This window comes from Nonomuraea wenchangensis (assembly GCF_900111685.1).
Lineage (GTDB): Bacteria > Actinomycetota > Actinomycetes > Streptosporangiales > Streptosporangiaceae > Nonomuraea > Nonomuraea wenchangensis.
The window spans coordinates 1-57,671 of record NZ_FOHX01000029.1; the positions used below are offsets into that span (position 1 = coordinate 1).

Genomic DNA, 57,671 nt, shown 5'->3' on the forward strand with positions numbered 1-57,671 from the left:
CGCGCCCTGATCGAGGCGCGTCCGTGGCTGACGGTGTTCTACCTGCCGACCTACGCACCCGACCTCAACCCGGTGGAGATGGCGTGGTCGCACCTCAAACGCAGCCTGGGCAATCTGGCCCCCTGCACACTCGACGAACTCGCCAAGGTCATCCGCAGCCGACTCAAGCAGATGCAGTACCGCGCCAGCCTCCTGGACGCCTTCCTGGCACACACCGGCCTGATCACGAACCCGAGATCGACATGAAACCTCAAACTTTCAATCTCTGTAGCAGACGATTAGCCCGATCTTTCGTGATCTTGGCGTGACCGGCTGAGCGGTCCGGGCAGGCGTTCGCGAGGGCGTTCAAGGCGACGTCTCGGCCCCGCCGGACGAGCGCCGCCGGTTTCTGGCCTCCGCGCCGCTCGACGAACCAGGGGCTGGAGCGGCGCAAGGAGCGCAAGTTCCCCGACCCTGCTGGCGTTCGTCGCCCGAGACCGCGGTCGACCAGCTCGATGAGGTGGTGGCCCCTGTTCGACCAGGCCGTCAGCGCGCGGGAGTCGCGAGCCAGATGGACGAGGCAGCTCCGTCAAGCGCTGAGCCTCACGACCTCGGCCCTGCGCCACTTCCCCGACATCCTCGCCGCCCGCGCCAGCGATGTCGTGGCTATCGATGCCAAGACCCACTTGCCCGCCAGCCGCTCCCGCCGCTACGCCATCAGTCGTGACTTAATAGCGAAATTGCTGGGATCGATCACTCGCGTCGCAGTGATATCCGTGTTACTCGGGTTCTGACAGCATGGGCAGGATCGCTTCCCCATCGCGGCCGGTGGCTGTATGCGGGCGGCCACTTGTCACCGCAGATGGGCGGACGGACGTCCAGTACCGTGCCGTTTGCCGCCAGGAAGGCCAGGACCGCCGGTGATCCGCATGCTGATCTCGATCGCGTTCAACCGGCACCTGTCCGGCGATCCTCGCTATGTGTGCTGCGCGACGTGCGGCACCACGGCCAGCGAATACCAGGCCCCGCTGCGGGTCTTGACGCGGTTCACCACCGTCGACGGTCGCCTGGTCGACGGGGACCAGACACCGCCGGAATGGACCTGCCCCTCCTGCGGCCGCACTAGCCCGCTCCAGGTGGGCGAGTTATTGCCGAACGACACGCTCTGTCGGCGTACTCATTGGTGTGCAGAGGTGCGTACGAGTATTCGTGCAGAGGACGTCAGGAGTGGGCGAAGAGGGTGAGTGTGCAGCTGGAAGCGATGGCGAGAGTGTGACCCGTTGATGAGAATCCCGCCGCGCGGATCTCGCATGCTTCTTCGCGGTGAATGTGCCACCAGGTTGATCCGGCTTCGTCGCGGTAGGGATCACCCTGGTTGGACAGCAGGACGCTTTCGATGGGCCAGTCGGGCGTGACGATGTCGATGGACCATCCGCTGGTGGTGGTCGTGTGCAGGCCGCCACCCAGGAGTCCGGAAATCTGGATGGCAGTACCTGCGAGAGGGCCTATTCCTCCGCAGGTGAGGATGTAGTCGTCAGGCCATGCTGGCTCTGGATCGGGGTCGCGTGCTATGCGCTGGCCGGTGACGCAGTTGACGACGCCGCGCCCCTGATGAGAGGTCACGAGGATGAGGTCTTCGCCCGAGTCTGGGTGCGGGCCGAATCCGACGCCGGTCAGGCCGCCGACGGCTAAGGGTGGCAAGGGGCGCCATGGCGGGGGCGGTAGTTGAAGCGGAGCGTTGCGGAATCGAGCGCGAAGGCGTTCTTGATGGGCGTTCAAGGTGTCGAGTCCTGTCGGCTGTCTGGACGTGGTGCAGGGAAGAGGCATCGTATGCCTGGCAGGGGCGAGACGCGTGCCTGGTCAGCCGGTGGCGGCGATCTCCGTTGTCACGGCGGCAAGTCGATTCTTGAGCCGGTAACTGGGGCCGTTGATCGCGATGACCTCGCAGTGGTGCAGCAGGCGGTCGAGGATGGCACTGGCCAGCACCTCGTCGCCGAAGACCTGGCCCCACTCGCTGAAAGCCTTGTTGCTCGTCAGCAAGATCGAACCCTTTTCATACCTCTTCGAAATCATCTGGAAGACCAGGTTGGCCTCGTCACGGGCCAGAGGCAGGTACCCCACCTCATCCAGCACCAGGACGTGCGGGCGCAGATAAGCCCGCAGCTTGGAGGCGAGCCGGCCGATGGCGTCGGCGGCTTTGAGCTGGCGGACCATGTCATCAAGGGTGGTGAAGTAGACGCTGAAGCCGGCGCGGCAGGCGGCGACGGCCAATGCGACAGCGATGTGGGTCTTGCCGACCCCCGGAGGGCCCAGCAAGGCGGCGTTGGCCTTGGCCTCGACGAATGCCAAGGTGGCCAGGTCGCGGACCTTGCGGGCGTCCAGCTCCGGTTGGTAGGAGAAGTCGTAGTCGTCGAGGGTCTTGTGGTGGGGCATCTTGGAGATGCGCAGAGCGTGCCGGATGCGGCGTTCCTCGCGGACGGCGTGTTCTTCTTCCAGCACCAGATCCAGGAAGTCCAGGTAACCCAGCCGGGCGGCGTCGGCGCGGCCGACATGCTCGTTCAAGTGCTCGGCCAGGTGCGGCAGGCCCAGCTTGGTGGCGGTGGCGCGGATGCGGGCGGTGACCAGCTCACTCAACGTCTGATGTCCCTTGTGCGTGCGGAAGGTCGGCTCGGAGCGGTAGGTGCGGCTGATCAGGAGAACGGGCCGGTCCCGGTGATCTGGTCATAGACCGACAGCGGCCGACGGCCGACCTTGACGTTGGCCGCGTCGGCCCTGGCAAGCAGGAAGCGCAGCGCTCCGGTCGGTTCGTGACCGGCGCGGCGTGCCGTCAGCTCATCCGCCGGCGCCATGTGGTTTTCGCCGCTGGTCGTGGTGGCGCGGGTGTGGCCGTCGGGCAGAGCGCGCCAGTGCTCTGGGTCGACCACCCGGGCACCGCGGCCGACCGCTCGCGGGTGCACGGCCAGCAGCGTGATGCCCTGTTCGTCCGGCACGGTGGTGTGCAGGCTGACGGTGGCTGAAGAGGCGCGCACCTCCACCAACTGCCGAGGCACGACCTTGGTCGCCGGCACCGAATACAGGTTGGCTTCGAAGGCGACCAGGCAGTCCTTGCCCACGTGGCGCAGATGCCGGTTGGCCACGATATAGGGCCGCGACGGGATCGGGCGCAGCGCGGCGTGGTCACGGCGGGCCCGCACTCCGATCACCTCGCCATGCGTTCGGTGGGTCAGCCGGCGGCGCAGCGGCACCCAGGCCAGAAACGCGTTGTCAAGATCATCCAGCGACGCGAACGAGCGGCCTGCCAACACATGGTCACGCACGATGGACACCTGGCGTTCCACCCGGCCCTTGCCGGTGGGCCGGTAGGCGGCCAGCACGTCGATGTCGAAGTCGTAATGCCCGGCGAACGCCACCGCCTCCGGGTGCAGCGGCACCGCCTTGCCCGGGGCCACGTGCCGGCGCACCACCGTCTTGGTGCGGTCATAGACGATCGAGCCTGGCACGCCGCCGAAGTGCTCGAATGCCCGCCGGTGGCAGGCCCAGAAGGTGGCCAGGTCCTGGCTGGTGGTGAAGCAGCAGAACGGGTCGCGCGAGTACGACAGAACCATGTGAAAGGAGTAGACCTTGACGATCCCGACATGCGCCAAGATGGCGCCCTCATCGCCCCAGTCGACCTGTGCCTGAGCGCCGGGCACCACCTCGAACCGCCGGTGCAGCCGGGCCAGCTCGTTCGGGCTATAACCCAACTCCGCGGCGATCCGCGGCCGCGCTTGCTGCAGATAGAGCTTGACTCGCTGGTAATTGCCGGTGAAGCCGTACTCCTCAACCAGCCGTTCATGGATGACCGTGCCCTTCAACAGCAGCTCGGCCCGCAACCACGCATCGATCACCGGTGCGTATGCATCGATCATCTGGTTGCGCCGACTCGGCCGCGCCGCAGCCGTCGGAGGCGCCACCGGCCCCTCGTGCTCCAGGTATTTGCGCACCGTGCGCCAGTTCAGCCCGGTCTCTCGGGCGATCTCCGAGATCGACGCCCCCGATTCGCGCAAGGTCCGGAACCGGCGCAGCTCCAGCCACCGCTCGGCCTCCAGCACCATCGCCTCGCCTCCGCCAAGATGATCAACATCACTTAGCAGGCTTTACCAACACCGCCCAACTACGGCAGCGGACACACCGCTTGCCTCTGCACGTTTACCTGTACCTGACTCTGCACATGGCCCCGTACGCCGACAACCGGCTGCGTGATCCACGCCGCCGCCACGGCCTCGCACTGCGCTGGCGGCTGCTGTGGCGGATGTCGCCTGGCCGCGGCTACGCCCGGCGGCTGGAGCTGTACCGGCACTATGGTCTGCCAGCGGCCCGCAAGGTCGCACGTCAAGCGCGCCCCTCACTGTCCACCCGGTGGGCCCGCTACCGGGCCCACCACCGCGAGCTGGCCATCTTCCTCGGCTGGGCCCAAGGCTGGCTCTGGCGCTGGCGCGTCTACGCCACCTTCGAAGACAACGTGCTCATCCTCGCCCCGCAGAAAGAAGGCAAGACCGCACACCTGGCCGGTCGCATCATCGACGCACCCGGAGCAGTGATCGCCACCAGCATCCGCGACGACATCGTGGAACTGACTGCCGGACTCCGCGGCCGCCACGCCGCCGTGCACCTGTTCAACCCCGAACAAGTCGGCGAATGGCGCAGCACCGTGCGCTGGTCTCCCGTGGACGGTTGCCAAGACCCCGCCACCGCCATTCGGCGAGCCGCGCACTGGGTCGCCGCCACCGACACCGGCGGCCTGTCCGACCAAGGATTCTGGACCAACCAGGCCGCCATGGTTCTCGCCGCGCTGCTGCACGCCGCCGCGCTGGAAGGCTTGGGCATGCCCGAGGTGGACGCCTGGGCACTGGATGAGGACCCCGCCCCGCTGACCATCCTGACCCGGCCCCGCCCGGGCCTCAACACCGAACGCGCCGCCGCCCAGGTCCGCCGCTACCACGCCCTGCACGTCCGCACCCGCGACTCCATCTTCCTCACCCTGCGCCAAGTCCTGCAGTGCATGGACGACCCCGCCACCGCCTGGGCACTGTGCCCCGCCCCCGGACAGGGCCTGGACCTGGCCGCCCTGATGCGTCGCCGCGAAACCCTCTACCTGATCTCCGGCGACAACCTCAGTCCTGCCACCCCCATCCTGTTCAGCATGCTGGTGGCCGAACTCCACCACACCGCACGCCAGCTCGCCTCTCGCCGTACCAGCCGCCGCCTCGACCCGCCCGTCACCTTCGTCCTGGACGAGGCACCGACCATCAGCCCGATCACCCAGTTGCCCCAATGGCTGGCCACTGCCGCAGGCTCCGGGCTGTGCTTCCTGCTCGGCGGCCAGTCCCGCTCGCAGTTCGAGGAGCGGTGGGGCGACCGCGCCGCCAAGACCATCTGGAACAACTGCAAGGCCAAGATGCTGTTCGGCGCGACCAGCGACGAAGGCGACACCGAGACCATGTCCCAGCTGTGCGGGCAGATCGCACTGCCGTACTGGGAGACCTCCATCGACGGCTCCAGCAAACGTGTCCGCACCCGCCGGTGGGAGATGGTGCCGGTCCTACCCCCGGAAGAGGCCCGGATGCTGCGCACCTGGCGCGCCCTGGTGGTGCGCCGCAACGCGGCGCCTACCATTGTCCGGACCGAACGGGTATGGAAACGCGCTGACTACAAGCGCTGGCGGGCCCGCGACGGCCACCTCCCGCTCCAGCGCCTCAACCCGCCTCCGGACCCGAGCACCCCACCCGACGCAAACCACCCGCCCGCCGCCGCCCCCCAGCCCCCGAACGGCATCCAGACCCCCCGCGGTGACACTCCAACCCGGCCCTGGCACAACAACCCATCCGGCCCCGGCGACACATGAGCGACTCCTATGGCGAGACCGGCACTACAGCGGACGCGAACGCCGAGATCATCGCCGATCTCGCCGCCGAACTGGAACAGCTCGCCGCCGTCGTCGCCGACCTGACCGCCCGATCGTCAAAGACGCGCAAGTCCGAGCCCGAACCGCCGCCGCGGCCGTGGTCCTGGCTGCCCATGCCACACACCGAAAAGGCCGATCGGCTCGCCGAACTCGGTGACTGGCTCACCCAGGTGCTGTTCGCCTGGCCCCACGCCGAGCGTGCGATCCTGCCCTGTTGGATGCGGCACTGGGACGTCATCGAAGAACTGTCCATGCTGTACTGCTGTTGGAAGACGGCCTACCTATGGGACGAAGCGACCGCCAGCGACGCCGCCCAGTTTCTTGACCACTGGCTGCCGAACGCCGTGGCTCGCATCGAGGTACGGCTACGGCCCTGCGGCCAAGGCCACCACCCCGACAGGCCACGTCGCGACGATGCCGCTGCTCTCGGACCGGTAGTGGACAAGCTGCGCTGGCTGTAAGCCGACCGCTCAGCGGACACCGCCACCGGCATCCCCGAGCTGCAGGCGGACCGGCTCGGCCAGCACAGCGCGAGCTCCGTCGAAATCCGCCAGCCGGGCCGCCACCGTCGCCACCGCCAGCCGTTCCGGCAGGACCGCGGAGAACTTCAGCCCACTGACCGCACGACGGTCCACGTCCGGCAGCACCAGCATCTCCCCATCACCGACGCCGCTCCGTGCCTCCTGCCAGATCGCAGGCGTCAAGTCCTCGCGCAAGCGCACGAACAAATCCGTCGGCCGCTGCACCGGATCGGCGATCGACGGCAGCGTGGCGGCGAGCGTCGCATTGGCGCGATAACCGGCCCAGGTCCACCACCGCACATCGTCACCCACCCGGCTGATCAGTGTCCCCGCTGGGTGCACGACGTCGGGAGCCTTCTCGCGCCATTCGGCGAGTCTGGCCTGCGCGCGGCGAGTCAGCGAGACCGGCGGGTCAGCGCCGAGCAGGACCTCCCGCATGGCCCGAGTCAAGGCGTAGGACAAACCCGCGATGCCGCCGCTGCTCCACTTGGCGACTCCGCCGCCGTCGGCCGGCTCGACGAAGGCCCGCCTGCGCGCCCAGTCGATGAAGGTCACCCGCCAGCTCCGACCGCCGAGCAGCAGCAGGCGAGGTCCGGCCCGCTCCTCGGTCAGCACCGATGGGTCGGTCTGCCCGATTTCCTGGCGACCGGCCAGCACGGTGAACTGCGGTGGCGCGGTGAAGGAAGCGGTCAGCTCGATGAAGTTGCGCCGTCCGAACCGCTTTTCGGCCTCGGGGCCGATGAACAGCATCCCACCATCCTCGTCGAGGTACCCGTTGTCGAGCATGTGCCGCAAGATGGGAGCCGCTGAGCGGTCGAAGGGGGCCAGGCCGTTCCACTCCTGCTGCCACATGTGGTCGCCGATCCGGTGCTGCTGAAGGGTGACGGCGAGCAGTTGTTGCGCCACCAGATGGCGTGGTTGCGGCGGTGCGTTCACTGGCTCGACCCAGCCTCGGCCCCACAGGAGCAGCAGCCCTGCTGTCTGAAGCAGCGCCTCTCCCCTCGTCGCGAGGAACAGGCAGTTGCGCACGGTGCCCGCCCGCCTGCCGGTGCGCCCGATGCGCTGCAGGAACGAGGCCACGGTGCCAGGCGCGTCCACCTGGATCACCCGGTCCAGATCGCCGACGTCGATACCGAGTTCCAGCGTGGAGGTGGAGACGATGACGCAGTTGCGGGCCTCCGCGAAGGCCCGCTCCGAACGAGCGCGCTCCTCCGTTGACAGCGACGCGTGAGACAAGAAGACGTCCACCTCACGGGCGCGCAGCGCCGCACCCAACTGCTCCACCTGTCGGCGCGAGTCGCAGAACACCAGCCGCTTCTCTCCCCGGTGAAGAGCGGCTATCAGCTTCGCTGCATTGTCCAGCGAGCCGACATAGTCGAGCTCGACTTCACCGGCCGGGCTGGTGGCCACCGAACGAAGAACGTCCGAGGTGTCGACCACGTCACCTGGGTCGGGTGCGGCGGAGATCTCACGCCGTAGATCAGGTGCCACCACCTGGCCGACCCGCTTCCCGGCGTCGGCCCCTTGCAGCCATTCGAGCAGCCGATCCGGGTTCCCCACGGTCGCCGACAAGCCGATCCGCTGAAGGGGGTGGCCGGTCACGCGTTCCAGCCGTTCCATCACGGCCAGCAGGTGCCAGCCGCGGTCGTCACCGGCGAAAGCGTGCACCTCGTCGATGACCACCGCTCGGACGCGGCCCAGCAGATGGGCGTGGTCGGTCTTCACGCCGATCAGCATCGCCTCCAGCGATTCGGGCGTGGTGAGCAGGACGTCGGGCGGGTCGGTGCGGATCCGCCGCCGCTGTGATTCGCGGACATCGCCGTGCCAGAGCGCGGCCCGGCGCCCGAGCCATTGGGCGTAGGTATCGATGCGCGGCAGGAGGTTGTTGAGCAGCGCCTTGAGCGGACACAGATACAGCACCGAGGTGCCGGCCCAGCGCCGTTGCGCCATCGCCGACAGCAGCGGGAAGCAGGCCGCCTCGGTCTTACCGCCCGCGGTCGGGGCGAGCAGGACGGCGTCCTCGCCGTCCATCAGCGGCCCGATCGCCGCCCGCTGCAGCGGCCGCAAGTCTGGCCAGCCGAGGCTGTTCACGATGTGGTGCAGGACGACCGGGTCGAGCCGGTCCAGCACGTCACCGGGCTCGCCGTCGGGCACCATCACAGGTCCAGGTCCACGTTGTCGGCTGAGGCGGCGACGTTCCGTTCGATGTCGGTGAACTCGTCGCTGCGCACGGTCAGCCTGTAATGCAGCCGGGGATCGAAATCCTCAAACTGGTCGATGCGGTCGAGCACGTCACCGACGAGCTTCTTCAGAAACAACCGGGGAGCCACACCCACCTTGCCGCCCAGCGCCCCGCCGACCGCCCGTGCCAGATCGGCGACGTACGCGTCATCCGCGAGCTCCTTGATCCTTTCTGGAGCGCCGGCTCCAGCGGCGTAGAGATCGCGGACGGTCACTCCCAGGTCCACCAGCGATTCCAGGGTGAAGCCGGGTAGCCGGAGTTGCACCGCACGCGGGTTGTCGAAACGCGGGTCGGTGCTGAAGTCGGTCGCCAGCCGCTGCGCCAGCGGCGCCAGGCGCTGCACTCCCTGCTGCCCGTCGTAGAACGCGGGAGTTCCGGTGACCACCAGATACAGGCCAGGGAAGCGGCCCGAGTGCACCTCGTCGATGAGCTGCCGCAGCGCGTTGAGCGCCTTGTCGCGTGCGTCGGCGCGCACCCGCTGCAACGTCTCGACCTCGTCCAGCACGACGAGAAGCCCGGGATGTCCGCAGTCACGCAGTACCGTCAGCAGCCCCTGCAGGAAGCCGAGCGCCCCGAAGTGGTCGAGGTTGCCGCGCACGCCCGCGAACCGGCGTGCGGCACTGGCGACGTGCGGCTGCCCGCCGAGCCAGGCCAGCACCGCGGCGGCGGTCACCTCATCTCCTTCGGCTAGCGCGGCCCGGTATCCGCGCAGCGCCGCCGCGAACGACGGCGCGTGCCGCGACACCTCGGTGAGCCGGGCGACCAGCAGCTTGTTCACCTCGGCGCCCAGCTCGCCCTCGTCCGCCCCGGCGGCGAGGGCGTCCTCCTCCAGCGCGTAGAACCACGCGTCCACCACCGACCGCAGCGCGCTCGGTGGGAAGCTGGCCGTGGTGAGCCGTTCGGTCAGCCGCCGGTAGACGGTCTCCAGCCGGTGCAGGGGCGTCTCGGTCTCCGAGATCTGGATCTCGGAGACGGCGAAGTTTCGCCGTTTGGCCCGCTCCCCCAGCCAGCGGGCGAAGAACGTCTTGCCGGATCCGTACTCTCCTCGCACGGCCTTGAACACTGACGCGCCGGAGGCGACCGCGTCCAGTTCGGCGTCCAGCGCCGAGGTGAACCTGTCGAGGCCCGTGGCGAGCAGGTCGAGCCCGCTGTCGGGCACGGCGCCACGCCGCAGCGCGTCGATCACGGCACGGCGGCGCACCGCACTGACCTGGGCGGAACGGGACGGCCGAGCGGTGTTCACGCCTGCCAGTCTCCCATCGTGCTCGTCATGCCAGCTCGAACTGGTCGCGCAGTAGCCCCGTGTTCAGCCGCAGCGTGCGCCCGTCGGGCATGGTCTCCAGGACCTGCACCCCGTCATAGTTGAGGAGCTGGCGTAGGACGGCGGCGAAACCATCGGCTCGGCCGGCGGGATAGCCGACGCGCTGGGCCAGTGCCGTGACCGGGAGAGCACCTGTATCGAGCAGTGCCCGCACCGCCTTGCCGACCTTGTCCAGGGGGGGCTTACGCGCCAGCAGTCCCACCTGCGCCTGGAAGATCTCCGATTCCAACAAGGCGTCGACCAGGGCGTCGTCAGGCGAGGCCAGGCGAGCAGCGAGGAGGGCGTCATCCCCTCCGGGAGCCAGAACCACGTCGAACAGCGCGTCGCTCATCGCGGCCTGCGCCTGCGCCGCCTTGGACGGCCTGGCGCGCCGCTTCGGTTCGACCGCCGCGGTGGGAACCGGCGTGACGGGGCGGGCGGGCTCCGCTCCCTCCGGCCACCAGGCTGGGCGTTGGTCGCCGAGCTCACGCCATCCCTTGGGCGGCTCCGCACCGAAGGGCAGGAACGCCAGGACGGGGATGGTGACCTCGGCGAGCGAGGCCCCGCCGTGATAGCCGGCCTTCTGCGCCGTGTAACGGGAGTCCGCATCCCATAGCGCCACGATCTCGGCGCCTGGTTCCGGCCACACCACCCGCGCCCCGGACAGCACGATCTCGCTCTCGCGCAGCGAACCAGCAGGGGTGCGGTGCCGTGCGGAGGCGATGCCGTCGCCGTCGACCTTGCTTCCGTGACGGTCCACGACGTGTCCGTGGTCACTGGTGAGGATCACCGCCATGCCCTGGGCCGCGGCCACACGCAGCAGCTCCCTCAGCTTGCCGATCTGGTCGAGGCGCCATGCGCCGTCGCCGAGCTTCTGCTCCTTGGCGAGTCGGTCGTCGATGGTGTTCAGCACGACCGCCACATGCGTGTGCTCCTCGGCGAGGGCCTCGGTCAGGTCCGGTCCGAACGCATCGCCGGCACTCTGGCCCCGCAGGTCGTCCTTGTGGAAGACCGCCGCCCTAGCCCCGCCCCAGAACCGGTGCGCGGGAAACAGCCGCTTCTCATCGGCCTGCGCGCCCTTCATCAGCTTCCCGGCGAACAGCGAGGTCCGGGACACCGCGGTCAGCGTCGGAAGGGCGGCGGCCATGGCACGCCGCCGCGGTGGCCGGTCCGCCAAGTCCGGCACCGGGTCGTACTCGGCCCACTGCCGACGCAGCTCTTCGCCCAGCTCGGTGGCGATCGCCGCGCTCATGCCATCCAGGACCAGCAGCAGCACGCGCCGCCCTGTCTTGGCCCCTACGACCGGCTTCACCACCCGGGTGAGGAACGACTCCACGGTTAGCATCGAGCCAGGGTCCGTGCCCGCTGCGGTCCAGGTGGCGAGCGTCCGCGCGAAGGCGTGATCGACCTCGCGCCGTCTCTTGCGCACGCGGCTTCCCAGCGCGTCGTAGGCGGCTTTCAGCTCCGGATGGGGGTCGCCTCCGGCCTCGATGTGCTCCAGGGCCTGGTCCACCCAGCCGGTCTCGGCGAGGTGGCGTTCGATCGCCGCCGCGACGGTCTCCGCCCCGGTGGCCGGGCTGGTGGCGAGCCATCGTGCGAGCCGCTGTCCCATCCGGGCACGTTCGATGCGTAGGCGCACGTCCGCGTCGACGGCCAGGTGGTGCGCGGCCAGCTCCTGGACGGCCTGGGTGAGCGCGGCGGGTTCCTCGCCGGCCAGCGACCGCCCGGCCCGCGCGAAGCGGGCTTCCAATCCGGCCGCCAGGACCGGGCTGGCCTCCACCGCGGTCTCTGCGCCGAGTTGCCGGGCCAGCGGGGCGGCCCTGTCCAGCACCGTGCTGGTGATCCTGCGTGCCTCGCGTGCCGCTTCCTCTTCCCCGCCGGCACGCCCCGCCTCCAGCAACGTGGTGACGAACTCCTCGCAGGAGCGGCCGAACGCGGCCACGAGGGTGTCGAGCGCCTCCCCGGCTGCGGGCGGCTCGTCGCCGAACCACCGTTCGGCCCGTCCCCGCACCCGGTAGATCTGGGCATCGGCCTCGGCGTGCAGCCACAGTGCCGCGCACAGCAGCCCGAAAGACACCGCGTCGGCTCCGTGCTCTGCCTCCACCAGCGCCAGCAGCGCCCGCCCGGCGAGCCCCGCCTGGTCCTCCTCGCCGAGGAACGCCGACAGCCCGGCGCGTTCCGGGCCACGCAGCGTGAGTAGCCGCTCCGGCCCGCCAGGGGTGAGCGACCACCGCAGCAGAGTGTGAATGTCGAGACCGTCGCCGCCCTGTGCCCGGCCCGCGCCCGGTGTCGCGTCCGTGTCGTAGCGGCCCAGCCGCAGGCGGCGCAGGGCGAGCGCCGCCAGCGCGGTACGACGGGACAGCACCCCTCCGGCGAGTGGCGGCCAGCCGCCCGGCGGAGTGGCGTCGAGCAGCGCTTCGGCTGCCCAGCCGTCGGCCCGCAGACGGGGGTCGACCTGTTCGGCGCCGAATGCCTCCCGGACGACGTTCCAGCCGTCGACGGTCTCGATGCGCTGCTTGTGCGCGCGGGCGAGAATGGCCGGGTCGAGCTCGCTCTGCTCCCGATCGGTCAACACGACCAGCACCGCAGGTCCCGCGGCTTCCGCCGCCACATGGCCGAGGACCAGCTCGTGCACGGCCAGCGGTGAGGGGGCCGCCGCGATCCGGGCCCGTCGTCCCTCACCCCAGGCGAGCTCCCCGGGGCCCTCCCACAGGGGCGCGGAGCGCAGCAGCACGACGCGCCGCCGTCCGCCGCCGGTGAGGGAGTCGGCCAGCGACGTCTGGGCGGACAAGAACTGGGTGACGGTCGCGGCGGTCAGCCGCAGCACGCCTGCGCTCGTCCCGCCGGCTGATGTGATGGTCACGGTTGCCATCAATCCACGACCTGCCAGGTGATCTCGACAGTGGCGCCCGGCTCGGTGGCCGCCAGCTCGGCGAGTTGCCTGCGCAGCTCGGCCACCGCCTCGTCGGCGTGCGCCGCCTTGGCCTGCTTGCGGCCCGACCGTCTTACGCCGCTGGGAACGGGATCGGCAGGGGACACAGTGCCGGAGCCCTGTTCGGGCTCCTTGCCAGACACGGGCGGGTGACTGCTCTTGCCGCTCAGGTCCACGGTGTCGGCACCGCCGCCCGGCGGGACGACAACGACCGGAGGAGGAGTGGGCCCGGGCCGCTGGTTGCGCTTGATCAGCGCGGTGACCTCGCGGCGAGTCATGTCTAGGGCGTCGATGAGGTCGGCCGTCAGCTGATCGGCCTGTGCTGTACCGCGCAGCACCTGTAGCAGCGCCTGCCCTTCTGCGCCCTGTCCCTCGGCAAGCTCCAGTGTGTCCCAGGCCGCCGTGGCCAGCGCCTGCGCAACGTCGTGCGCCCGTTTGACGCTGGTCCCGTACCTCTCGGCGTTCACTTGGCCGAGGTCGAAACGGGCCAGGGTCTCGACGGTCTTCTTCGCCCCACTGGCGCCCGCCGCGCCCTGTCCGGTCGCCGCGAGCTTCTCCAACAGCTCACACGCGCGCCGCGCGAGAGACAGGCGGCCCTTCTCGTCGGTTTCGTCAAGGCTGAGGAACGTGGCGTGCGCCTCCAGCCGGCGGACCAGCTCCGCCGTGGGCTCCCGGTAGAGGCGGGCGCTCTCGACGGTTTGCCGGGCGAACTGGTTGACCATCCGTCCGCGCCGCAGCGCCGGCGCCTTCTCCCCGAAGATGGTCTCGTACCGCCAACGAGCCTCCATCCAGTCGCCCTCATCAGGGAGCGGCTGGCTGCGCAGCGCATCGCCCGGCTTGATCTGCGACAGCTCGGGCGCCGGGTCGAGCGGGACTCCACCGCGCACCCACACCCGGTCGTCCATCTCCGCGAACGCGGCGACCACCAGGTTGGCCAGGAACGGCTCCAGCCCTCGCCGGTCCGGCTTGTCCGTCCAGCCGGCGAGTGTGATCAAACTCAGGTCGCCGGTGATGCCCTCTGTCTGCGCCATCCGTCGGAAGTGGTCGGCCCAGCGGGTGGACAGCTCGAAGTACGCCTCCTTCTGCTGGCCGAGCTCCAGCGGCTCGGCCACCCGCTTCATCAGCTTGCGGTCCTTCTCGGGGACCTCGACTCGCCGGTCGCGAGCTTCGGCTGCCGCCCGGACGTGGAGGAAGACGGTCCTGGCGTCGGCCGGTTTCACCGCGAAGCCGGTGCCCTCCCGGTCGAGATCCGGGTGCGCGGGGAACTGGTGGGCCAGCAGCTTGCCCGCGATGTCCCTGACGGCCTCGCGCATCGGTTTGGCGAAGGAGACGGTCAGGCCGCCGACGTCGGGCAGCGCCACGAGATGGTCGTCGAAACCCAGCTCGACGTCGGACGCCTTTTTGTCCGCCAGGCCGTACGCCTGCTTGAAGGCGGTCTTCACCTGCCTGACCAGGGCCGCGCGCTGGGTCTCCAGCAGTCCCTTGGCCCGGGCCCGGTTGTCGGCGTTGAGGTGGCCGGCATACTGCGTGGCGAACCGGTGGTCGTCGGCGAGCGCCTTGTCGATGACGAGCAGCCTGCAGAAGTCCGCGAATCGCTGGGCGGACAGGTGCGTGGGCACCCAGGCGACCGTGAGGGCAGCCTCGCCCTGCCGCTCCCGCAGGGCACGCATCCGGTTGACGTCGTCGACGGGACCGTACGCGCCCTCGTCGAAGGGCAGATCGACGACGAGCCGCCACCGGCCGTCGAGCTGCGGCTGCAGCTCGTGGTCCGGCAGGTCGTCCTCGTCGGCGATATTGCCGAAGATCACTTCCACCGAGCGGTGGGAACCGCGCCAGACGAAGCTCAAGTCGTCGGCGCCGAGCCTGCCGTCGGAGCGGTCCACCCCCAGCTCCTCGGCGAGCAGTCGTTTGACGAGCGCCATCCGGTTGCCGGGGTTGTTGTTGACGTTGGCGTTGGCGATCACCGAGTCGACGTCGACACCGGACAGCTCCAGCCGCACGCCGACGTTCGCGCCGGTGCCGGTCTCCTTGATCTCGGGGAAGCGGGCGGCCCACTCGGCCACCTTGCTCTTGATGATGCCGACCTCGCTGCCCGGGATGGGCGCGGTCACCGAGCCGTGGTTGAGCGCGCCGAGGCGGCGGATCGTCAGGTCGCTGAGCGCGGGCACGCTGGGCGCGAGCGCCGACAGCAGCAGCGTGCAGATCAGCCGGTTGTCACCGACGAACGACTTGCAGCGCTGGGCAAGCACAGGGTCAGTGATGCTGCCGGGGCGGTGCTGGTACCGCTCGATGTCATCCTCGGTGACGTCGTAGGAGGTCAGCAGATAGGGCCGGAGCTTGGTCTTGTACAGCTTGTCGGCGGCCTCGAAGACCACCTTCAAGCTGTCCACGAACGGCTTGTCGCCGCCGTCGGCGATCACTGGGTACAGGTCCCCGAGCGGGACCAGGTCTCCGAGCCGCAGGTCGTCCCGACGGGCGGCGAGCAGCTGCCCCATCAGCTTCAGACCGGTTCGGGAGCGCTGCAGCGCCGAGGAGATGTGGACCAGGGTGTCCATGAAGGCCGGAGAGAAGGGATAGGTCAGCCGGAACGACTCCTCGTCGGCTCCCGTCGTACCGGAGTCCGAGCCGAGCAGTGTGTCCCATACCTGCGAACCGACCCTCTTGGTCTGCTCGAACGCCGCGTCGACGAGTGCCTCCTTGCCTGGCCTGGCGTTCAGGAGGCGGGCGTGCGCGATCTGCGGGAGGTTCCGGTCCTCGAGCGTGATCTTGTCGAACCGTCCCGAGGCGAGGTTCAGTGTGTCCTGGATCGATGACTCCGCCGCGCCTGACACCTCCTCGCCGACCAGCTCGCGCAGGTCGCGCTGGCGGGCGATAAACGACACGACAGGGATGGCCCGCCGGGCGTCTCCGCCTTCCACGAAGTTCGTGATCTTGCTGGCTTCGCGGGCCACGAATTTCTGGTCGTGAATGAGCGTCGCCAGCCACAAGATCAGCTCGTCCATGAAGAGGATCAGGCCGTGGTAGCCCAGGGATTTGGCGTGCTCAGCGATCACGGACAGGCCGGCGTCGAGGGAGATGAACCCGTGCTCGTCCTCGGCCGCGTTCCTGGCGAACCCTGGCAGCAGGTTGGTGCTCGCGTCCTGCACAAGCTTGGCCCGCAGTTCGGCCGGGGTGGTCGGGTGCACCAGGTCCAGCGCCGTATCGCCGTCGTGCATCTCCTCGGCGGACAAGGCCGCATCCAGCAGCTCGGGCGTCCAGGCGAACGACTCGCCCCACTCGTCGTCCTCGTCGACCTCTGCGCCACCGGAGCCGAGCCCGCCGATGACCGCCGCGTCACCCATCCGGGCGCGCATGGCCCGAATGTCGGTGAACAGCGAGTCGGTCCGGTACACCTGTGGGATAGGCGCGTCGGGGTGCAGCTTCTTGACGTGGCTGACGTAGCCGCCGAGCACCCGCTGCTCCAGGGCCTTGGCGCCGAGCATGTGATAGGGCACGAGCAGGAATCGCTTACCGTCCGCTTCCAGCCAGTCATGCGTGGTCAGCAGGGAGTCGAACTCGCCGCGTGATCGGACCGCCCGGTTTCCGCTGAGCAGCGCGTACAGCACGGCCATGAAGTGCGACTTACCGGAACCGAACGAGCCGTGCAGGTAGGCGGCCTTGGACGTGCGGCCGTCGAGGGCGGACTTGATCAGCCTGAGCGCCTCGTCGAAGTTCTTCAGCAACCGGTCGGTGACAACGTAGTCCTTCAGGGCGTGTCCCGCGCCCTCGGGCGTCACCGCCTCGGCCAGGCTCAGCACGAAGTCCGAGGTGGAAATGGACTCCTTGATGTCGATGACATCCTTCAGGAGGGGCTGCTGTGCCATGACCTGTCTCGTTCTCCTTGTCTTCTGCCATCCCGCGCGCCTCTGCCACCCCGGACTGGATCGCAGAAGCCCGTCCGGTCACTTCTTGGCGCTGCGGCGGCCGCGCGCGGGCGCGGTCGGCCGCCACTTCCGCAGGTCGTCGTCGGTCAGGCCGTGCTCGCCCTGAATCTGCTGCCGGTAGCCCGAGAAGAAGTCGGCTGGGGAGCCGCTGTACATCGCGTCGAACTCGTGGTGCCACTGATACAGCCACGGCTGCAGCTCCAACAGGCCCGCCAGGAACGGGGCGATCTCCTCGGTAGTCAGGGGCTGGTTTGTGAAGTACGTGGCCAGCGCCTGTGCCTGCTCCCGATGGTCCCAGCCTGCCCAGCCGTACAGGTCAGGAAGGCCGGAGGCTGTCGAGGGATAGGAGATGAACCGCTCCTTGGGCACGTCGAGTTTGCCGCGCGCCCGCCAGTACGACGCCTTGATGAAGTCGGCCGAGGTGTACTTCGGCGGCACGGGGATGGAGTCACGTGTCTTCCGCTTGGCCGGCTCGTCCGGAGCAGCGTCCTCCTGGCGCTGCACGTCCCAGACATGCTCCCAGTCAGCGCGCTTCTTCAACCCGCTCGGTTTATAACGGAGAGCGGCGAGGAACGGCACGTGCTCGTCAGTTATCAGGTCGGCGACGAGCGCCGCGAGTTCTTGTCGGGGCGCGTAGATGCTCGCGACGGAGACGAAGTCCTCGTCACGGGAGAGTGCGTCGGTGAGCCGGGCGAGCGTGACGATGGCGGGCTGCCCGTTCTCGTCGTACCAGTTCTCATGCTTTTCGATGCGGTCCAGCAGCCAGGAACGCAGCGCCTTCTCCTGCAGTGCGTCCCACCCTTCAGTGGCCCAGCGCCGCTTGTACTCGGGTCGCTCGATCATGCCGATGGCGCGGGAGGACTCGATGGTGTCGATGCGCTTTTGGACGATCTGCTTGTACGGCTCAGGCCAGTGAACCGGGATCTCTGTGACGGGCGTGGATCCATGCCGCCTGAACCATTCGTCGGATGCTGCTCCCTTGGCCACTTTGCGGGCAAGAACAATCTCAAAGGCCCGCTCGCCTAGGGCGAGCTCGGGAATGTCAAACTCATCAAGGGTACGCACATCCTCGTCATGGAGGTTGTAAAGGGAGTAGACCTGCCAATCCAGTTCCTCCTGAAAGGCGATCATCTGGGCGCGGACAAAGTGCCATCTCGCCTTGGCTTCGCGGAGAGCGGCAACGGTGGGAGTTCGGGTTGTTATAGAGGCAGGATTTGTAGTGGCTATATCTTGAGCCAGTCTATCAAGGCGAGCAGCAAGAGATGTAGGATACTGATTAGGTAGTGGGTAATCTTCCAGGTTGGTGCCAGTGAACTCGTAGCGTTCTTCCCAGGCTTCGCTCTGGATGCCACGGCCAAGGCCACTACCCCCCTTCGCGTGACTCACCATCTTGAGCCAGAAGCAGGCAGTGGAGCTATTGAGAATACCGAGCAGGCGCAGATGCTTGGCCTCGCTCTCTCCCTCCCTTAACTTGATCACCGGTGCAGTACGAATAAATACCTTTTCTCCCCTATCTAAGACAAAATGATTATGAGTTGAAACAAAAGGGAAGGCAATTGAGAGTGGCACCTGATAGCGCTTCTTGAAGAACATTGAGTACTCAAACCATTTGAGGCCGCGCTCCAACTGAGTCGCCCCAAAGGCTACGCGATTCCTCAGAAGTACACGGTAGGGCCACAGGAACTGCTCGGTGTGCGGAGAAGTCTCCGCGCATAGATCGGCTTCGCCGTACGGCCAGAGCGACACCACAGGGCTCCCGGTAAGGTAATCCCGAACCTCGGAACCCTCGACAAGTGGTCGCTGGAGATGTCTTGGAATCCGGTGTCTATTAAGTGCACCAGCCCCAACCATATAGGCGCTGTCTTCGCGAGTAACCGCCCCAGCGCCGATGTCATCAGTCACTGCTGACAGTTTCTTCTGGGCCTGATGATTCAGAATCTCAACCATCTCTAGGCCGCCATTGGCTAGAATCCACGGCTGCTTGCCGAAGTATCGATCACGCCCGAGATCTTCTACCGAAACCCACTCGCTAATCGAACTGGGTTGGTCAATCTGGTTCACAATTGCACGCCAGACAAGCCCCTCCTTGGCACTCTCTGGCATCATTGGTTCACCTTGAACGGATCGAACTGTCCGAACGGTCTCCGAGCGGGTCCTTCCTGATCGACGCGTGCCAACTAGGATGACTGTCGGTGTCCCGTGGCCCGGAATGTACGCCCCCGATGTGTCAATGACCTCAGTGAGTTCGACCTTCTGGGCGAAGAAATCCTCGATCAGCTTCACACCGAATTCCCGCTTCATGAAGGAATTCGCCGTGATCTGGCCGACGATTCCGTACCCACGCCCGTCGGTGTCACCGCGCTTGGCCAGCTCGAAGAAGCGCTGGGCGAACGGAACCGATAGCGCATACGTTCCCGCGCAGGTGCTGTACAGTTCCCGGTACAGATCGTTCAGCTTCTTGTCCTTGACCGTGATGTACGGAGGGTTCCCTACCACTACGTGGTAACGCCCCGGCTCCAAGATGCCCGGGTACTCGTGTACGTCCTCAACGGTGTAGGCGAACTCTGCCAGCACATCTCGCGGCACCTCCTCCCCCAGGGGCAGCTCGAGTTGTCGCTCCTTGATGAGGGAGTCGCCAACCGCGAGATGCATCGGCCAGTCGTACTTGGCCGCCTCCGTCATCGTCCGCATGCCCGCGACCGCCATCGCGGCGACCAGAAGACGGAAGCGCGCGATCGCCACCGCGAACGGGTTCACGTCCACGCCATGTACCGAATCCAGCGCCGCCCGTACCCGCTCATGCCGTTCGGCATCCGGTCGGCGCGCGGCCCAGAGCCGCACCAATCGCCGGAAGGTACCCAGCACGAAGTGCCCCGACCCGCAGGTCGGGTCGATCATCTTCAGCTCCTCGAAGCCAAACTCGCGCACCGCCGGGTCCATCGTCCGGTCGAGGATGAACTCCTCCACGAACTCCGGCGTCTGCAGCAGCGCGTACGTCTTACGTGCGGCCTCCGACAGGTCCTGGTACAGGTCGCCCAGGAAGCGGGTGTCCCAGCCCTCGGTGCCGTCCTCGCTCAATGGATCGGTGAAGTCATGCACCAGCACACCGGTCTCGTCCCGCTCGCGCCAGAACTCGACCAGCTCCCGCGCTCCGTCGTGGCTCATCGGGATCTGGAAGAGCGGGTTGTGCGCCCGGTCGAACAGCAGCCGACCCGCCTGGCCCTCTCCCAGCTCCGCGAAGGCACGTTCCAACCAGCCGCGATACGTCGGATCCGGGTCCTCCTCGACATACGCTTCGTACCGCGCCTCGGCCAGGTCCCGGCGCTCGGTCTCCGGAGCCGTCAGGTAGGGCTCGGGGATGAGTCGGTTGTCCTCGCAGAACCTTACGAAGACCGTGCCGAGCACCCACGCCACCGCGACCTGGGTGACACGCTCATCGAGCCAGGAGGTCCAGGTCGCCGCCGTACGGCCCAGTTTGCGGGCCTGGTCGTATTCGGAGCGCAGCCGCGCCCCCGCCTCCGGCAGCGCCTTGACTTGCTTGGCGAGATCGGTCTCGACCGCCTTGACCTGTCGCTTCAGATCCTCCAGCAGAGCCTTGCGGTCGATCATCTCGCTCCTTCCGACGTCCTCTGGTTCTTCGCGCCTGCTCGATGTTCGTTACTGATCCATGCGTCCGGAAGCTCTATCCACTCCCCCAGTCCTGCCTGATACGGCACGGCGACGGTGCCCAGCTTCGGCTCACGCCCGGAATCGCTCTGCGGACACAGCAGCCACAGACCGCGCAGCCCCTGTCGCGCCGCCGCCGAGAGCCGGTCCAGCACCCCCATCGCGTCATAGCGGGCGAACACCGCGGCGTCCGTCAGCAGCACCGGGCCGGTGCCCGTCGCTAGGAGCTCACGCACTCGCGGCTCGATCCGGCCCCAAGCCGTGCGGGTGTACTCGGCGAGTTTCAGCGCCGCCCGCGTGCCGGGCTCGGCGACGTCCGCGCGGAGGATGGTCTCCCAAGTCGGCTTCGTGCCCGGCGGCACCAGCTCGTGCATCACCTCCAGGAACAGTCCGGTCATCGAGACCACCTCCGCTCCGAACCTGCCGGACGCGTTCGAGAGCTCGGTGACCGCCTGTCTGCTCAGCCCGGCCCGCACGGTCAGCACCCGGAAACCGTCCCGTCGCACCGAGGCGGCCAGCCGCTCCTCCGCGCGCACCGCAGCCGCGATCTGCGGATCGTCGGAGTAGCGGGTGATGCCGGCGTCGGCCGTCGTGCGCCGCCAGGCGCGCACGGTGAGATAGCTGGAGGCGGCGTCCATGCGCGTGGGCAGATAACGCGGAGTTCCGCTGTCCTCGCGAGTGGATAGGGTGAGGTCGAATCCGGCGTCCCGAAGCGCCTTGGTCAGAGCTCCTCCGACGGGCAGGTCGTAGCCGCCCCTGCCGTCCGTCAGCTCAGGAAAGCGGGCGCGCACCCGCTCGTGGATGTCCTCAGCGGTCAGGCCAGGCTGCCGTCCCTCGGGCACACCGGGGGTGAGCCGCACCAGCCCCGCCTGCGTGAGCCGAAGGGCCCGCACCAACGACAGGTTCCGGGGATAGATCTCCAGCCGCGGGGTGGCGGCGGCGTTCCGGGACGCGGCCACCGCCAGCTCGACCATGCGACGCTCGTCCCACTCGATCGTGCCCGGCGGCGGGGTGATCGCCCCCAGCTCGCTCAGCACGATGGTCGCGGTCGGCAGCGTGTCCAGCTCGGCAAGGCGATCGGCGGCCCGGCCCAGACGGTGCGCGTAGTCGAGCAGACCAGGCGCGGACGGCGTGTCGGGCGAGTCGTCCTCGCCGACCTCCAGAGCCAGCAGGCCCGCGCCCATCGCCTCGTCCACGGCCTCACGGTTGGCGGCGTGCCGGAACGCGCTGTCCTCCGGGACGAGCTGCTCGACCTCCACGACGGCCCGCACCGCGGCCAGGGCGACCGCGCGGCGCTGCTCGCGATCCCTGATGCGGGTGCCGCGCCGTACCGCCAGGACGTCGGCGATCTCCGCGGCCGCGGCCACCCGGCCGAGTCCGGTCAGCGATTGCAGGATCTCCTCACGCAGGGCCTGCACCGCGGGGAGCTTCTTCCACCGCATCCGCTGGGTCTTCAGCATCTGCGGGATACGTCCACGACTGAGACCGAGGGCGTCGGCCACCTCCCGCTGCTTCGGCCAGACCCCGATGCCCGGCAGCTCACCTCGCTCGTTGGGCAGGCGCAGCAGCAGCCGCACCATCTCGACCTCGTTCTGGTTCGACCCGTTCTGCTTTAACTCCGGCACCAGCAGCGCCGCGAGGGTGTCGAGGCTGACCGAGCGCAGGGCGCGCTGTGAGAGGTCATCCGCGCCCTCGCCGGTGACGAGGGTGTCCACGAGAGCGGATTCGGTCGCGCTGAGCCGCTCCAATTCCTCCTGCGCTTCGCGGCGGCCCTCGGGCGTGAGCGGGGAGACAGGCTTCTGGCGCAGCCGCTCACCCCACTCCCGCTGGCGGCGCTGGATCTCGTTGCGCGTCTTGGCGCCCAAGCCCGGAGCATTGATGAGGTTGCGCTGGCTGTAGTCCAACAGCTCGCCCACCGTTGTCACGCCCAGCCCGTACAGGAACGACTCAGCGGCCGGAGTCAGACCGGAGGCGGACAGGTGCGTGTCGCGCGTCACCTCGGCGGCGAGCCGGTCACGCTGCTGCTCGGCGGACTCCGGCTCGGCGGCGGCGATCGCCGGGGCACCCTCTGCCGGATCGGCCTGCTCGGATCGGGCAGGTGCCGGATGCAGGGAGCCGCGCGGGTCGGATGGCGCCGATTCCGACATGTCCAGGAAGAGCTTTTTCCAGGCGTCCCGCATGGGCTTGAGATCCCGGAAACGGTGCGCCACGTCCCGGTGCAGAGCCTTACGGAAGAACGCGACAAGCCCGTCGCGGATCGCGGGGTCGAAGGCATCGGCGGCGATCGCCGGGTACGGCCACTCCTCCGGGTCGGTCTGTCGAGCCGAGACCTTGCCGTCACTCCACTTGGGTAGTTCGCCGGAGGCCATCTCGTGCAATGTGACCGCGACGGCGTACCGCTCGGCGTGGGCGTCGTACACCGAACGCGTCAGCGTGCCGATGAACGGGTCGAGGTAACCGTCCGTGCCGGCGTCCGTTTCCTGTACCGGGTATCCGGCCAGCGAGAAGTCGATCAGCACCAGCTCCCGGGTGCGGTTGGGGCGGACACGGATGGCGATGTTGTCCGGCTTGATGTCGCGGTGCCACACACCTTCGCCCTCCAGGAAGTCGACGGCACCGAAAAGGTAGTCGCCGTACGCCTCCAGCTGGTCGACCTGGAGCCGGCCACTCTCGCGCAACTGCCGCGCCACGGTTTCTTCGCGGCGGCGGGTGCCGCCCGCGGTCTCCCCGTTCTCGTCCGGGTCGCGTTCGTCACCGACATATTCCAGGACGAGGACCGTACGCCCACCGATGACCAGCGGCTCCGGCTCGACCAGGCGGATGATGCGCGAGTCGGGACGAAGCCGTCCCATGACCTCGGCCTCGCGGGCCAGAACCTCGCCGCGGCTGTCGGACAGGGCGACCTTCAGCACCGCGAGCGCACGCGCGCCCCGCACCGCCCGACCCGCCTGCAAGTCGCGAACGAGGAAGGCACGGCTCGTCGAGCCGGTGCCCAGGCGACGCCGTACCTCCCAGCGACCGGCCAGCACGTCGCCCGCGACGGCCTCCAAAGGATCCTTGTCCGGAATCTGCGCCGTACCGGTGTCGGCGGCGGGAGTGGTGAGCGCGTCCTCGACGTACTCCAGCATCTCCAGGAACTCATCGACTGTGGCGAGCCGACGTTCCGGCCGGTAAGCGGTCGCGGCCTGCACCAGCTCGTCGATGTCCTCCGACAAGCCGTCCACGATCGCGCTGGGCCGCAGTCCCTCCCCCGCCTCCAGCCGTGCCAGCAGCTCGGCCTGACTCGCGGCCGGGGGCCTGCCGGTCGCCAGCAGGTAGGTGAGCACGCCGAGCCCGTAAACGTCGAGGGCGATCGGATCCGGGTTCATCGCGGTCAGCTCGGGCGCGAGGTACGGGTCCGAACCCTCGGACACGTGGATCGCAGACAGGGCCGTCGGGGCGAACCGCGTCATGCCCTGCGACGGCCCGCTCCCGCTGCGCTGAGTGGCGATCTGCCAATCGGAGATCTGCAGGCGTGGAGCGAGCCAGGCGGCCTCCTCCCCGATGGCATGGTCCTTGCGGCCTCGATTGCGGGGAATCACGTGTACGGAGCGGGCGGCCAGCGCACGGTGATGGATACGGCTGGAATGCGCCGAACGCATCGTCTCGGCTAGCTGCCGGACCAGGGCCATCCGAGCGAGGATGTCGAGCTTGTCCCCGTACTGGACCAGGTATTCGTCCAAGCGGAGGGTCTGCGGGTGGTAATCGAAGATCAGTGCGGGGCCGGCCGAGTGGCCAGAAGGGTCGTACTGTTTCAGCTGGACCACGCAGGGGTGGCGGAAACGGCGTAGAACGGCGGCCTCGCGCCGGGCGGCGTTCTCCACCGACGCGCGGATCGAGGCGTCCGATCCGCGCTCGCGCAGGTAGATGCGGACGCGAGCGAGCTCGGGCAGCTCGGCGTGACGGGCCAGGTAGTCGGCCCAGGTGGGGCCGGTGTCGAAGGACTTGCGCTCCAGGAGGTAGGGGCCGACCTTGTATTCGGCGTCGCTGCGACGAATGCCTATCCGTTCCAGCGCGCCCTTGATCTCCCGGGAGTCGGTCGCAGCGAGCCGCCGCCGCTCGTCGCGCGCGGGCTGCCGCAGCATCTCCACGAGTTTGTCGATCGTGTAGACGCCGTTCTGGTCATGAGCCGGAAGGCGGATTTTGAGCGAGGAATCTGTGAAGCAGACCGCCGCGGACACCCACACGCGCCTGCCGTACTGCCCCAGCAGCGCCGCCAGCTCCTTGGCCTTCTTGTCCACCAGGTGCAGCGGATTGCCATGAGGGACGCGGCGGCCCTCCTTGGTGGTCTGCACCCAGGTACCGTTCTCGGTGGTGAGACTGCCGCGCCAGTCCTTGAGCTCGACCATGTGCACGCCGCCGGGAGTAACGACCAGCAGATCGACCTCGCGCACGTGGCCGGCGTAGGCGGTGAAGGTGAAGTTCGACCAAGCCCGCCACGGCTCGCCGTCCGGCAGCTTCTTGCGGATGGCCTCCAGCCCGCGGCGCTCGTGATCGAACTCGGACTCGGTGACAGTGGTCCACCGGCCTTCGAGCATGCGCCCCACTCCGCTGTCGTCGTCGCTGTGTCGCACCCCGGCCGCTGAACCGAAGCCGAGCCGCAGGGCCAAGATGCTATCGGCGAGGCATAAGGTTTCGAAGCTAGATGAGCAAGAACATCATTGGACTACCGGTTGGCGCCGATGAACCCGACCTCCTTGCAACCCAGCTGTCGACGCAAGATTTAAGAGGTGCCCGCCTAGACACCATGCGCCAGACCGGCGCACCCGCCGGTGCTGGTCTTTTGCCCGACCCGCAGATTGCTTCGTTAGCGTCCATGGGAGTGGTGTACGGGTTTGAACCCGTTCGTCACCTTGACGCCCGAAAGGGAAGATCGATGTGACATGAGGGCGGCCACTCCGTGATCCTTCACAGCTGTCGAAGGCGTACGAAATCCGTCACCTTCCCCACGCCCCACCACCAGGGAATCAGGGAGCGAAAGGGCCGCACATGGACATCCAGATCAGCATTACCGGAATGATCGCCTACGAACCTCGCTTCTTCCCCGCCAGCCACAACGCGCCGGCCATGTGGTCGGCCAAGCTCAAGGCGGACGGGCCGGCGACGCCCGGCCGCGAATGATCGCCCTACATCCCGACCCGGATTTTCGAGGGGCCCGTCACCACGATCCCCTCGGGCAGAGACAGGGGCAGGGAGGAGGATGGCCCAGCCGCCAGCCGCCAGCCGCCAGCCGCCAGCCGCCAGCCGCCAGCCGACTCCGGCCAGGGCATGCAAGCCTTTGCTGGGTACCTGGCGCGGGCCCATGCTGCGGCATGTAACCCACCGGCCGCGTGGCTGCAGCGGGAGTCCGGCATCCCCCAAACGACCGTCGGAGACGCTGGTCGGCGGGCGCCGCAAGCGACTGCCGGACTGGAGTGAGCAGGTCGAGCCGCTGCTGCGGGCCTTACGCCGCCTGCTGGCCACAGCGTAAACAGCCGCACGCGGATCGAGGGAGGAAACAGACGGCCTGGGTCATGTTTCGCTGGCGTCTCCCAGGGCGACCCCGGATGACCCGGGGGTGGCCAGGTTTACCGGACTCAACCGGTGCCCACCCGCTGGTATCGAAGCATGTCCCGATCCAGATTGCGATACGGCCGCCTGGCCGCCCTCACTACCGCTGCCGCCTGGACCGTCCACACCGCCCTGTTCGGCTCCGACCGTCTCAGCGAACGCGCCTTCCGGCTGCTGCGCTGGATCGCCGACCAGCCCGAACCCTCCAAGCATCGCCCCCGGTAGGACCACCTCCCCGATGCCGGTCGTTGGTGGAACATCCGCCAGCCCTCACAGACGACCCGCATTCCCCCGCGCCCCGCTGCGTCGTCACCAAACGCACCAGACCGGTCACCACTCAAGCCGCCCGTGCGCAAAGGACTATGGACATTCGCGCAGTCGACTTCGGAAATCGAAATCCGCCCCGAAACCGTGGGTGGGGCGTTGAGTTTCGGGACGGTTTTCGGGACAGCAGGGGGGCACCAGCCGAAGGGGGGCCGATCAGACGATGGCCGAGCCGAACATGGACCGCGTGCACGCATCGCCCTCCGTTGGTAGCGCGGGTAGTCGGTGGCATTGACACCGATGCGGCTGACGAGCAGTTAACAGCTCCCTGAGCCCTTCTCTCGGTGACGGTTGGTGATCGCCTGTGCAGCTCGACAGTTAGCCCTTGCGCTAACTATTGCGGGGCTGCGATACTTAGCCGCGTGGCACAGTATTCGGAGCAGCTCGACGGGCTGTTCGTCGCCCTCGCCGACCCCACCCGGCGCGCCGTCGTCCGGCGCCTCGGCCACGGGCCCACGAGCGTCGGCGACCTCGCCCGCGAGTTCCCGATGACCCTTCCCTCGTTCATGAAGCACGTGCGGACGCTCGAATCGAACGGGCTGATCCGCACGGTCAAGTCCGGCCGAGTGCGCACTTGCGTGCTCAACCGCGAGCGGCTCGCCCTGGTCGACGATTGGCTCGCGGAGCAGCGCCGGATCTGGGGGGAGCGCACCGACCGCCTCGAACAGTTGGTCACCGACCCGGAGGAGAACACGCAGTGAATCCCGATCTCGACCTTGGCGTGGAGCGGATCATCCGCGCCCCGCGCGCGACCGTGTGGAGGGCCTGGACCGACCCGTCCCGGCTTGAGCAGTGGTGGGTCCCGGCTCCGTCCCGTTGCCGGGTGGACCGCCTGGACCTGCGGCCCGGCGGGGCGTTCGTGACGCGGCTGAGTGACGACGGGGCCGCGTTCGTCCCGCACCTGGACGCGTGCTTCCTCGCCGTGGACGAGCTCGAGCGGATCGTTTTCACCAATGCGATCGACAGCGCGTGGCGGCCCGCGAGCCCCGCCCCGGTCCCGATGACCGCCACGATCACGATGAACGATCACCCGGATGGCACGGACTACCGGATCGTCGTCCGGCACGGCGACCCGGAGGCCCGCGCTCATCACGAGAAGCTCGGCTTCGCCGAGGGTTGGGGGACGGCCGCCGGCCAGTTGGCCGCTCTCACCGAGAGCATGGCTAAGCGATGAAGATCACTCTCACCGAGTTCGTCACGCTCGACGGGGTCAGCCAGGGACCCGGCTCGCCGGACGAGGACACCAGCGACGGATTCATCCGTGGCGGCTGGCTCGTCCCCCACCTGGACGGGACGTTCGTCCAGCGCGCCTCCGACTGGCTCGACCTCGCCGACGGCCTGCTGCTCGGCCGACGGACCTACGAGGCGTTCGCACGCGACTGGCCGAAGATCACCGATCCTGCCGACCCCTTCGCCGAGCGGATGAACACCCTGCCGAAGTACGTCGTGACGAACACCCTCACCGAAGGGGCCTGGAACCCCGCGATCATCCTCAAGGGCGACCCGGTCCACGCGGTCACCGAACTCAAGGCACAGCCAGGCCGGGAACTCCAGATCCACGGCAGCGCCCGCCTGGGCGACTCACTGCTGTCGGCGGGCCTGATCGACACGCTCCGCCTCGTGGTCGCCCCCGCCGTCCTCCGGACCGGCCGACGGCTACTGACCGGCGCAGGCACCCCGTCCGGCCTCCACCTGCTCCATCACGAGGCCACGCCGAACGGCCTGCTGCTGCTCGAATACGAGGTGACCGGCCAAGCACGCCAAGGCGAATACGAGGGCGTCACCGCCTTCACATAAGCAGCGCTACCGGGAGCTCGGCAGCCTGATCCTGTCCGGTGTGCGCTAGGCCTCTGGCCTCGGCCTCGACCCTTCCGAATGCGTCAAGCAGGGCTGGGATGCTTTGCCCAGGCGGTGCTGATCCTGCGAATTGCCCGGTCGCGCACCGGGCGCTGACCCCCGGGATCCACACCGGCGGCGCGTACCGCCTCATCCAGGGCCTGGCGCGAGCCGCCCAGCCGGCGCAGCAGCGTGCTGCGGGAAACATCAGCAGGGCGTTGGCTGCCGCATCGCCTCAGTGCGCAGCTAGCGTGGTCGAAGCCAGCGCAATTACTACCGGAACCCCTTCAGCTCGTCGGCGACCAGCTTGACCACCAGGTCGTCCAGGGCCAGCACGGCGTACTCCGAGACGTGATGGTCGGTCTTGTCGCCCGGCGAGACGCTGTCGGCCCCGTACGTGAGGAAGGTGAAGCGGCCCATGGTGAGCTGGGCGAGCTGGCGGTAGATGTACTCGCCCTGGTCGTCCAGGCCCGACGAGGCGATCGGCTCGATCTTGATGCCGCGTGCTGCGGCCCGGCGGGCCTCGGCCAGGTAGTCCGGCCCGTCGTAGTCGAGGTGCGGCGGGGCGTCGGCGATGAGGAAGACCAGCTTGACCGCGTCCTCGCGCCAGGCCGGCTTGGCCAGCGCCTCGGCGAGCGCCGCGTTCAGGTCCTCGGGAGTGTCGCCGCCGCCTTCGGCCCGCACCGCGGTGAGCTGCTCGCGGAACGTTCCCACGTCGGCGGTGAAGTCGGTGGTCCTGGTGACGTACTCGTCGCCCTTGTCGCGGTAGAGCGTCATGCCGAGCTCCAGTTCGGGCGCCGCCGACAGCTTGGCGATGCGTGCGGCGACCGAGTCGACACTGGCGGTGAGGCGGCCGATCTCGTCGCCCATCGAGCCGGTGGTGTCGATAAGGAACAGCACCTGCAGCTTGGCCCGGCCCTGCGGAGCGGTGACGGGCAGCTTGACCTTGGGCGCCTGGCCGGTGGCCGCGGCGGTGGCTCCGCCGTACGAGACGGTGATCCGGCCGTCACCGAAGATCAGCGCGCGCCCGTCGGCGTAGGTGCGCGCCTGCTGATCCCCAGCCCGTACGGTGGCGCCGAACAGCGGCCGGCCGCGCCGGTCCGTCACGGTCACGATCCTGCGCCCGCTGACATCGGCGTCGCGCACCTCCTGGCCGCTGTCGGTGAACTTCTTGCGGTAGTCCAGGTAGGCGGTGAAGGCGGCGTTGTCGTCGACGCTGCCCGCGCGTAACCCCGGCTGCGCCTGGGCTTCGGACCCCCGTTCGGGCGCGCCGGAGGCGATCGTGCCTGTTGCGCCGCAGGCGGCTGTCAGGAGGACGGCGGACAGCGGCAGGGCGGCGAGAAGTACACGGTGACGTGTCATGATTTTTCCGACGGAAGGATCGGTGAGGACGTTCGGGCCCGGGCCACATGGTGACCGGGCCGTGCCCGACATGTGACCTCCCGAGCGAGCCCACTCAGCGGGCGGCGCACATCCCCTGACGCGTGGCGGACGCCGAGTCCCGCGGGATCATCGTGCCAGCCTCCCCAGCAGCACGGACGCCGCCGTGATGCCGATCGCCGTGGCCGCGAACAGCACCGCGAAGTCCAGCGGCAGGTGCGAGGGCACGCCGAGCAGCAGTCCGCGCAGCGCGTCGACCTGGTAGCTGAGCGGGTTGACGGCGCTGACGTACTGCAGCCAGGCCGGCATGGCCGTGGTCGGGTAGAGCGCGTTGGACGCGAAGAACAGCGGCATCGTGATCGCCTGCCCGATGCCCATCAGCCGGTCGCGGGTCAGGACGATCCCGGCGATCGTCACCGACAGGCAGGAGAAGAACGCCGAGCCGAGCAGCACGGCCACGATCACGCCGGCCAGGCGCAGCGGGTTCCAGGTCATGCTCACGCCCAGGAGCGCGGCGATGACCATGACGACCACCGCCTGGATCATCGCCTTCACCCCGGCGGCGAAGGCCTTGCCGGTGACCAGCGCGGCTCGCGGGGTCGGCGTGACCAGGAGCTTGGTCAGGACCCCCGAGTCGCGCTCCCAGATGATCTGGATGCCGTAGAAGATGGCGATGAACATCGTGGACTGCGCGATGATCCCGGGGGCCAGATAGTCCAGGTACGGGATGCCGTCGCTCGGGATCAGCTTGATGCGGGTGAAGGTCTCACCGAAGATCAGCAGCCACAGGGCGGGCTGGATCGCGCGGGTGTACAGCTCGGTGCGGTCGTGGCGCAGCTTCTGCAGCTCCACGACGCACATGGCGGCGACCCTGGCGGGCAGCACGCGCCACCCCGTACGGGCGCGCGGCGGAACGAGCAGCAGGTCGAGGCCGCCCGCGCCGGTGCTGTCAGCCGACGCGGGAGGCGGTGTTGCGGGTGCGGCGGACATCGCGGAACTCCCCTCCCTCTTCGTCGAGGCCGCTTCCGGCGACGTCGCGGAACACGTCCTCCAGTGTCGGGACCGAGCCGTCACCGCGCCGCTCGCGCAGATCGGCGATGAGCCGCTCCGGGGTGCCGAGAGCTCGTACGCGTCCCTTGTGCATGAGCGCGACCCGGTCGCAGTACTGTTCGGCCTCGTCCATGTAGTGCGTGGTGACCAGCACGGTCATCCCGGTGGCGGCGCGCACCGCCATGATGTGCTCCCAGACGCTGGTGCGGGCGATGGGGTCGAGCCCGATCGTCGGCTCGTCCAGCATGAGCAGGCGGGGCGCGCTGACCAGAGCCTGGGCGAGTTCGAGGCGGCGCACCATGCCGCCGGAGTAAGTGCCGGCCATCCGGTCGGCGGCGTCGGCCAGCCCGACGGCCTCCAGCGCCTGGCCGACCCGGCCCGCGCGCTCGCGCCGGGGGACGTCGAACACGCGGGCGAACAGGGAGACGTTCTCCCGGCCTGTGAGGCTCGCGTCCGCCGACAGTTGCTGGGGCACGTAGCCGAGCAGGCGGCGCACCGCCATCTTCTCGGTGGCCGCGTCGTGTCCGAAGACCCGCACCATCCCGGACGGGACGGGCAGCAGCGTGGTCACGCACCGGATCGCGGTGGTTTTGCCCGCCCCGTTGGGGCCGAGCAGGCCGAACACCTCTCCGGCGGTGACCGTCAGGTCGACGCCGTCGACGGCCCTGGTCTGGCCGAACGAATAGCGCAGGCCGGTGCAGGTGACCGCGTCACCTGTCGTCGGCGTACCGTCCCTCATGCCGTCCCCACCTCCTCGTGCAGGCCCTCGGCGAGCCTGCGCAGCGCCGGGAGCGCGGCGGCCAGCGCGGTCCGGTCCTCCTCGCTGAGCCGCTCCACCTGCTCGCGGATGAGCGCCGCGCGCCGCTCCTCCCAGGCGCGCAGCCGCGCCTCGGCCTCGGGGGTGGGCAGCAACCGGGCGGAACGGCGGTCGTCGTGGCCGGTCTCACGGCGCAGCAACCCGGCCGTCGTGAGCTGATTGACCAGCGTGGACACCGAGTTTCCGGCCAGGAAGAGCTCCCTGGCCGCCGCCGAGACGCCGATGCCGGGGTTGGCGGAGACCAGCCGCAGCAGCTCGACCTGGGCGCCGCGCAACCGCGGCCCGGTCAGCGCGCGGCGCAGCCTGCGCCGCAGGAGCCGCTGGATACCGGTCAGTACGCCCGCGAGAGCGTCGGGGAGATCCGTGCTGCCCATACTCAAACATTAGCTCTGTTCACGAGCTAATGAGAGGTACCCAGTGCAGCCGTAGCCGTCGAACCGGGTGATGATCTCCACGGCTTCGCCGGGCCGTAGCGAGACGGTGTCCTTATGGAAGGAGCGTGCATGCCTCGGCGTTGAACAAAGGGAGGTCAATGATGCGCCCCACCAGCAGCGTCCAGCGTTCCCGCCCACCTCGCGCGGCCCATGCCGCGAGCCGTGCCTTTCTGCCGACAGCGCTGCGTCCTGCCTGCCTTCCGCCGCCGAGGCCATTCACCGCCGGCGTGTTCTTCGCCTGGGCGCTCACCAACCTGCCGCACTACGACTTCACCCAAGCCTTGATCGGGACCCTCGTCCTTGCGGCGGTGGTCATTCTTGTCGCGGTCGGGATCTGGCGATCCACACGGAGATGACGGTCTTCTACTGACGCCCTGCAACCTGTCCTGTCCCATGCGGGTCACCAGCAGGGTGTCGCGCTCTCGCTGGGCTGGCTACGTCGGCCGGACGCAAGGCCAATCGGATCAGGCACATATTTCGTGATTGGGCCCTGGTGAGTCCGTCAGTAGGGTGCGCCAGTTCCTGCCCCCCGAAATTCTGGTCACTGACAGTAATCGATAGGTTGCTCAGATGATCAACCTGGTGGTGGGCGCGGTGCAGCGGCGGCTGCTCGCGTTGATGATCGTCTGCTATCTGCTGGCTGCCGTCGCACCGCGGCCGGGCGAGGCTCTGCGGGCGATGGCGCTTGGACCGGGTGGTCCGGTCACGGCGCCCATGATCTTGCTGGCTGTGATGTTGTCGACCGCCGGTCTCGGAATACGGGTACGGGATCTGCGCGCCGTCGTGGGCCGGCCCCTGCGGCTGGCGTCGGGTGTGGCGATGAACGCGCTCCTGCCTGTGGTGCTTCTGCCGGTTGCTGCGATGTGCCTGCGGGCCTGGCCCGACTCCGCGGAGGTGGAGTGCCTCGCGGTCGGGCTGCTGCTGGTGCTGGCCATGCCGATCGCCGGCGGTGCGGCGTCATGGGGGCAGAACGCTGGAGGCAACGTTCCCTTGGTGGTCGCCATGGTCGTGGGCTCGACGCTGCTCAGCCCTGTCACGGTTCCGTGGGGGCTGACCGTGTCCGCCGCCCTGGTCGGACCAGGGGGCGCCGGTACCCTTGACGACACGGCGCGGCTCGACAGGCTGGCCGGGACAGCGGGCGCGGGCGCGTTCGCGCTGGCCTTGATCGTGCTGCCCTCTCTGGCCGGGATCCTTGCGCGGGCCATGCTCGGGGAGCGGCGAGCGGCACGCATCGCGCCGGTCGTCAAGCTGGTCAACATCGTGAACATCCTGCTGCTGTGCTATCTCAACGCCTCCGGCGCGCTCGGGCAGGCGCTGTCGCCCCCCGACCCTGACTTCCTGGCCCTGGCCGTCGGCGTGGCCGGTGCGGTCTGCTGCCTGTCCTTCCTCGTCGGCAGGTGGATGTCCCGATGGACTAGATGCGACACTCCTGACGGCATCTCCCTCACCTTCGCCACCGGCATGAACAACACCAGCGCGGCGGCGGTCCTGGCCACAAGCTGGTTCGCGCACCGTCCGCAGGTCCTCGTGCCGATCCTGGCCTACAGCCTGCTGCAGAAGCTCGCCGCCAGTCTGTTCGGAACCCAGCCGCCCGCCCGGCCTGCGGCGCTGTCATGAGCCTCCAGCACCAGGCATATCCCTCCACCAGCGCCAGGATCCCCGCGGTGGGGATCACCAAGATCCCGTCCATGGAGATCGGCCCACTCACGGCCGGCATCGCCGGCACCGGCACGGCGCCCGCCGCGATCGGCACCGCCCCCCACCATGTCTTCCGACCGCGAGTAATGCGCCGGCCCGCGGTAGAGGAAGCCACACCGTACATGAGCACAATGAACCCCGCCGCAGCGGTGAAGGAGGCGACCACTCAGGCGATCATCACGGAGACCGCGACGAGATGGGCGGCCGCCCGCACGCAGGCGGTCGGGACGGCCCGTCCATGTCCGAGCCGGCCGGGCCAGGGAGGCTCATCACGCCCCGTTCAACGACGGCGGCGGCTGCTGGGACCGCTCTTCTTATGCGGCCCCACCTTGGCGAGAGGGGGCGAACAGCTGCAGCCCTGTTCGCGAAGCGGTGGCGGCGCTTGACCTGCAACGAGGCGATACGCGCCGGTCGTACTCGCCGGCACATTCATGCGCGGATGGTAACCAGGCAAAGGTCAGTGTTCCGTTAACCGCGCCTCATCCCCGCGCTCATCTTAGGCTCCCTAATCTGAGCCGATGCGGCTGCTTGTGGTAATGGTCATTGTGCTCGCGGGTGTGGCCTCCTGCAGCACGACGTCGGGCCCCTCGGCGGTTCCGACCATCCCCGCGAAGCCTCCCTTGAGGGCGCACGACTCTCTAGCGCCTTCCGCCGCCGCGCTGGACGTCTACGCCCACGATCGTCCCGGCCTGCTGAGCCCAGGGGTGGCGCACGTTCCCGCGCGGGTGTACGTGCCCAACAGCCAGGACAACACCGTAGACGTGATCGACCCGGCCACGTACAAGATCATCAAAACGTATCGGGTCGGCAGGCGCCCCCAGCACGTCGTCCCCTCCTGGGACCTGAAGACCTTGTGGGTCAACAACAACGACGGCAACACACTGACTCCGATCGACACGGCCACCGGCGAACCAGGCAAACCGGTTCACGTCGAAGACCCGTACAACCTGTACTTCAGCCCCGATGGCTCGTACGCGCTGGTGATGGCCGAACGGCTCAACCGGCTGGACTTCCGCGACCCGCACACGATGAGACTCGACCACTCCCTGGAGTTGCCCTGCAAAGGCGTGAACCACGGCGACTTCACCGCCGACGGCAGCGTCTTCCTGGTCAGCTGCGAATTCTCCGGCCAGCTGCTGGCCATCGACTGGCGAGCCGCGAAAGTTGTCAAGATCATCGACGTGGGAGCGGCGAACATGCCGCAGGACGTGAAGCTCTCCCCTGACGGCACCCTGTTCTATTGCGCGGACATGGCCGCGGGCGGGCTGTGGCTCGTGGACGCCCGCACCCTGGCCAAGGTCGGCTTCCTGCGCACGGGCAAGGGGGCGCACGGCCTGTACGTCAGCCGCGACTCCCGCGTCCTGTACGTGTCCAACCGGGGCGAGGGATCGGTCTCCGTGGTCTCCTTCGCCACCCGCAAGAAGATCGCCAAGTGGCGGCTCCCCGGCGGCGGGTCACCCGACATGGGCGGCGTCTCGGCCGACGGCAGGCAGCTTTGGCTGAGCGGCCGCTACCACAGGGCCGTCTACGTGATCTCCACCTCGACCGGCAAGCTCCTTCGCAAGATCAAGGTGGGCGCCGGGCCGCACGGCCTGTGCGTCTACCCCCAGCCAGGACGCTACTCCCTGGGCCACACCGGAGTGTTCCGATGATCGGACGACGCCGTTTCCTGGCCGCCGCCGGCGCACTGACCGCTTCTGCCTGTGCACCCCCACCACCACCATCCCGCAGCGCGGCCCCGGTAGGCACGGCAACACCGACTCCCTCCCCCTCGGTGGCGGCGACATCGCGGCGGCTGCCGCAGGAGGTCGTCCACGGTTCCCGCAGCCGTCCCCTGGTGGCGCTGACCTTCCACGGTGCCGGAGCACCCCGGCTGGCCGAGCAGGTCCTGACCACGATCGAGCGGGAGGAAGCACACGCGACGGTCCTGGCCGTCGGCACCTGGCTGACCCCGTCGATCGCCGACCGCGTCGCCGGCGCCGGACACGACCTGGGCAATCACACCATGCACCACCTCGATATCTCGGCGATGAACGCCCACGACGCCGACCGGGAGATCCGGGAGTGCGCGGCCCGCCTGCACCACCTGACCGGATCCATCGGCTCCTGGTTCCGCCCCTCCGCCAGCGCGCACGCCACCCCGCTGGTCCGCGCACTCGCGACTCGGGCGGGTTACCCCACATGCCTGTCCTACGACGTCGACTCGCTCGACTACACAGACCCCGGCGCGGCGGCGATCACCAGCAACATCCTGCACGCCGTACAGCCCGGCTCCATCGTGAGCCTGCACCTGGGCCACCCCGATACCCTGACCGCTCTGCCGCGTGTTCTGGACGGCCTGCGCCGGCGCGGCCTCAACGCGGTCACCGTCAGCCAGTTGCTGGCGGACTGACCCCCCGCGAGCAGATTCCCCGGGCCAGTGAAGGCCGGCCGGTAAAGCTGGACCCACCCGCCGCCGCCAGCGGCACTTCCGCAGCCAGCGGCCGCATCCGCTCCGACCGAGCGAAAATCCGTGAAGCGCTCGAGATCGGGCTACCCGACGGACCACTCACCGTTCCGGGCCCTTTCCTGTGCGACCCCACCATCGACGGCCTGGACCGAGGGTGCGCAGGTTCCGGTGGCCGGACAGGATCACGTGCATGGAAGCCGAGCAGCCGTCCTCGCCCAAGTGGGTCAGCCGGGAGTGGCGCAGTTGGTGGAGGGTGTAGCCGGCGAGCAGCGGCGCTCGATCAGCGCGGGCAGGTCGGTCATGCTCCACCGGGCGGCGGCCCAGGCCCCGTAGGTGTGTCGCTGATCGGGGATCAAGCCGGCGATCAGGGCAAGATCGAGGCCAGGTCCTTCGGCACGGTGGACTTCACGTCCTCCCACTCGCCGTCGCTGATGTGCTTCCTGAGCGCGTGCAAAACCTTCTTGACCAGATCCTCCTCGCTCTCCTGGAGCTCGAAGGCCAGTTCGCAGGAGACGCGGTCGAGGAACTCCTTGCGATGGGCCTTGACCGGCACGGTGCTCGGTCGCCAGCCGTCGTAGTAGACCCCGCGGATCAGCAACGGCAACTGGGCGGCGAGCTGGGCGCTCTCGTCCACGGTCAGCCGGTCGCGCAGCGCGTGCAGCACGGCGCGCAAGGCGGCGTATGACTGGTTGCGGCGCTCAGACGTCCAGCCGTGCGCCTCCTCGATCTCCCGCAGCACGCGGTTCGTCTTGTCCACCGTACGATTTAACGGCGCATAACCGGTTTCCGCCATCTCCTTCACCCCTTCCCTACCTCGGCGGGCATGCCTCTGTTCGAGCTTCGGAGGGCGGGCGTGGGGTCACATCCCCCAGCCGGGTAGTCGTCCCGGCTCAGGAGCGAAAGATCTTGTCGGGCATGGGATTCTCCGTTTCCTGTCGTGGCAGGCGCTCCGTGGGAGGAATCATGCGGGGACGCGATCGGGAATGGCGTCTCGTCGATGGCCTGCTGCAGAAGTTGCGGGGAGGTGGGGGCGGGACGTTGCTGGTGGACGGCGAGCCGGGGTCGGGGAAGAGCCGGCTGCTGGCCGAAGCCGTCGCCGAGGCGTCCGAACGCGGGGTCGGGGTCGTGCAGGGCAGGGTGGAGGAGCTGGGCGAGCTCGCTCCGTGCAGCATGTTGCTGAAGGCCCTCGGCCTGCGGTCCGAGCCGGAAGGCGGCGACGGCTCCACCCGCTCCGGCCCGCTGGTCCTGGAGCGGTTGCGGGTGGGCCTCGAGCGGCTGGCCACGGGGCCTGTGCTGGTCGTGCTCGACGACTTGCAGCGGGCGGACCCGGCGACGCTGAGGATGGTGCACACTCTGCATGTCCTGCTGGCCGACCGGCCCATCAGCTGGCTGATGTCCCGCTCGACCGCGCCGATCGCGTGCCAGGCCGTGTCGCTGTTCGACGTCCTGGAGCGAGAGGGGGCCGAGAGGGTGACGCTCGCGCCGTTGTCACCGGCCGCGGTCGCCGCGCTGACGGCGGACATTCTCGGGAGGCCGTCCGACCCCGCGACGCGGACGCTGGTGGCGGGAGCCGGCGGCAATCCGCTGCTGATCACCGAGCTGATCGTGGGGCTGCGCGATGAGGGACTGCTGCGGGACGCAGTGCGTGCCCGCGCGCCCGGTCGGCTGCGGATCGTGGTGCGGGGCTGGATCGACACCCTGAGCGCGAAGGCCAGGAGCCTGGTGGAGACGATCGCGGTGCTCGGCCGCTCGTTGTCGCTGGAGCACGCCGCGTCGCTGCTCGACACCACGCCGGCCGCGCTGCTTGCCGTCACGGAGGAGGCTACGGCGGCGGGCATCCTGATCGTGACCGAAAACGGTCTGGCCTTCCGTCACGAACTGGTCGCAGGCATCGTGGCCGCGGGCATCCCTCCATCGGTGCGGCAGTCCCTGCTCGACCAGTCCGGTGTGTTCTCATGGGCTCCGAGAGGGTGGGGCCTGCTCACCGGCCCGGCCTCTATCGGCATAGACACGGCGATCGCCAGCGGGCGGCTGCACGAGGCCGAGCAGATGGCACGGAGCCGCCTCGCCGAGCACGGCTCCGTGCACGGTTCGGCCGAACTGCGCTGCCTGCTGGCGGACACGATGTACCTGACGGGCAGGGGAGACGAAGCGATCCACGAGGCCGAGAAGGTGCTGGTGGTCCCGGGTCTGCCCGGCCATCTACGCGAGAGGGCGACCCTGGTCCAGCTGTACGCTACGGCGCGCCTGCGGGACGACGGCACCGCGCGGGCGTACGCGCAGGAGGTCATCGACGGGAAGGGCCGCTACGGTCCCGCGGTCAGGAGCGCCGCGCTGGTTGCCCTGGCCACCGCGGAGCGGCACGAGGGCAGGCTTTCCAGCGCGCTGGCCATGGCGGAGAGCGCCGGCCGGCCGGCCGGGGCCGGTCCTCCCAAGGAACGCCGCTACGAGGCCTGCCTGATCGCGGTCGGCGTGCTCGTCGACGTCCAGCGGCTGGACGAGGCGCGGGCAATGCTGCGCCAGGCGCGTAAGGACATGTTCGGCCACGGTCATCTGGCCTGGGCCGCGGACGCCTCGGCGCTGGAGGCCCGCCTGGAACTGCTCGCGGGCCGTTTCGACGACGCGGTCACCGAGGCGAGGCGGGCCCTGGACCTGGCAGGCGCGCTCGACACGCCGCTGTCGGTCGCGGCGGCCTGCGCGGTGCTTGCCGCCGTAGCGCTGCGGCGCGGCGACCTGCAGGGAGCGGCGCATCATCTCGGGGAACAGCCCGGGGGAACGCCCGAGGCACGCTTGCGGCACGCCCTGCTGGCCGCGCAGGTCGCGGAGGCCCGCGACGGGCCGCGCAGTGCGATGAGCCTGCTCGCCGAGTTGCCCGGCCCGCTGATGCTCACCATCGAGCCTGCGGCCGGCCCGTGGATGGCCCGGGTCGCCCTGGACGCGGAGGACCGGGCGGCGGCCGAGTTCGTGGTCGCCGCCGCGGAGGCACTCGGCGGGGCCAACCATGAGTTTCCGGCGTTGGGCGCCGCCGCCGCGCATGCCCGGGGCCTGCTCGAGAGGGATTGCGACGCCCTCGCCCTGGCCGCCGGGCGGGCCGAGGACGTGTGGGCGCGAGCCTCCGCCGAGGAGGACCTCGGCAAGGTGCTCGCCGCCGAAGGCCGGCGCGTGGAGGCCACACAGAGGTTGGAGCGCGCCCTGGGCACCTACGACGACATCGGCTCAGTGAGGGACGCCGCGCGCGTCCGCTGGAGGCTGCGCGGCATGGGGGTGCGCCACCGGCACTGGAGCTACGCCGAACGGCCGGTCTCCGGTTGGGACAGCCTGACCGAGACCGAGCACGCTGTCTCGTCGCTCGCGGCGGACGGCTGGACCAACCCGCAGATCGCCGAACAGATGTTCATCAGCGTGCACACGGTCGCGTTCCACCTGAGGCAGGTCTTCCGCAAGCTGGGCATCAGGTCCCGGGTCGAGCTCGCGCGGCTCGCGGCGGAGCAGACACGGGATGGCTTCGACCCACCGCCCGGCGGGAAGCACGCCTGAACCGCGCCGGCACGGGGCCGCGGCGATGACTACCCACCTGGGGGATGTGGCCCCGAAGAGCGTGCGAAAGCCTGGAAGGAATGGAGCGTCATCACCGTGCCCAAGGCGCAGGCCGCCGGGCCCGGCCCATCGTGGTCTCAGGGGGTCCCGGCCTGAGGAGGTAAGGAGGAGCGCCGTGTCCGTCGCGCCGTCCGGCCCCATCATGACCGACCGCGAACCGATCGGAAGTTACGGCAGCTACGAGGAGGCGCAAAAGGTCGTCGACTACCTGTCCGATCACGGGTTCCCCGTAGGCGGCACACTCATCGTCGGCACCGGCCTGCACTCGCTGGAGCGGGTCATCGCGCGCATGACCCATCTGCGGGCAGCCGGGTGGGGTGCGGCGGGCGGAGCCTGGTTCGGGTTCCTCATCGGCCTGTTCCTGGCGATCTTCTCCACCACCGTCGCAGCCGGGTTGCCCCTGATGTTGTGGGGGCTGCTATGGGGCGCGGTGGCAGGAGCGGTCTTCGGCCTGATCTCACACGCGATGCTGCGCGGTCAGCGGGACTTCGTCTCCGAAAGCACCCTCGTCGCTGACAAGTACGAGGTCCTCGTCGAGTCAGAGCAGGCGGCCAAAGCCCATGAACTGCTCCGAGGAATGACCAGATAGAGCCCGAAAAGGAGTACGAGGGGGAGCGAGAAATGGCGAAGGCAGTCGGCATCGATCTCGGTACCACCAACTCGGTGATCGCCGCCACGGTGGACGGCCACCCCACGGTGATACCCAACGCTGAAGGCTCCCGGACGACACCGTCCGTGGTGGCGTTCACCGATCAGGGCGAACGGCTGGTCGGCCAGCTGGCCCGCCGCCAGGCCATCCTCAACCCGAAAGGAACGATCTATTCCGCCAAACGTTTCATCGGCCGCCGCTACGACGAGATCCAGAGCGAGCAGCACGCCGTCTCCTTCGACGTTGTGGAGGGGCCCCAGGGAGCCGTGCGCTTCCAGGTCGGTGACAAGCAGTACGCGCCGGAGGAGGTCTCTGCGCTGGTGCTGCGCAAGCTGGCCGCGGACGCGGCGAAGTACCTCGGCGAGAAGGTGACCGAGGCGGTCATCACCGTCCCGGCGTACTTCAACGACGCCCAGCGCCAGGCGACCAAGGACGCGGGCCGCATCGCGGGGCTCGAGGTCCTGCGGATCATCAACGAGCCGACGGCGGCGGCGCTCGCGTACGGGCTGGACAAGAAGGCCAACGAGACCGTGCTGGTCTTCGACCTGGGCGGTGGCACCTTCGACGTCAGCATCCTGGACATCGGCGAAGGCGTGGTCGAGGTCCGCGCCACCTCCGGGGACGGACATCTCGGCGGTGACGACTTCGACCGCCGGATCGTCGACCACCTGGCCGACGAGTTCCAGCGGGACCAGGGCATCGACCTGCGCAACGACCCGCAGGCCCTGCAGCGCCTGTTCGAGGCGGCGGAGAAGGCCAAGGTCGAGCTCTCCGAAGTCACCCAGACCACGATCAGCCTGCCGTTCGTCACGGCGGACGCCTCGGGGCCGAAGCACCTCAACACCACGCTCATGCGCTCCACGTTCGAGCAGATCACCGCCGATCTGGTCCAGCGCTGCGTCCATCCCGTCGAGCAGGCGATGGAGGACGCCAAGCTCAGGCCCGCGGACATCGACGAGGTGATTCTCGTCGGGGGGTCGACCCGGATACCCGCCGTGCAGAATCTCGTGCGCCGGCTGACCGACGGCAAGGACCCCAACATGACGGTGAACCCGGACGAGGTCGTCGCCATCGGCGCGGCGGTCCAGGCCGCGATCATCAAGGGTGAGGTGCAGGACGTCGTCCTGCTCGACGTCACGCCTCTGTCGCTGGGCGTGGAGACCCTCGGCGGCCTGATGACCAAGGTCATCGAGCGCAACACGACGATCCCGGCGCGCCGCACCGAGGTCTTCAGCACCGCCGAGGACAACCAGAACGCCGTCGACATCGTCATCCTGCAAGGGGAGCGGGAGCGCGCCGCCGACAACCGGGTGCTCGGGCGCTTCCGGCTGGAGAACATCCGGCCGGCGCCGCGGGGAGTGCCGCAGATCGAGGTCACCTTCGACATCGACGCCAACGGCATACTCAACGTCTCCGCCCGGGACAAGGACACCGGTGCCGAGCAGCGGATCACCATCAGCGAGAGCTCCAACCTGGACAAGCAGGAGATCGAGCGGATGGTCGCCGACGCCGAGCAGCACCGTACGGAGGATCTCAGGCTCCGGGAGGCCATCGACGCGCGCAACGAGCTGGACTCGGTCGCCTACCAGGTGGAACGCCGTCTGGAGGAGCTCGGCGATGCCGTACCCGTGCACGAGAAGGCGCGGGCGGAGCAGCTCGTTCAGGACGCCAGGCAGGCGATCAAGGAAGAGGCGCCGGTGGACCGGCTGCGCGCGCTCAGCGGAGAGCTGCAGCAGATCTATCACGGACTCGGGGCCGCCGCGGGCGGCGGGCCGAGCGTGCCGCCGCAGGCCAGGACGGAGCACGCTCCCGCCGACAGTGACGAGGACGTGATAGACGCCGAATTCACCACCTCGGAGCCCAAGTGACATGAACGAGCACAGATCCGACACCCAGGACCAGGCCGGCATGCCCACCACGCGGAGCGAAGAGGCACTCGCGGAAGAAGCGGCGCCGACGGAGACTGACGCGAAGCTGGGGGAGCTGGAGGATCGGTGGCTGCGGTCGGTCGCGGAGCTGGACAACGTGCGCAAGCGCATCGCACGCGACGCCGAGCGGATCAGGGCCGAGGAAAGGTCCAAGGTGGCGGCCGAGTGGTTGCCCGTCCTGGACAACCTGGAGCTCGCGCTGAGCCACGCAGCCCGTGGTGACGGTGGCGGGGACGCCGTGCTTGAAGGGGTACGAGCGGTACGGGACCAGGCGGTCACCCTGCTCGGCAAGCTCGGCTACCCCCGTCACGACGAGACCGGTGTGCCCTTCGACCCCGCCCGCCACGAGGCGGTGACGACAGTCGAACGCGAAGGCGTCGATCCGGGCACCGTGGTGGAGGTGCTCAGGCCCGGCTACGGCGACGGCGAACGGCAGCTCAGGCCGGCGATCGTGGCCGTCGCGAAGAAGGTGGAGTGATGGCCGAACGCCGGGACTTTTACGAGGTGCTCGGCGTCGACCGGAACGCCGACGCCGACGAGATCCAGCGGGCCTACCGCAAGCTCGTGCGCGCCCACCACCCCGACGTCAACAAGGATCCCGGCGCCGAGGACAGGTTCAAGGAGATCTCGGAGGCCTACAGTGTGCTCTCCGACCCCGAGACGCGTCGCCGCTACGACGCGTTCGGACACGATTTCCGCCAGGTGCCGCCCGACGTCGATCCCGCGGACTGGGCCCGCGCACGCAGCCGAGCGGGCGCGGGTGCACGGGCCGGCGCAGGGGCCGGCGCAGGGGGTGGCCGGTGGCGCGGCGCCGAGGACTTCGGCTTCGGCGCGGACGAGGGCATCGACCTGGAGGACCTGCTGGGCGGCATGTTCGGTGGCCGGAGCAGACGGCAGTGGGGACCGGTGCCCGGCGCCGACCAGGAGGCGGAGCTGACGCTGACCGTGGAGGAGGCGTACCACGGCGGACGCCGCAGCATCACGCTGTCCGGGGGCAGGCGAGTGGATGTCACGATCCCGCCCGGTGTGACGAACGGGCAGCGGATCAGGCTCGCCGGCCAGGGCGGGCACGGCAGTGAGGGAGCCCGGCCAGGTGACCTCTACCTTGTCGTGCGGATCGCCGGCCATTCCCGCTATCGCGTGGAGGGCCGCGACATCTACGCCCCGCTGCCGCTGACTCCTTGGGAGGCGGCCCTCGGCGCCACGGTCGCCGTCGACACGCCGGGCGGCGAGGCGAAGGTGAAAGTGCCGCCGGGCACATCCACAGGCCGCCGCCTGCGCCTGAAAGGCCGCGGCATGCCCCATCCGCGCGGGGTCGCGGGCGACTTCTACGCCGAGTCCCGGATCATGGTGCCGCCCAGGCTCACCGACGAGGAGCGACGCCTGTTCGAGCAGCTCGCCGCCGTCTCGCACTTCGACCCCAGGAGGCGCTCATGAGCTACGCGCTCGTTCGCCAGGTCCGGCTCGACCCCGACGCCTACGCGCGGGCCACGGGTCTGCACCCGCAGGTCGTAGGCCGGCTGGTGGCGCTCGGCCTGCTGGAGCCGGTCAGGGACGCCAGGGGGGAGCTGTGCTTCATGCCCGCCCAGGTGGCGGCGGCGGCCCGCATCCAGCGGTTGCACGAAGGACTGTCCATCAACTACGCCGCGATCGGCGTGGTGATCGACCTCCTCGACCGGATCGGGGAGCTGGAGGCCGCCCTGCGCGACCGCCCCACGACCACGCAAGGGGGCTGAAGTGGACCCGAACAGGATGACGCAGAAGTCGCAGGAAGCCCTGCACGACGCCCAGACCAAGGCCCTGCGCTTCGGCCACACCGAGGTCGACGGCGAGCACCTCCTGCTGGCCCTGCTCGACCAGCCCGAGGGGCTGGCGCCCAGGCTGCTGGAGCAGGCCGGCGCCGATCCGCGGCGCCTGCACGCCGACCTGGAGGACGAGCTGTCGCGACGGCCCAAGGTCAGCGGCCCGGGCGCCGCACCCGGCCAGGTATTCGTCACCCAGCGCCTGTCGCGGCTGCTCGACGCCGCCGACCGGGAGGCACGCCGGCTCAAGGACGAGTACGTCTCCGTCGAGCACCTGCTGCTGGCCCTCATCGAAGAGGGATCCACGACCGCGTCCGGACGTCTCATGCACGGCCAGGGCCTGAGCAGGGATCGATTCCTGGAGGCGCTCACCGCCGTGCGGGGCAATCAGCGCGTCACCTCAGCCATGCCGGAAGTGGCCTACGAGGCGCTGGAGAAGTACGGGCGCGACTTGGTCGCCGACGCCCGGGCGGACAAGCTCGATCCGGTCATCGGCCGCGACGAGGAGATCCGGCGGGTGATCCAGATCCTCTCCCGCAAGACCAAGAACAACCCTGTCCTGATCGGCGATCCCGGAGTCGGCAAGACGGCGGTCGTCGAGGGCCTGGCCCAGCGCATCGTCCGCGGCGATGTCCCCGAGGGACTGCGCGACAAGACCATCTTCAGCCTGGACATGGGCGCGCTCGTGGCCGGTGCCAAGTACCGCGGGGAGTTCGAGGAGCGCCTCAAGGCCGTACTGAACGAGGTGCGGGCGGCGGAGGGACGAATCCTGCTGTTCGTGGACGAGCTCCACACGGTGGTCGGAGCCGGGGCCACCGAGGGCGCCATGGACGCCGGCAACATGCTCAAGCCGATGCTGGCACGTGGCGAGCTGCACATGATCGGCGCGACCACGGTGGACGAATACCGCAAGCACATCGAGAAGGACGCCGCCCTGGAGCGCAGGTTCCAGCCGGTGCTGATCGACGAGCCCTCGATGGAGGACGCCATCTCGATCCTGCGCGGCCTGCGTGAACGCCTGGAGGTCTTCCACGGCGTGAAGATCCAGGACGGCGCGCTCGTCGCCGCCGTGACACTGAGCCACCGCTACGTCTCCGACCGGTTCCTGCCGGACAAGGCGATCGACCTGGTGGACGAGGCGTGCGCGATGATCCGGACGGAGATCGACTCCATGCCGGCCGAGCTGGACGCCCTGACCAGGCGGGTGATGCGGCTGGAGATCGAGGAGGCCGCGCTGGCCAAGGAGGACGACCCGGCCAGCGGGGAGCGTCTCGCCGAGCTGCGCGAGGAACTGGCGGCCGCGCGGGCCGAGGCCGAGGCGATGCGGGCACAGTGGGAAGCCGAGCGCTTCGCCCTGCGCAAGGTCCAGAGCCTGCGGCAGGAGATCGAGACCGTGCGCAGGGAGGCTGAGCAGGCCGAACGCGACTACGACCTCAACCGCGCCGCCGAACTGCGCCACGGCAAGCTGCCCGAGCTGGAGCGCCGGCTGCACGCCGAGGAGGAGCGGCTGGGCACCCGGCAGAACGGCCACCGGCTGCTGCGCGAGGTCGTGACCGAAAGGGAGATCGCGGACATCGTCTCCCGCTGGACCGGCATCCCGGTGGCCCGGCTGCAGGAGGCCGAACGGGACAAGCTGCTCAAGCTCGACCAGATCCTGCACGAGCGCGTCATCGGACAGGAGGAGGCCGTGCGGCTGGTGGCCGACGCCATCATCCGCGCCCGCTCGGGCATCAAGGACCCCAAACGTCCCATCGGGTCGTTCCTCTTCCTCGGGCCGACCGGCGTCGGCAAGACCGAGCTGGCCAGATCTCTCGCGGAGGCCCTGTTCGACACCGAGGACAACATGGTCCGCATCGACATGAGCGAGTACCAGGAACGCCACACGGTCAGCCGCCTCGTCGGCGCACCTCCCGGCTATGTCGGCTACGAGGAGGGCGGGCAGCTCACGGAGGCGGTGCGGCGCAAGCCGTACTCGGTGGTGCTCTTCGACGAGATCGAGAAGGCCCACGCGGACGTCTTCAACGCGCTGCTGCAGGTCCTGGACGACGGCCGGCTGACCGACGCGCAGGGCCGCACGGTCGACTTCCGCAACACCGTGATCATCATGACCTCGAACATCGGCTCCCAGCACCTCCTCGACGGGATCACCTCCGACGGCGAGATCAAGCCTGAGGCTCACGAAGGCGTGATGGCAGAGCTGCGCCGGCACTTCCGGCCCGAGTTCCTCAACAGGATCGACGACATCGTGCTGTTCAAGCCGCTGACCGAGGCGGAGATCGAGCGGATCGTCGAGCTGATGTTCAACGACATCAGGCAGCGGCTGGCCGACCGGCGGCTCACCCTGGAGGTCACCGAGGAGGCCCGCAAGCTCATTGCCAACCAGGGGTACGACCCGGTCTACGGCGCCCGGCCACTGCGCCGGTTCATCGCGCGCGAGGTCGAGACCAGGATCGGCCGGGCCCTGCTCACCGGAGACATCCCCGACGGCGCGACCATCGTGGTCGGCGCCGACAAGGGCGAACTGAACGTCACCTTCTACGCCCCGGAGAGCTGACATGCACACTGTGCGTTGCGCCAACTGCGGAAGGCCGAACCGGGTTCCGGACGCCGCCTCGGGAACGCCCCGCTGCGGCAACTGCCACCAGCCGCTGCCGTGGATCGCCGACGCCGGCGACGACACCTTCGCGGAGGTCGCCGAACGGGCCGACCTGCCGGTACTCGTCGACTTCTCGGCGGAATGGTGCGAGCCGTGCCGGATGGTCACGCCCGCGCTCGAACAAGTCGCCCAAGAGATGGCGGGACGTGTGAAGCTCGTCAAGATCGACGTGGACCGCTCCCCGGCCCTCTCGCAGCGCTTCACGGTCACGGGCGTCCCGGCGCTCATGATGCTCAACGAGGGCCGCGTCGTGGCGCAACGCGTCGGCGCGGCCCCGGCACCCCAGTTGCGCGAATGGGTCGAGGACACGCTGAGGACGCCGTCATGACGCGGTCGCTGGCCACCCTGCCCGAGACGCCGGACCTGTACGGGGCCTATCCCCGGCTGGATGAGCGGCGCATCGCGGACTTGTCGCGGTGCGGCGAGCGCAGGTCTGTGTCGCCCGGCGAGGTCCTCTACCGGGAGGGCGAGCCTGCCGGTGAGTTCATCGTGATCCTGCGCGGCAAGGTGGCCACGGTCGAGGGATACGGCAGCGCGGAGGAGCGGACGATGGCCGTGCACGGCCCCGGACGTTTCCTCGGCGAGCTGGGCCTGCTCACCCACCAGGTCGGGTTCCTGACCGCGGTCGTGCGGGAGGCCGGCGAAATCCTGGCCGTCCGGGCCGACCAGGTGCGCACGCTGGTGGCCGGTGACCCCGAGTTCGGGGACCTCGTCCTGCGCGCCTACCTGACCCGCCGTACCCTGCTGATCGGCATGGACGCCGGGTTCCGTATCATCGGCTCCCGCTACTCGCCCGATGCCCGCCGGCTGCGCGAGTTCGCCGCCCGTAACAGGCTTCCGCACCGATGGATCGACCTGGAGGAGGACGAGGAGGCGGAGGCGCTGCTGCGCCAGCTCAGTATCTCCCCGCAGGAGACGCCGGTCGTGATCTGGCGCGGAGACCAGGTGCTGCGCAACCCGACCGTCGCCACGCTGGCCAAGACCATCGGCCTGCCCGTGCCACGGCCCGGCGACGGCGTGTGCGACCTGATCGTCGTGGGCGCGGGCCCCGCGGGCCTGGCCGCGAGCGTGTACGCGGCCTCGGAGGGCCTGACCACGGTCGTGCTCGACGCGGTCGCCACGGGCGGCCAGGCGAGCACCTCCTCCCGCATCGAGAACTATCTTGGCTTCCCGTCGGGCATCTCGGGCGCCGAGCTCGCCGAACGCGCCGTCGTCCAGGCGGCCAAATTCGGCGCCCGGCTGACCATACCGGCCGAGGCGAGCGGGCTGGAGTCCGACAACGGCCACTACAGCGTGCTCGTCGAGGGCGGGCCCGCTGTGCAGGGCCACGCCGTGCTCATCGCCACCGGCGCTCGCTACCGCAAGCTCCACGTTCCCGACCTGGAGAAGTACGAAGGTTGTGGCGTCTACTACGCGGCGACGCCGTTCGAGCTGCGCATGTGCCGGCAGGCGCCGGTGGTCATCGTCGGCGGCGGCAACTCCGCGGGCCAGGCGGCCCTTTACCTGGCCAGGAACGCCTCGTCGGTGCGCATGCTCGTCCGCGGCGGAGATCTCAGCGAGAGCATGTCCCGCTACCTCATCGACGCGATCAGCCGGACGCCCGGCATCGAGATCATGTTCCACACCGAGGTACGCGAACTGCTCGGGGACGGCTCCCTGCGGGCCGTCCGCGCCCAGAACAACCAGACGGGGCACGCCATCGAGATCGAGACCAACGCGATGTTCGTGTTCATCGGCGCGGATCCGTACACCGGCTGGCTGGCGGGCGCCGTCGCGCTGGACGACCGGGGCTTCGTCATCACGGGAAACGGCTCGTCGCACAGGGAGGCCCTTCCCCTGGAGACCGGGCGGCCGGGCGTGTTCGCCGTGGGAGACGTTCGCAGCGGGTCGGTCAAACGGGTCGCGTCCGCGGTCGGGGAGGGCGCCATGGCCGTACGCCTGTTGCACGAAAGATTCTCCATGACAGGGCATCGACAGCAAGGACGGTGATCCAGATGCCAGTGATCGCGGTTTCCAGGTTCGAGCACTTCTTCCGCGCCGCTGCGGGACTGGACGTGGACAAGTCCGACCTCAAGCAATACAGCGACTTCATCAACCGCAAGCTGCACGACATGCTCGTCGTCGCCGAGGCCGCCGCGAAGTCGAACGGGCGCGACATCATCCAGCCCTGGGACCTGCCCATCACCAAAGGACTGCAGGAGAGCATGCACGACTTCCGGGACCTGGACGAGGAACTGGACCTGGCATCGATCCTGGCGGACCTCGCGGCACTGCCTCCGCTGGACCTGTCGCTCGGCGAAGAAGCCGAGGCCCGGCTGCCGGCCGTGGCGGGTGGACTGTCCGTGGCGCTCGCCAGGGCGATCAGAGCCATGGAGCCTGATCGCAAGAACCCGGCGAGCAAGGAGTGGACACGCACCATCCGTGTCTTCGACCTGCTGATATGACGAGACTCCTCGGGCCGTGTGTGTGGCTGCAGCCGCATTCGGGAAAGGCGTTGTCGCTCATGGAGCACCTGACCGGCGGCGCCAGCCTACCGTGCCCGTCCGGCAGTGCGGACGGGCCCTGGCCCGACCGGGGCGGAAGCTACGTGTCCTTCTCGTCCCGCCAGCCGCCGGGTTCGGGATGGTAGCCGTAAGCGGCGGCCCGCACCGTGTCCTCGTCCTCCAGGCCGGAGCCGATCGTGCCGCCGACGGTGGCCAGCGAGCTGATGATCCAGGCCAGGGTCAGGTAGTCGGTGAGGTCGACCGGCCGCTGCAGGTCCTGCTCCAGCACGGAGGTGTCGATCAGCAGCGCCGCGGCGAGTGTCGTTCCGGCGAACAGCACCACATAGGACGCCGCGGCGGCCAGGGTGAGGGTGAGGATCGTGCCCAGGTTGAACAGCCGGGCCAGCTCGGCCGGTGTGTCCCGGTCTGGTTTCTCCCACAGGTCGTGCGCGATGATCAGCCAGGTCACCAGCGCGGTCAGTCCGAGAAGCATGATCACGGTGAGGCGGAGTCCGCCGAGCGCGACACCCATCTCCCAGATGGTGTTGGTGGTGAGCGCGAACGCGGCCGTGGCGAAGGCGCCGGCCAGCAGTTTGGACAGGCCCAGCAGGGCGCGCCCCGGGCGGTTGGCCCGGACCATTCCGATCAGGAGCCGCACCCGGCCGGCCAGCCGCGAGGCGACGTAGCCCAGTTCCCCGGCATCGGCCTCGCCGACCACTCGGTGAATGGCGGCGATCTGGCCGGTCAGCTCGGCCGGCGCCCGGCCGGCCGGCGGCACCCGCTCCTCGGACGTGTCAGTGAGCAGCCGGCCCACGAGACCCGGGACGGCCGCGCGGAGCGCCCGCAGCTGACGCAGCCCCAGCGCGGGCAAGGACACCATCGCGACCCGGCGCCGGACGGACGTCTGCGCCACCAGCGGCACCCGCTCGGTGTGCAGCGGCAGGTCGGTCAGGCAGATCGCGACGTCCCACCCGGCGTCGGCGCGTCGGCGGGCGAGATCGTCGAGCAGCGCCTCGACGCCGCCGTCGCGACGCGGAGCCACTTCACCCCAGCCTGCCCGGACGATCCACCGCACGTCCGGGTCCACCCGCTCGGCGAGCAGGGCGGCCAGCTCGACGGCGAGCCGCGCGACCACCTGCGCCGGATAGTCCGGCGGGGTCGCCACGAGCCCGACGACGATCTCCGGCCGATGCTGCTCACTGTTGGCCATGGGCGCTCCTCGCCGGTAGCCGGGCGGAATCCGGGCATGGACTACCCGTAGTGGCGCGACCGATGCGTCCCGTATGAGGAGCGCGATTCGCCCGCTGATGGCGATCGGCGGCTCGGGAGCTGCGAGGATCCGCAGGCGTTCGGGGCCGTTCGCCGTTCCGAACTCTCTCTTATGTGACGATTAGTGCTCGTCTGGACACTAAACGCGGCTGGCGGTGGGTTTGGGGGGTTTTCTGGGGGTATCGGCCTGGAGTGCCGCCCATGGGGAGGGAGGCACTGCGACGGGGGGATCGTCATGAAGGCAGTGGTGTACGAGGGGCCGCGGCAGATCAGCGTGAAGGACGTGCCGGACGCGCGGATCGAGCGGCCGACCGACGTCCTGGTCCGGATCACGTCGGCGAACATCTGCGGCTCGGACCTGCACATGTACGAGGGCCGGACCGACTTCGAGCCCGGCCGCTGGTTCGGGCACGAGAACCTGGGTCAGGTGGTCGAGGTCGGCGACGGGGTGGACAACGTCCAGGTGGGCGACTGGGTCGTCGTGCCGTTCAACATCGCGTGCGGGCACTGCAAGAACTGCGAGCGTCAGCTGACGAACTACTGCCTGACCGCTCAACCTGAGCCGAACATGGCCGGCGCCGCCTACGGATTCGCCGACATGGGCCCGTACGGCGGCGGACAGGCCGAGCTGTTGCGCGTGCCCTGGGGCGACTTCAACTGCCTGCGGCTGGGCGAGGACGCCGAGCAGCGCCAGGCCGACTACGTGATGCTCGCCGACATCTTCCCGACCGGCTACCACGCCACCGAGATGGCCGGCGTGCAGCCCGGCGACCAGACGGTCATCTACGGTGCGGGCCCGGTCGGGCTGATGGCCGCCCTCTCGGCGACCATCCGAGGGGCGAGCAAGGTGATGGTCGTCGACCGGCACCCCGACCGGCTGCGGCTGGCCGAATCGATCGGCGCGATCGCCATCGACGACTCCAAGGTCGACCCGGTACAGGTCGTGCTGGACGAGACGAAGGGGCTGGGCGCGGACAACGGCTGCGAGTGCGTCGGCTATCAGGCGCACGAGCCCGACGGCCGGGAGCAGCCCAACCTGACGATGAACCGGTTGGTCGCCTCGGTGCGCTTCACCGGGAAGATCGGCTGTGTCGGCGTCTTCATCCCGCAGGACCCCGGGGCCGGCGACGAGCTGGCCAAGCAGGGCAAACTCGCCTTCGACTACGGCATGTTCTGGTTCAAGGGCCAGCACATCGGCAGCGGCCAGGCCCCGGTCAAGAAGTACAACCGGCAGCTGCGCGACCTGATCGTCGCGGGCAAGGCCGAACCGTCCTTCATCGTCAGCCACCATCTGCCCCTCGACCGCGCGCCTGAGGCGTACGAGCACTTCGACCAGCGAGACGAGGGCTGGACGAAGGTCGTCCTGCACCCGGCGATGGCGGGTGCCTGACATGGCCGGAGAGCTGAACGGACGCCGGGTCGCCATCCTCGCGGCCGACGGGGTGGAGCGAGTCGAGCTGGAGCGGCCGCGGCAGGCGCTGGACGACGCCGGCGCCCGCACCGTCGTGGTCTCCATCACCAGCGGCGAGATCCAGGCGCGTGACCATGACCTCGAAGACGCCGGCACCTTCACGGTGGACCGGCTGGTCGGCGAGGTGTCGGTCGACGACTACGAGGCGCTGCTCCTGCCGGGCGGGACGGTGAACCCGGACAAGTTGCGGATGGAACCCGCTGCGGTGCGGTTCGTCCGGGACTTCGTCCAGTCGGGCAAGCCGGTCGCGTCGATCTGCCACGGCCCGTGGAACTTCGTCGAGGCCGACGTCGCGCGGGGCCGCCGGCTGACCTCGTGGCCGAGCGTGCGCACCGACCTGCGCAACGCCGGGGCCGAGGTGGTCGACGAGCCGGTCGTCACCGACGGCAACATCACCACGAGCCGGTCGCCCGACGACTTGCCGGCCTTTTGCGAGCGCATCGTGCAGGAGTTCGCCAAAGGCCCGCAGGCCACCGCCGCTTAACGCCGGGCGCGTCGGCCCTCATCCTCCCGCTCGTCGACAGGGCGGTCCCGGAATGGCAGGCCAATTCGCGAAAGCTCCGTGGTCGGCTGCCACCTCACGGGCTGCTGTCACAGGCCGCCGCGGGCGCGATCGTGGCGCTCCGCGCTGGCCGCCGCCGGATACGTCATCGTCCGCAAGGACCAGGACAAGCGAGCGCGGCGGACGTACGTGCAGCTCACCCCGCAGGGACGCCGGCCTGCCACAATCGGTTGAGGGCGTCCCATTCGGCGTAGGCCCACTGGCCGGCCGGCCGGGACTCGTCACGGGTGAATTCGGGCCGGGGGCGATGATGCTCGACCACAGCTCCGGCATGTCGGATACCACCTACCCCGAGGCGGCGCTGTCCCAGCCGGACTCCCTGCGCCAGACCGTGGCGGACCTGCGCCCCGCCTGGTTCGCCGCCGCACCAGGCCAGCGGCACTCCTGTCACAACCCCAACTACTGGGTCGCCGCGCGGCTGGTGGAAGTGGTGAGCGGGTTGCCCTTCGCCGAATACCTCGCCCAGCAGGTGTTCGCTCCGTTGCGGATGACCTCGACCGTGACCGTCGACAGCTGGCAGGACCCGGTGCCCGGCCTCATCGACGGGCACAACCGTTTCCTCGGCCTCACCTGGCCGCGCGCGGAACCCGATCGGTTCGCCGCCGGCTCGGCCGGCATCGTGACCACCGCCTACGACCTCGCCAACTGGCTGGCCCTGCACACCTGCGGCACGGCGAGTGCGGTTCTGTCCAAGATGGGACCGCATGAGCTGCATGGACCCAGCGCCCCCGACGGCCACTACGCCTTCGGCTGGGACAATCCCGACCCCTATGGCGGGCCCCGGCAGATCACGCACCCCGGATCGTTCTTCACCTCCACGGCCACAATGGTGCTCCTGCCCAACAGCGGGTACGGCATCGCGCTGATGTCCAACAGTCGCATGCCGCTGGAGGCCGACGTCGAGGCCATCATGGAAGACCTCATCGCCCTGAACCAGGGCAAACCCGGCACGGGCCGCCCCACTCCCGCTCGCCTTCATCGCTGACCTGACCCTCCTCGCCGCCGTCGGCCTGACCGCCGCGACCGGGATCCTGGTCCTTGCCACTCGCATCCACGTTCTCCTGCGACAGCAGCATCTGAAGCTCACGAGGACATCAGGGCATCCGCAGACACACACGTCTCTGGTGGGGACGTGAGCAAGGGGACTACTGTGCCCATCGCCTGGCGACAAGGCCGCGCCCCGGCCGCCCGACGTCGGATCCGTACAAGCGCCGCCGACGGACCATCGAGGATCTGGAATACGAGGAAGTACGTCAGACAGGTGGGACGCCGGGCCGGCGTCGGCCGCATCCTCTACACCAGCCAGATGGGTGCCGCCCACGACTCCCGCTTCCAGGCGTGCCGGGACCACGCCCGTACCGAGGATCTGCTGCGCGCCACCGGCCTGCCCTGGACCGCGCTGCGCAACGGCTTCTCCGCGGCCAGCGCCCTGCAGTTCCTGGAGCCCGCTCGCCACACCGGCGACATCGCCCTGCCCGCCGACGGCCCCGTCGCCTGGACCGGTCACGACGACCTCGCCGAAGCTGCCGCCGCGATCCTCGCCGAGGAGGGCCGCTTCGAGGGGCCCACCCCGCCGCTCACCGGCGCGGCGGCACTCGACTTCGGCACCGTCGCCGAGATCGCGTCCCGGGCCACCGGACGGCCGTTCACCCGCACCGTCGTCCCCGACGCCGCCTTCCACGAGCAGGCCCTGGCGCATGGGGCCCCGGCCGCGTCCGCCGACCTGACGCTGAGCATCATCGCGGCGGCGCGGAACGGCGAGTTCACCGCCGACCATGTCAAGGACCCCTACTATCGCGACGACACCGCCCAGTTTGAAGCAGACCGGCAGCATCTGCGTCAGCTGCACCGGCCAGCGGGAGACCGGCGGCTCGGCCTTCACCCCGTCGAGCTTCTCCTCCTACCGCCTCGACGCGGCGCGAAGAGCACCGCCCCGCCCCGGCATGGATCATGCCGGGACATCCGCATGATCACACGGCCGCCGCCCGCCCGGTGAATCATCGGATCTCAAGTCATCTATGACTGGTGTGACGAGGCAATACCCCCTCAAAACCCGCCGATACATCCGATGTCAACTCTTGTTAATTGGATGTTTCGCTGCTATCTCCTTGGATCACTGCCTGTGTGATCGGAGGAATCCGTGCCCCACCCCCCGCGACGACGACGGATAGGCCCTGCCTTGATCGCCGCTTTACTGCTCGCCAGCGGACTGTCCGCGCCCGCTGCGGCAGCCGCCACAGCGGATCAGACACCCGATGACTTGACCCTCTGGTACGACAAGCCCGCCACCGACTGGGAGAGCCAGGCCCTCCCCATCGGCAACGGCCCCCTGGGAGCCACGGTGTTCGGCGGCGTCGCGACCGAGCAGCTCCAGTTCAACGAGAAGACCCTGTGGACCGGCGGCCCCGGCTCCCCCGGCTACGACTTCGGCAACTGGAGAACGCCGCGGCCTGGCGCCATCACCGAGGTCCAGCAGCAGATCGACCGCGACGGCAAGATGACGCCCAACGCCGTGGCGGCCAAGCTGGGCCAGTCCAAGACCGGCTTCGGCGCGTACCAGACGTTCGGCGACCTGTTCCTCGACTTCGCCGGCGCCCCCGCGAACCCCGCCGAGTACCGCCGCGAGCTGAGCCTGCGCGAGGCCGTGGCCCGTGTCGGCTACACCGCCGGCGGCGTGCGTCACCAGCGCGAGTACTTCGCCAGCAACCCCGGCAACGTCATCGTCGGCCGGATCTCGGCCGACCAGGGCGGCAAGGTGTCCTTCACGCTGCGGCACACCTCGCCGCGCAACGACAAGACCGTCACGGCCTCCGGCGGCAGGCTCACCATCCGGGGCCGGCTCGCCGACAACAAGATGACGTTCGAGGCCCAGGTCCAGGTGATCACGCAGGGCGGCACCCGCACCGACGCGGGCGACAAGATCACCGTCGCCGGTGCCGACAGCGCCGTGTTCGTGCTCTCGGCCGGCACCGACTACGCCGACGCCCACCCGGCCTACCGGGGCGAGGACCCGCACGCCAAGGTCACCGCCGCCGTGGACGCCGCCGCCGCCAAGAGCTACGACCAGCTCAAGGCCGCGCACGTCGCCGACTACCGCAAGCTGTTCGACCGGGTGAAGCTGAACCTCGGCGGCTCGACCCCCGCCATCCCCACCGACCGGCTGCGCAGGAACTACACCGGCGGAGCCTCGGCCGACGACCGGGCGCTGGAGGCGCTGTTCTTCGCCTACGGCCGCTACCTGCTGATCTCCTCCTCCCGGGAGAACGACGTGCTCCCCGCCAACCTGCAGGGCGTGTGGAACAACTCCACCAGCCCGCCCTGGTCGGCCGACTACCACGTCAACATCAACCTCCAGATGAACTACTGGCTCGCCGAGCAGACCAACCTCCACGAGACGACCAAGCCGTACGACCGCTACATCTCGGCCATGGTGGCGGCCGGCCGGGTGACCGCCCGGGACATGTACGGCGCGCGCGGCTGGGTGGTCAACAACGAGACCAACCCGTTCGGCTTCACCGGCGTGCACGACTGGTCCACCGCCTTCTGGTTCCCCGAGGCCGCGGCCTGGACCACCCAGCACCTGTACGACAGCTACCGCTTCACCGGCGACACGGCGTACCTGCGCGACACCGCCTACCCCGTGATCAAGGGCGCCGCCGAGTTCTGGCTCGACTTCCTGCACACCGACCCCCGCGACGGCAAGCTCGTGGTCTCACCGAGCTACTCGCCGGAGCACGGCGACTTCTCGGCCGGCGCGTCGATGTCGCAGCAGATCGTTCGCGAGGTGTTCACCAACGCCCTCGCCGCGGCCAGGAAACTGGACGTGGACAAGGACTTCCAGGCCGAGGTGAACGGCGCACTGGCCAAGCTGGACCCGGGCCTGCGCGTCGGCTCCTGGGGCCAGCTTCAGGAGTGGAAGAGCGACTGGGACGATCGCAGCGACACCCACCGGCACGTCTCCCACCTGTACGCCCTGCACCCCGGCAACCAGATCGTCCCCGGCAGCCCCGAGGCCGAGGCGGCGAAGGTCTCGCTGAGCGCGCGCGGCGACGGCGGCACCGGCTGGTCCAAGGCATGGAAGATCAACTTCTGGGCCCGGCTGCTGGACGGCGACCACGCCCACAAGATGCTCGGCGAGCAGCTCAAGGGCAGCACCCTGGACAACCTGTGGGACACCCACCCGCCGTTCCAGATCGACGGCAACTTCGGCGCCACCTCCGGCATCGCCGAGATGCTGGTGCAGAGCCAGCACGACGTGGTGCACGTGCTGCCCGCCCTGCCCTCGGCCTGGAAGAACGGCTCGGTGAGCGGCCTGCGCGCCCGCGGCGACGTCACCGTGGACGCCGCTTGGAAGGACGGCGCGCCCGACACCGTCACCCTGCACCCGGGCAGCTCCGGCCCGATCAAGGTCAAGTCGCCGTTCATCGCCGGTCGCTACCGCGTCTACGACGAGCAGGGCCACGAGATCGGCGCCCACCGCGACGGCGACACGCTGAGCTGGAACGCCCGCGCGGGCCGGACGTACACGATCCAGAACGAGGCCGCCGTCGTCCTGAGCGCGCCCGGCACCGCCACGCCGGGCACGCCGTTCGAGGCCGAGGTCACGGTCACCGCGACCCGCCGCCGCGCGGTGCCGGCCGCCGACGTGGCGCTCACCGTCCCGCGGGGCTGGACCGTCGTACCGGCCACCCGCCACCTGCCCGGCACGGCGCCAGGAAAGACCCGCACCGCCACCTTCACCCTCACCCCGGGACCGGCCGACGGCGCCCGGCAGGCCGTGCTGGCCGCCACCGTCACCGGCGACTCCTGGTCGGGCGCGGCCAGTGCCGTGCTCGCCCTGGACCCCTGTGCCCCGGCCCCGGCCGGCTCGGTCCTGGTCGCCTGGGATCCGAAGGAGGGCGGCACGGTCACCGACTCCTCCGGCAACGGCCGCCACGCCGCCGTCACCGGCGGCGCCCCGGCCTACGACCCGACCGCGCCCAGCGGCAGCGGCCTGGTGCTGGACGGGAACACCTACCTGACGACCGGCGCGACCTCGCTCGGGCTGGTCCGGGAGGCGACGTTCGCGGCGGAGGTGAAGATCGGCGGCAGCGGTTACCGCCGGCTGTTCGACTCCCAGCCGTCCGGCGACCCCGGCACCGACGGCGTGCTCATCGACGTCACCCCGGGC

At 69.3% G+C, this 57,671-nt stretch carries 45 protein-coding genes (1 of these 45 running past the window's edge); 29 read left to right on the plus strand and 16 right to left on the minus strand.

What is annotated here, in order from left to right; translation table 11 throughout:
- Positions 1-246: transposase (locus tag BMW85_RS46800; protein ID WP_177241252.1), on the plus strand; the 246-nt coding region annotated here is incomplete at its 5' end.
- Positions 247-1,200: 954 nt separating this feature from the next.
- Here the strand turns inward: BMW85_RS46800 and BMW85_RS46810 are convergent.
- The 3 genes from BMW85_RS46810 to istA all read right to left on the minus strand — a co-directional run bounded on the left by BMW85_RS46810 (position 1,201) and on the right by istA (position 4,073).
- Positions 1,201-1,680 carry a hypothetical protein gene (locus tag BMW85_RS46810; protein ID WP_218156246.1) on the minus strand — a complete coding sequence of 160 codons (480 nt, stop codon included), beginning with the start codon at positions 1,678-1,680 and terminating at the stop codon, positions 1,201-1,203.
- 159 nt (positions 1,681-1,839) lie between these two features.
- Positions 1,840-2,613 carry an IS21-like element helper ATPase IstB gene (gene istB / locus BMW85_RS46815; protein WP_091094233.1) on the minus strand — a complete coding sequence of 258 codons (774 nt, stop codon included), beginning with the start codon at positions 2,611-2,613 and terminating at the stop codon, positions 1,840-1,842.
- A gap of 56 nt (positions 2,614-2,669) precedes the next feature.
- Entirely contained in the window at positions 2,670-4,073 is a 1,404-nt protein-coding gene (istA, locus tag BMW85_RS46820; RefSeq protein ID WP_091094234.1) for an IS21 family transposase, read from the minus strand.
- A gap of 80 nt (positions 4,074-4,153) precedes the next feature.
- On the opposite strand from istA, the gene BMW85_RS46825 reads away from it, so the two are divergent.
- Together BMW85_RS46825 and BMW85_RS46830 are read left to right on the plus strand one after the other, a co-directional pair.
- Entirely contained in the window at positions 4,154-5,863 is a 1,710-nt protein-coding gene (locus BMW85_RS46825) for a type IV secretory system conjugative DNA transfer family protein (RefSeq protein WP_091094235.1), read from the plus strand.
- Complete coding sequence (locus tag BMW85_RS46830) at positions 5,860-6,384, plus strand: hypothetical protein (protein WP_091094236.1); 525 nt, start codon at positions 5,860-5,862, stop codon at positions 6,382-6,384. Before BMW85_RS46825 ends, BMW85_RS46830 begins: the two co-directional genes overlap by 4 nt.
- A 9-nt stretch (positions 6,385-6,393) precedes the next feature.
- Here the strand turns inward: BMW85_RS46830 and BMW85_RS46835 are convergent, their stop codons facing one another.
- The 6 genes from BMW85_RS46835 to pglW all read right to left on the minus strand — a co-directional run bounded on the left by BMW85_RS46835 (position 6,394) and on the right by pglW (position 25,084).
- Complete coding sequence (locus tag BMW85_RS46835) at positions 6,394-8,601, minus strand: DEAD/DEAH box helicase (protein WP_091094237.1); 2,208 nt, start codon at positions 8,599-8,601, stop codon at positions 6,394-6,396.
- Positions 8,601-9,929, minus strand: a complete 1,329-nt coding sequence (gene brxD, locus BMW85_RS46840) for a BREX system ATP-binding protein BrxD (protein WP_091094238.1) — start codon at positions 9,927-9,929, stop codon at positions 8,601-8,603. The genes BMW85_RS46835 and brxD overlap by 1 nt, the downstream gene beginning before the upstream one ends.
- 25 nt (positions 9,930-9,954) lie before the next feature.
- On the minus strand, positions 9,955-12,849 hold the full coding sequence (pglZ, locus tag BMW85_RS46845) for a BREX-2 system phosphatase PglZ (RefSeq protein WP_218156247.1): 2,895 nt from the start codon (positions 12,847-12,849) through the stop codon (positions 9,955-9,957).
- An 8-nt stretch (positions 12,850-12,857) separates the two neighbouring features.
- Positions 12,858-16,781, minus strand: a complete 3,924-nt coding sequence (gene pglY / locus BMW85_RS46850) for a BREX-2 system ATPase PglY (protein ID WP_091094240.1) — start codon at positions 16,779-16,781, stop codon at positions 12,858-12,860.
- 78 nt (positions 16,782-16,859) lie between these two features.
- Complete coding sequence (gene pglX, locus BMW85_RS46855; RefSeq protein WP_091094241.1) at positions 16,860-20,450, minus strand: BREX-2 system adenine-specific DNA-methyltransferase PglX; 3,591 nt, start codon at positions 20,448-20,450, stop codon at positions 16,860-16,862.
- Entirely contained in the window at positions 20,447-25,084 is a 4,638-nt protein-coding gene (pglW, locus tag BMW85_RS46860; RefSeq protein WP_091094242.1) for a BREX system serine/threonine kinase PglW, read from the minus strand. Before pglW ends, pglX begins: the two co-directional genes overlap by 4 nt.
- Positions 25,085-25,191: 107 nt before the next feature.
- On the opposite strand from pglW, the gene BMW85_RS49110 reads away from it, so the two are divergent.
- From BMW85_RS49110 to BMW85_RS46875, 6 genes are all read left to right on the plus strand, one after another.
- On the plus strand, positions 25,192-25,428 hold the full coding sequence (locus tag BMW85_RS49110; RefSeq protein WP_143082657.1) for a hypothetical protein: 237 nt from the start codon (positions 25,192-25,194) through the stop codon (positions 25,426-25,428).
- A 107-nt stretch (positions 25,429-25,535) separates the two neighbouring features.
- A complete protein-coding gene (locus tag BMW85_RS52255; RefSeq protein ID WP_281249705.1) occupies positions 25,536-25,667 on the plus strand; it encodes a hypothetical protein in 132 nt (43 codons plus the stop codon).
- 486 nt (positions 25,668-26,153) lie between these two features.
- The gene (locus BMW85_RS50235; RefSeq protein ID WP_177241253.1) at positions 26,154-26,321 is read left to right on the plus strand and encodes a hypothetical protein; all 168 of its coding nucleotides are present in this window, start codon (positions 26,154-26,156) and stop codon (positions 26,319-26,321) included.
- A 461-nt stretch (positions 26,322-26,782) separates the two neighbouring features.
- The gene (locus tag BMW85_RS46865) at positions 26,783-27,121 is read left to right on the plus strand and encodes an ArsR/SmtB family transcription factor (protein WP_091094243.1); all 339 of its coding nucleotides are present in this window, start codon (positions 26,783-26,785) and stop codon (positions 27,119-27,121) included.
- Positions 27,118-27,594 carry an SRPBCC domain-containing protein gene (locus BMW85_RS46870; RefSeq protein WP_091094244.1) on the plus strand — a complete coding sequence of 159 codons (477 nt, stop codon included), beginning with the start codon at positions 27,118-27,120 and terminating at the stop codon, positions 27,592-27,594. Before BMW85_RS46865 ends, BMW85_RS46870 begins: the two co-directional genes overlap by 4 nt.
- Complete coding sequence (locus BMW85_RS46875; protein ID WP_091094245.1) at positions 27,591-28,217, plus strand: dihydrofolate reductase family protein; 627 nt, start codon at positions 27,591-27,593, stop codon at positions 28,215-28,217. The genes BMW85_RS46870 and BMW85_RS46875 overlap by 4 nt, the downstream gene beginning before the upstream one ends.
- A 312-nt stretch (positions 28,218-28,529) precedes the next feature.
- Here BMW85_RS46875 and BMW85_RS46880 read toward each other — a convergent pair whose 3' ends face one another.
- From BMW85_RS46880 to BMW85_RS46895, 4 genes are all read right to left on the minus strand, one after another.
- Positions 28,530-29,618, minus strand: a complete 1,089-nt coding sequence (locus tag BMW85_RS46880) for a VWA domain-containing protein (RefSeq protein ID WP_177241254.1) — start codon at positions 29,616-29,618, stop codon at positions 28,530-28,532.
- Between the two features lie 147 nt (positions 29,619-29,765).
- Positions 29,766-30,626 (minus strand): ABC transporter permease, encoded by an 861-nt coding sequence (locus BMW85_RS46885; protein WP_091094247.1) that lies wholly within the window; start codon positions 30,624-30,626, stop codon positions 29,766-29,768.
- Positions 30,586-31,425: an ABC transporter ATP-binding protein gene (locus BMW85_RS46890; RefSeq protein ID WP_091094248.1), complete on the minus strand. Its 840-nt coding sequence runs from the start codon at positions 31,423-31,425 to the stop codon at positions 30,586-30,588. Before BMW85_RS46890 ends, BMW85_RS46885 begins: the two co-directional genes overlap by 41 nt.
- Positions 31,422-31,877 carry a MarR family winged helix-turn-helix transcriptional regulator gene (locus BMW85_RS46895; RefSeq protein WP_091094249.1) on the minus strand — a complete coding sequence of 152 codons (456 nt, stop codon included), beginning with the start codon at positions 31,875-31,877 and terminating at the stop codon, positions 31,422-31,424. The genes BMW85_RS46890 and BMW85_RS46895 overlap by 4 nt, the downstream gene beginning before the upstream one ends.
- A gap of 158 nt (positions 31,878-32,035) precedes the next feature.
- Between BMW85_RS46895 and BMW85_RS49115 the strand changes: the two genes are divergently transcribed.
- From BMW85_RS49115 to BMW85_RS46910, 4 genes are all read left to right on the plus strand, one after another.
- A complete protein-coding gene (locus tag BMW85_RS49115) occupies positions 32,036-32,293 on the plus strand; it encodes a hypothetical protein (protein WP_143082658.1) in 258 nt (85 codons plus the stop codon).
- 214 nt (positions 32,294-32,507) lie between these two features.
- Positions 32,508-33,554 carry a bile acid:sodium symporter family protein gene (locus tag BMW85_RS46900; RefSeq protein ID WP_091094250.1) on the plus strand — a complete coding sequence of 349 codons (1,047 nt, stop codon included), beginning with the start codon at positions 32,508-32,510 and terminating at the stop codon, positions 33,552-33,554.
- 701 nt (positions 33,555-34,255) lie between these two features.
- Complete coding sequence (locus BMW85_RS46905; RefSeq protein ID WP_218156248.1) at positions 34,256-35,287, plus strand: YVTN family beta-propeller repeat protein; 1,032 nt, start codon at positions 34,256-34,258, stop codon at positions 35,285-35,287.
- Positions 35,288-35,409: 122 nt separating this feature from the next.
- The gene (locus BMW85_RS46910) at positions 35,410-36,027 is read left to right on the plus strand and encodes a polysaccharide deacetylase family protein (RefSeq protein WP_218156249.1); all 618 of its coding nucleotides are present in this window, start codon (positions 35,410-35,412) and stop codon (positions 36,025-36,027) included.
- 281 nt (positions 36,028-36,308) lie between these two features.
- Here the strand turns inward: BMW85_RS46910 and BMW85_RS52260 are convergent, their stop codons facing one another.
- Both BMW85_RS52260 and BMW85_RS46915 read right to left on the minus strand, forming a co-directional pair.
- Positions 36,309-36,440, minus strand: a complete 132-nt coding sequence (locus tag BMW85_RS52260) for a hypothetical protein (RefSeq protein WP_281249706.1) — start codon at positions 36,438-36,440, stop codon at positions 36,309-36,311.
- Between the two features lie 8 nt (positions 36,441-36,448).
- The gene (locus tag BMW85_RS46915) at positions 36,449-36,841 is read right to left on the minus strand and encodes a DUF2267 domain-containing protein (protein WP_218156250.1); all 393 of its coding nucleotides are present in this window, start codon (positions 36,839-36,841) and stop codon (positions 36,449-36,451) included.
- Between the two features lie 206 nt (positions 36,842-37,047).
- Here BMW85_RS46915 and BMW85_RS46920 point away from each other — a divergent pair, with 206 nt between their 5' ends.
- The 10 genes from BMW85_RS46920 (at position 37,048) to BMW85_RS46965 (ending at position 49,160) form a co-directional block, all read left to right on the plus strand.
- Complete coding sequence (locus BMW85_RS46920) at positions 37,048-39,621, plus strand: AAA family ATPase (protein ID WP_177241255.1); 2,574 nt, start codon at positions 37,048-37,050, stop codon at positions 39,619-39,621.
- A gap of 175 nt (positions 39,622-39,796) precedes the next feature.
- A complete protein-coding gene (locus BMW85_RS46925) occupies positions 39,797-40,270 on the plus strand; it encodes a YflT domain-containing protein (RefSeq protein ID WP_218156251.1) in 474 nt (157 codons plus the stop codon).
- 32 nt (positions 40,271-40,302) lie between these two features.
- Positions 40,303-42,198, plus strand: a complete 1,896-nt coding sequence (gene dnaK / locus BMW85_RS46930; protein WP_091094255.1) for a molecular chaperone DnaK — start codon at positions 40,303-40,305, stop codon at positions 42,196-42,198.
- A 1-nt stretch (position 42,199) separates the two neighbouring features.
- Positions 42,200-42,736, plus strand: coding sequence for a nucleotide exchange factor GrpE (locus BMW85_RS46935; protein ID WP_177241256.1), 537 nt, complete (start codon positions 42,200-42,202; stop codon positions 42,734-42,736).
- Positions 42,736-43,695: a DnaJ C-terminal domain-containing protein gene (locus BMW85_RS46940; protein ID WP_091094256.1), complete on the plus strand. Its 960-nt coding sequence runs from the start codon at positions 42,736-42,738 to the stop codon at positions 43,693-43,695. The genes BMW85_RS46935 and BMW85_RS46940 overlap by 1 nt, the downstream gene beginning before the upstream one ends.
- Positions 43,692-43,994, plus strand: coding sequence for a chaperone modulator CbpM (locus BMW85_RS46945; RefSeq protein ID WP_091094257.1), 303 nt, complete (start codon positions 43,692-43,694; stop codon positions 43,992-43,994). The genes BMW85_RS46940 and BMW85_RS46945 overlap by 4 nt, the downstream gene beginning before the upstream one ends.
- Positions 43,995-44,010: 16 nt before the next feature.
- Positions 44,011-46,614: an ATP-dependent chaperone ClpB gene (clpB, locus tag BMW85_RS46950; protein ID WP_218156254.1), complete on the plus strand. Its 2,604-nt coding sequence runs from the start codon at positions 44,011-44,013 to the stop codon at positions 46,612-46,614.
- A 1-nt stretch (position 46,615) separates the two neighbouring features.
- Complete coding sequence (gene trxA, locus BMW85_RS46955) at positions 46,616-47,044, plus strand: thioredoxin (protein ID WP_091094259.1); 429 nt, start codon at positions 46,616-46,618, stop codon at positions 47,042-47,044.
- The gene (locus BMW85_RS46960) at positions 47,041-48,705 is read left to right on the plus strand and encodes an FAD-dependent oxidoreductase (protein ID WP_218156252.1); all 1,665 of its coding nucleotides are present in this window, start codon (positions 47,041-47,043) and stop codon (positions 48,703-48,705) included. Before trxA ends, BMW85_RS46960 begins: the two co-directional genes overlap by 4 nt.
- A 5-nt stretch (positions 48,706-48,710) precedes the next feature.
- A complete protein-coding gene (locus tag BMW85_RS46965; RefSeq protein WP_091094269.1) occupies positions 48,711-49,160 on the plus strand; it encodes a DUF1931 family protein in 450 nt (149 codons plus the stop codon).
- Positions 49,161-49,299: 139 nt separating this feature from the next.
- On the opposite strand, the gene BMW85_RS46970 is transcribed toward BMW85_RS46965, so the two are convergent.
- Complete coding sequence (locus tag BMW85_RS46970; RefSeq protein ID WP_091094261.1) at positions 49,300-50,409, minus strand: hypothetical protein; 1,110 nt, start codon at positions 50,407-50,409, stop codon at positions 49,300-49,302.
- Positions 50,410-50,703: 294 nt separating this feature from the next.
- Here BMW85_RS46970 and BMW85_RS46975 point away from each other — a divergent pair, with 294 nt between their 5' ends.
- The 6 genes from BMW85_RS46975 to BMW85_RS47005 all read left to right on the plus strand — a co-directional run.
- Positions 50,704-51,858, plus strand: coding sequence for a glutathione-independent formaldehyde dehydrogenase (locus tag BMW85_RS46975; RefSeq protein ID WP_091094262.1), 1,155 nt, complete (start codon positions 50,704-50,706; stop codon positions 51,856-51,858).
- A 1-nt stretch (position 51,859) separates the two neighbouring features.
- A complete protein-coding gene (locus BMW85_RS46980; RefSeq protein ID WP_091094263.1) occupies positions 51,860-52,423 on the plus strand; it encodes a type 1 glutamine amidotransferase domain-containing protein in 564 nt (187 codons plus the stop codon).
- A 78-nt stretch (positions 52,424-52,501) separates the two neighbouring features.
- Positions 52,502-52,675 (plus strand): transcriptional regulator, encoded by a 174-nt coding sequence (locus BMW85_RS52750; RefSeq protein ID WP_393185603.1) that lies wholly within the window; start codon positions 52,502-52,504, stop codon positions 52,673-52,675.
- Positions 52,676-52,751: 76 nt separating this feature from the next.
- Complete coding sequence (locus BMW85_RS46990; RefSeq protein WP_281249707.1) at positions 52,752-53,486, plus strand: serine hydrolase domain-containing protein; 735 nt, start codon at positions 52,752-52,754, stop codon at positions 53,484-53,486.
- A 276-nt stretch (positions 53,487-53,762) separates the two neighbouring features.
- Entirely contained in the window at positions 53,763-54,497 is a 735-nt protein-coding gene (locus tag BMW85_RS46995) for a Rossmann-fold NAD(P)-binding domain-containing protein (protein ID WP_245775483.1), read from the plus strand.
- Positions 54,498-54,761: 264 nt separating this feature from the next.
- Positions 54,762-57,671, plus strand: the 5' portion of a protein-coding gene (locus tag BMW85_RS47005) for a glycosyl hydrolase family 95 catalytic domain-containing protein (RefSeq protein ID WP_091094265.1). Its footprint extends 312 nt past the window's final position; the window shows 2,910 of its 3,222 coding nt (coding positions 1-2,910); its start codon is at positions 54,762-54,764; its stop codon lies off the right edge, out of view.

Bases quoted from the DNA above. Each gene is read 5' to 3' on its own strand.
- BMW85_RS50235 (WP_177241253.1), top strand. From the start codon at position 26,154: ATGTCCCGATCCAGATTGCGATACGGCCGCCTGGCCGCCCTCACTACC.
- BMW85_RS46970 (WP_091094261.1), bottom strand. From the start codon at position 50,409: ATGGCCAACAGTGAGCAGCATCGGCCGGAGATCGTCGTCGGGCTCGTG.
- pglW (WP_091094242.1), bottom strand. From the start codon at position 25,084: ATGCTCGAAGGCCGGTGGACCACTGTCACCGAGTCCGAGTTCGATCAC.
- BMW85_RS46940 (WP_091094256.1), top strand. From the start codon at position 42,736: ATGGCCGAACGCCGGGACTTTTACGAGGTGCTCGGCGTCGACCGGAAC.
- BMW85_RS46920 (WP_177241255.1), top strand. From the start codon at position 37,048: ATGCGGGGACGCGATCGGGAATGGCGTCTCGTCGATGGCCTGCTGCAG.
- BMW85_RS46880 (WP_177241254.1), bottom strand. From the start codon at position 29,618: ATGACACGTCACCGTGTACTTCTCGCCGCCCTGCCGCTGTCCGCCGTC.
- BMW85_RS46885 (WP_091094247.1), bottom strand. From the start codon at position 30,626: ATGTCCGCCGCACCCGCAACACCGCCTCCCGCGTCGGCTGACAGCACC.
- BMW85_RS46990 (WP_281249707.1), top strand. From the start codon at position 52,752: ATGCTCGACCACAGCTCCGGCATGTCGGATACCACCTACCCCGAGGCG.
- BMW85_RS49115 (WP_143082658.1), top strand. From the start codon at position 32,036: ATGATGCGCCCCACCAGCAGCGTCCAGCGTTCCCGCCCACCTCGCGCG.
- BMW85_RS46835 (WP_091094237.1), bottom strand. From the start codon at position 8,601: ATGGTGCCCGACGGCGAGCCCGGTGACGTGCTGGACCGGCTCGACCCG.
- trxA (WP_091094259.1), top strand. From the start codon at position 46,616: ATGCACACTGTGCGTTGCGCCAACTGCGGAAGGCCGAACCGGGTTCCG.
- BMW85_RS49110 (WP_143082657.1), top strand. From the start codon at position 25,192: ATGAGCAAGAACATCATTGGACTACCGGTTGGCGCCGATGAACCCGAC.
- BMW85_RS46960 (WP_218156252.1), top strand. From the start codon at position 47,041: ATGACGCGGTCGCTGGCCACCCTGCCCGAGACGCCGGACCTGTACGGG.
- BMW85_RS46965 (WP_091094269.1), top strand. From the start codon at position 48,711: ATGCCAGTGATCGCGGTTTCCAGGTTCGAGCACTTCTTCCGCGCCGCT.
- BMW85_RS46830 (WP_091094236.1), top strand. From the start codon at position 5,860: ATGAGCGACTCCTATGGCGAGACCGGCACTACAGCGGACGCGAACGCC.
- BMW85_RS46875 (WP_091094245.1), top strand. From the start codon at position 27,591: ATGAAGATCACTCTCACCGAGTTCGTCACGCTCGACGGGGTCAGCCAG.
- dnaK (WP_091094255.1), top strand. From the start codon at position 40,303: ATGGCGAAGGCAGTCGGCATCGATCTCGGTACCACCAACTCGGTGATC.
- BMW85_RS46975 (WP_091094262.1), top strand. From the start codon at position 50,704: ATGAAGGCAGTGGTGTACGAGGGGCCGCGGCAGATCAGCGTGAAGGAC.
- pglX (WP_091094241.1), bottom strand. From the start codon at position 20,450: ATGATCGACCGCAAGGCTCTGCTGGAGGATCTGAAGCGACAGGTCAAG.
- clpB (WP_218156254.1), top strand. From the start codon at position 44,011: ATGACGCAGAAGTCGCAGGAAGCCCTGCACGACGCCCAGACCAAGGCC.
- BMW85_RS46890 (WP_091094248.1), bottom strand. From the start codon at position 31,425: ATGAGGGACGGTACGCCGACGACAGGTGACGCGGTCACCTGCACCGGC.
- BMW85_RS46900 (WP_091094250.1), top strand. From the start codon at position 32,508: ATGATCAACCTGGTGGTGGGCGCGGTGCAGCGGCGGCTGCTCGCGTTG.
- BMW85_RS46895 (WP_091094249.1), bottom strand. From the start codon at position 31,877: ATGGGCAGCACGGATCTCCCCGACGCTCTCGCGGGCGTACTGACCGGT.
- pglY (WP_091094240.1), bottom strand. From the start codon at position 16,781: ATGGCACAGCAGCCCCTCCTGAAGGATGTCATCGACATCAAGGAGTCC.
- BMW85_RS46945 (WP_091094257.1), top strand. From the start codon at position 43,692: ATGAGCTACGCGCTCGTTCGCCAGGTCCGGCTCGACCCCGACGCCTAC.
- BMW85_RS52255 (WP_281249705.1), top strand. From the start codon at position 25,536: ATGGACATCCAGATCAGCATTACCGGAATGATCGCCTACGAACCTCGC.
- BMW85_RS46980 (WP_091094263.1), top strand. From the start codon at position 51,860: ATGGCCGGAGAGCTGAACGGACGCCGGGTCGCCATCCTCGCGGCCGAC.
- istA (WP_091094234.1), bottom strand. From the start codon at position 4,073: ATGGTGCTGGAGGCCGAGCGGTGGCTGGAGCTGCGCCGGTTCCGGACC.
- BMW85_RS46935 (WP_177241256.1), top strand. From the start codon at position 42,200: ATGAACGAGCACAGATCCGACACCCAGGACCAGGCCGGCATGCCCACC.